General features: G+C 72.5%; 49 protein-coding genes and 1 riboswitch (1 of these 50 running past the window's edge). Of the genes, 32 read left to right on the top strand and 17 right to left on the bottom strand.

What is annotated here, in order from left to right; genetic code table 11:
* The 3 genes from ACZ499_RS16630 to ACZ499_RS16620 form a co-directional block, all read left to right on the top strand.
* Nucleotides 1-127, top strand: partial view of a class II aldolase/adducin family protein gene (locus ACZ499_RS16630; RefSeq protein WP_468675676.1) — the end only. The gene continues 689 nt to the left of window position 1, outside the view; only the last 127 of its 816 coding nucleotides appear in the window; the start codon falls outside the window, past its left edge; the stop codon is at nt 125-127.
* A gap of 120 nt (nt 128-247) precedes the next feature.
* Nucleotides 248-1,495: a hypothetical protein gene (locus ACZ499_RS16625; protein ID WP_468675675.1), complete on the top strand. Its 1,248-nt coding sequence runs from the start codon at nt 248-250 to the stop codon at nt 1,493-1,495.
* A gap of 145 nt (nt 1,496-1,640) precedes the next feature.
* Nucleotides 1,641-2,171 (top strand): DoxX family protein, encoded by a 531-nt coding sequence (locus ACZ499_RS16620; RefSeq protein WP_468675673.1) that lies wholly within the window; start codon nt 1,641-1,643, stop codon nt 2,169-2,171.
* Here ACZ499_RS16620 and ACZ499_RS16615 read toward each other — a convergent pair.
* Together ACZ499_RS16615 and ACZ499_RS16610 are read right to left on the bottom strand one after the other, a co-directional pair.
* Nucleotides 2,075-2,341 (bottom strand): hypothetical protein, encoded by a 267-nt coding sequence (locus ACZ499_RS16615; protein WP_468411337.1) that lies wholly within the window; start codon nt 2,339-2,341, stop codon nt 2,075-2,077. The genes ACZ499_RS16620 and ACZ499_RS16615 overlap by 97 nt on opposite strands.
* Entirely contained in the window at nt 2,328-3,677 is a 1,350-nt protein-coding gene (locus tag ACZ499_RS16610) for a PspC domain-containing protein (RefSeq protein WP_468675670.1), read from the bottom strand. The genes ACZ499_RS16615 and ACZ499_RS16610 overlap by 14 nt, the downstream gene beginning before the upstream one ends.
* Before the next feature lie 197 nt (nt 3,678-3,874).
* Here ACZ499_RS16610 and ACZ499_RS16605 point away from each other — a divergent pair, with 197 nt between their 5' ends.
* The 7 genes from ACZ499_RS16605 (at nt 3,875) to ACZ499_RS16575 (ending at nt 12,265) form a co-directional block, all read left to right on the top strand.
* A complete protein-coding gene (locus tag ACZ499_RS16605) occupies nt 3,875-5,155 on the top strand; it encodes a PspC domain-containing protein (protein WP_468675667.1) in 1,281 nt (426 codons plus the stop codon).
* On the top strand, nt 5,152-5,853 hold the full coding sequence (locus ACZ499_RS16600; protein ID WP_266982756.1) for a LuxR C-terminal-related transcriptional regulator: 702 nt from the start codon (nt 5,152-5,154) through the stop codon (nt 5,851-5,853). Before ACZ499_RS16605 ends, ACZ499_RS16600 begins: the two co-directional genes overlap by 4 nt.
* A 164-nt stretch (nt 5,854-6,017) precedes the next feature.
* Nucleotides 6,018-6,476, top strand: coding sequence for a hypothetical protein (locus ACZ499_RS16595; protein ID WP_468675665.1), 459 nt, complete (start codon nt 6,018-6,020; stop codon nt 6,474-6,476).
* Between the two features lie 10 nt (nt 6,477-6,486).
* Nucleotides 6,487-8,745, top strand: a complete 2,259-nt coding sequence (locus tag ACZ499_RS16590; protein ID WP_468675663.1) for a WXG100 family type VII secretion target — start codon at nt 6,487-6,489, stop codon at nt 8,743-8,745.
* Between the two features lie 26 nt (nt 8,746-8,771).
* Entirely contained in the window at nt 8,772-9,794 is a 1,023-nt protein-coding gene (locus tag ACZ499_RS16585; RefSeq protein WP_468675662.1) for a hypothetical protein, read from the top strand.
* 255 nt (nt 9,795-10,049) lie between these two features.
* Nucleotides 10,050-11,129: an alpha/beta hydrolase gene (locus tag ACZ499_RS16580; RefSeq protein WP_468675806.1), complete on the top strand. Its 1,080-nt coding sequence runs from the start codon at nt 10,050-10,052 to the stop codon at nt 11,127-11,129.
* A complete protein-coding gene (locus ACZ499_RS16575) occupies nt 11,129-12,265 on the top strand; it encodes an alpha/beta hydrolase (protein WP_468675660.1) in 1,137 nt (378 codons plus the stop codon). The genes ACZ499_RS16580 and ACZ499_RS16575 overlap by 1 nt, the downstream gene beginning before the upstream one ends.
* Here ACZ499_RS16575 and ACZ499_RS16570 read toward each other — a convergent pair.
* Nucleotides 12,229-13,308 carry a C40 family peptidase gene (locus ACZ499_RS16570; RefSeq protein ID WP_468675658.1) on the bottom strand — a complete coding sequence of 360 codons (1,080 nt, stop codon included), beginning with the start codon at nt 13,306-13,308 and terminating at the stop codon, nt 12,229-12,231. The genes ACZ499_RS16575 and ACZ499_RS16570 overlap by 37 nt on opposite strands.
* A gap of 324 nt (nt 13,309-13,632) precedes the next feature.
* Between ACZ499_RS16570 and ACZ499_RS16565 the strand changes: the two genes are divergently transcribed.
* On the top strand, nt 13,633-13,986 hold the full coding sequence (locus ACZ499_RS16565) for a hypothetical protein (RefSeq protein WP_467879595.1): 354 nt from the start codon (nt 13,633-13,635) through the stop codon (nt 13,984-13,986).
* Nucleotides 13,987-14,011: 25 nt separating this feature from the next.
* Here ACZ499_RS16565 and ACZ499_RS16560 read toward each other — a convergent pair whose 3' ends face one another.
* A complete protein-coding gene (locus ACZ499_RS16560) occupies nt 14,012-15,172 on the bottom strand; it encodes a C40 family peptidase (RefSeq protein ID WP_468675656.1) in 1,161 nt (386 codons plus the stop codon).
* A 219-nt stretch (nt 15,173-15,391) separates the two neighbouring features.
* Here ACZ499_RS16560 and pcrA point away from each other — a divergent pair, with 219 nt between their 5' ends.
* A complete protein-coding gene (gene pcrA, locus ACZ499_RS16555; protein ID WP_468675655.1) occupies nt 15,392-17,851 on the top strand; it encodes a DNA helicase PcrA in 2,460 nt (819 codons plus the stop codon).
* Nucleotides 17,852-17,902: 51 nt separating this feature from the next.
* Here pcrA and ACZ499_RS16550 read toward each other — a convergent pair whose 3' ends face one another.
* Nucleotides 17,903-19,351 (bottom strand): M23 family metallopeptidase, encoded by a 1,449-nt coding sequence (locus ACZ499_RS16550; protein ID WP_468675652.1) that lies wholly within the window; start codon nt 19,349-19,351, stop codon nt 17,903-17,905.
* Between the two features lie 251 nt (nt 19,352-19,602).
* The gene (locus ACZ499_RS16545) at nt 19,603-20,379 is read right to left on the bottom strand and encodes an esterase/lipase family protein (RefSeq protein ID WP_468675804.1); all 777 of its coding nucleotides are present in this window, start codon (nt 20,377-20,379) and stop codon (nt 19,603-19,605) included.
* Nucleotides 20,380-20,788: 409 nt separating this feature from the next.
* Here ACZ499_RS16545 and ACZ499_RS16540 point away from each other — a divergent pair, with 409 nt between their 5' ends.
* Complete coding sequence (locus tag ACZ499_RS16540; protein WP_101389677.1) at nt 20,789-21,202, top strand: cobalamin B12-binding domain-containing protein; 414 nt, start codon at nt 20,789-20,791, stop codon at nt 21,200-21,202.
* Between the two features lie 380 nt (nt 21,203-21,582).
* On the opposite strand, the gene ACZ499_RS16535 is transcribed toward ACZ499_RS16540, so the two are convergent.
* Both ACZ499_RS16535 and ACZ499_RS16530 read right to left on the bottom strand, forming a co-directional pair.
* On the bottom strand, nt 21,583-23,241 hold the full coding sequence (locus ACZ499_RS16535) for a DUF5691 domain-containing protein (RefSeq protein ID WP_468675649.1): 1,659 nt from the start codon (nt 23,239-23,241) through the stop codon (nt 21,583-21,585).
* A gap of 92 nt (nt 23,242-23,333) precedes the next feature.
* On the bottom strand, nt 23,334-24,698 hold the full coding sequence (locus ACZ499_RS16530) for an SWIM zinc finger family protein (protein WP_468675647.1): 1,365 nt from the start codon (nt 24,696-24,698) through the stop codon (nt 23,334-23,336).
* A gap of 127 nt (nt 24,699-24,825) precedes the next feature.
* On the opposite strand from ACZ499_RS16530, the gene ACZ499_RS16525 reads away from it, so the two are divergent.
* From ACZ499_RS16525 to sucD, 5 genes are all read left to right on the top strand, one after another.
* The gene (locus ACZ499_RS16525) at nt 24,826-25,962 is read left to right on the top strand and encodes an ATP-binding protein (protein ID WP_468675645.1); all 1,137 of its coding nucleotides are present in this window, start codon (nt 24,826-24,828) and stop codon (nt 25,960-25,962) included.
* Nucleotides 25,959-28,460 carry a DUF5682 family protein gene (locus ACZ499_RS16520; protein ID WP_468675643.1) on the top strand — a complete coding sequence of 834 codons (2,502 nt, stop codon included), beginning with the start codon at nt 25,959-25,961 and terminating at the stop codon, nt 28,458-28,460. Before ACZ499_RS16525 ends, ACZ499_RS16520 begins: the two co-directional genes overlap by 4 nt.
* A gap of 50 nt (nt 28,461-28,510) precedes the next feature.
* Nucleotides 28,511-29,626 (top strand): vWA domain-containing protein, encoded by a 1,116-nt coding sequence (locus ACZ499_RS16515; protein ID WP_468675802.1) that lies wholly within the window; start codon nt 28,511-28,513, stop codon nt 29,624-29,626.
* Between the two features lie 317 nt (nt 29,627-29,943).
* Nucleotides 29,944-31,122 (top strand): ADP-forming succinate--CoA ligase subunit beta, encoded by a 1,179-nt coding sequence (gene sucC, locus ACZ499_RS16510; protein WP_385544181.1) that lies wholly within the window; start codon nt 29,944-29,946, stop codon nt 31,120-31,122.
* 21 nt (nt 31,123-31,143) lie between these two features.
* Nucleotides 31,144-32,028: a succinate--CoA ligase subunit alpha gene (sucD, locus tag ACZ499_RS16505; protein WP_385544178.1), complete on the top strand. Its 885-nt coding sequence runs from the start codon at nt 31,144-31,146 to the stop codon at nt 32,026-32,028.
* 132 nt (nt 32,029-32,160) lie between these two features.
* On the opposite strand, the gene ACZ499_RS16500 is transcribed toward sucD, so the two are convergent.
* On the bottom strand, nt 32,161-33,411 hold the full coding sequence (locus tag ACZ499_RS16500; RefSeq protein ID WP_468675642.1) for a SigE family RNA polymerase sigma factor: 1,251 nt from the start codon (nt 33,409-33,411) through the stop codon (nt 32,161-32,163).
* A 152-nt stretch (nt 33,412-33,563) separates the two neighbouring features.
* Here ACZ499_RS16500 and ACZ499_RS16495 point away from each other — a divergent pair, with 152 nt between their 5' ends.
* Nucleotides 33,564-35,435, top strand: a complete 1,872-nt coding sequence (locus ACZ499_RS16495) for a cell division protein PerM (protein ID WP_468675640.1) — start codon at nt 33,564-33,566, stop codon at nt 35,433-35,435.
* A 248-nt stretch (nt 35,436-35,683) separates the two neighbouring features.
* Here the strand turns inward: ACZ499_RS16495 and ACZ499_RS16490 are convergent, their stop codons facing one another.
* On the bottom strand, nt 35,684-36,577 hold the full coding sequence (locus ACZ499_RS16490; RefSeq protein WP_468675638.1) for a hypothetical protein: 894 nt from the start codon (nt 36,575-36,577) through the stop codon (nt 35,684-35,686).
* A 433-nt stretch (nt 36,578-37,010) separates the two neighbouring features.
* Here ACZ499_RS16490 and purN point away from each other — a divergent pair, with 433 nt between their 5' ends.
* The gene (gene purN / locus ACZ499_RS16485) at nt 37,011-37,646 is read left to right on the top strand and encodes a phosphoribosylglycinamide formyltransferase (protein ID WP_468675636.1); all 636 of its coding nucleotides are present in this window, start codon (nt 37,011-37,013) and stop codon (nt 37,644-37,646) included.
* A complete protein-coding gene (gene purH / locus ACZ499_RS16480) occupies nt 37,643-39,199 on the top strand; it encodes a bifunctional phosphoribosylaminoimidazolecarboxamide formyltransferase/IMP cyclohydrolase (protein WP_468675635.1) in 1,557 nt (518 codons plus the stop codon). The genes purN and purH overlap by 4 nt, the downstream gene beginning before the upstream one ends.
* 66 nt (nt 39,200-39,265) lie before the next feature.
* On the opposite strand, the gene ACZ499_RS16475 is transcribed toward purH, so the two are convergent.
* Nucleotides 39,266-39,898 carry a hypothetical protein gene (locus ACZ499_RS16475; protein ID WP_468675633.1) on the bottom strand — a complete coding sequence of 211 codons (633 nt, stop codon included), beginning with the start codon at nt 39,896-39,898 and terminating at the stop codon, nt 39,266-39,268.
* A gap of 206 nt (nt 39,899-40,104) precedes the next feature.
* Here ACZ499_RS16475 and ACZ499_RS16470 point away from each other — a divergent pair, with 206 nt between their 5' ends.
* From ACZ499_RS16470 to ACZ499_RS16440, 7 genes are all read left to right on the top strand, one after another.
* Nucleotides 40,105-40,965 (top strand): bifunctional methylenetetrahydrofolate dehydrogenase/methenyltetrahydrofolate cyclohydrolase, encoded by an 861-nt coding sequence (locus ACZ499_RS16470; RefSeq protein WP_468675632.1) that lies wholly within the window; start codon nt 40,105-40,107, stop codon nt 40,963-40,965.
* 17 nt (nt 40,966-40,982) lie between these two features.
* On the top strand, nt 40,983-41,483 hold the full coding sequence (locus ACZ499_RS16465) for a DUF3017 domain-containing protein (RefSeq protein WP_468675630.1): 501 nt from the start codon (nt 40,983-40,985) through the stop codon (nt 41,481-41,483).
* A 389-nt stretch (nt 41,484-41,872) separates the two neighbouring features.
* Nucleotides 41,873-42,886, top strand: a complete 1,014-nt coding sequence (locus ACZ499_RS16460; RefSeq protein WP_468675627.1) for a helix-turn-helix domain-containing protein — start codon at nt 41,873-41,875, stop codon at nt 42,884-42,886.
* Between the two features lie 215 nt (nt 42,887-43,101).
* The gene (locus ACZ499_RS16455; protein WP_385547636.1) at nt 43,102-44,091 is read left to right on the top strand and encodes a malate dehydrogenase; all 990 of its coding nucleotides are present in this window, start codon (nt 43,102-43,104) and stop codon (nt 44,089-44,091) included.
* A gap of 290 nt (nt 44,092-44,381) precedes the next feature.
* Nucleotides 44,382-46,076 carry a hypothetical protein gene (locus ACZ499_RS16450; protein WP_468675624.1) on the top strand — a complete coding sequence of 565 codons (1,695 nt, stop codon included), beginning with the start codon at nt 44,382-44,384 and terminating at the stop codon, nt 46,074-46,076.
* Complete coding sequence (locus tag ACZ499_RS16445; RefSeq protein ID WP_468411387.1) at nt 46,063-46,440, top strand: hypothetical protein; 378 nt, start codon at nt 46,063-46,065, stop codon at nt 46,438-46,440. The genes ACZ499_RS16450 and ACZ499_RS16445 overlap by 14 nt, the downstream gene beginning before the upstream one ends.
* A 3-nt stretch (nt 46,441-46,443) precedes the next feature.
* Entirely contained in the window at nt 46,444-47,430 is a 987-nt protein-coding gene (locus ACZ499_RS16440) for a hypothetical protein (RefSeq protein WP_468675623.1), read from the top strand.
* Between the two features lie 17 nt (nt 47,431-47,447).
* On the opposite strand, the gene ACZ499_RS16435 is transcribed toward ACZ499_RS16440, so the two are convergent.
* The 3 genes from ACZ499_RS16435 to ACZ499_RS16425 are packed head-to-tail and all read right to left on the bottom strand — an operon-like array spanning nt 47,448 to nt 49,146.
* The gene (locus ACZ499_RS16435) at nt 47,448-48,176 is read right to left on the bottom strand and encodes an isocitrate lyase/PEP mutase family protein (RefSeq protein ID WP_468675621.1); all 729 of its coding nucleotides are present in this window, start codon (nt 48,174-48,176) and stop codon (nt 47,448-47,450) included.
* Nucleotides 48,164-48,613 carry a carboxymuconolactone decarboxylase family protein gene (locus ACZ499_RS16430; protein ID WP_371654295.1) on the bottom strand — a complete coding sequence of 150 codons (450 nt, stop codon included), beginning with the start codon at nt 48,611-48,613 and terminating at the stop codon, nt 48,164-48,166. Before ACZ499_RS16430 ends, ACZ499_RS16435 begins: the two co-directional genes overlap by 13 nt.
* The gene (locus ACZ499_RS16425) at nt 48,610-49,146 is read right to left on the bottom strand and encodes a carboxymuconolactone decarboxylase family protein (RefSeq protein WP_468675618.1); all 537 of its coding nucleotides are present in this window, start codon (nt 49,144-49,146) and stop codon (nt 48,610-48,612) included. Before ACZ499_RS16425 ends, ACZ499_RS16430 begins: the two co-directional genes overlap by 4 nt.
* 47 nt (nt 49,147-49,193) lie before the next feature.
* On the opposite strand from ACZ499_RS16425, the gene pdxR reads away from it, so the two are divergent.
* On the top strand, nt 49,194-50,615 hold the full coding sequence (gene pdxR, locus ACZ499_RS16420) for a MocR-like pyridoxine biosynthesis transcription factor PdxR (RefSeq protein WP_468675616.1): 1,422 nt from the start codon (nt 49,194-49,196) through the stop codon (nt 50,613-50,615).
* Between the two features lie 529 nt (nt 50,616-51,144).
* On the opposite strand, the gene ACZ499_RS16415 is transcribed toward pdxR, so the two are convergent.
* Nucleotides 51,145-51,972 (bottom strand): hypothetical protein, encoded by an 828-nt coding sequence (locus tag ACZ499_RS16415; RefSeq protein WP_468411528.1) that lies wholly within the window; start codon nt 51,970-51,972, stop codon nt 51,145-51,147.
* Between the two features lie 144 nt (nt 51,973-52,116).
* Between ACZ499_RS16415 and ACZ499_RS16410 the strand changes: the two genes are divergently transcribed.
* Both ACZ499_RS16410 and ACZ499_RS16405 read left to right on the top strand, forming a co-directional pair.
* Entirely contained in the window at nt 52,117-52,449 is a 333-nt protein-coding gene (locus ACZ499_RS16410; protein ID WP_468675615.1) for a hypothetical protein, read from the top strand.
* A gap of 3 nt (nt 52,450-52,452) precedes the next feature.
* Complete coding sequence (locus ACZ499_RS16405) at nt 52,453-53,664, top strand: glutathionylspermidine synthase family protein (protein ID WP_468675614.1); 1,212 nt, start codon at nt 52,453-52,455, stop codon at nt 53,662-53,664.
* 25 nt (nt 53,665-53,689) lie between these two features.
* Here the strand turns inward: ACZ499_RS16405 and ACZ499_RS16400 are convergent, their stop codons facing one another.
* Nucleotides 53,690-54,121, bottom strand: a complete 432-nt coding sequence (locus ACZ499_RS16400) for a polysaccharide deacetylase family protein (protein WP_468675612.1) — start codon at nt 54,119-54,121, stop codon at nt 53,690-53,692.
* Nucleotides 54,122-54,196: 75 nt separating this feature from the next.
* Nucleotides 54,197-55,405 (bottom strand): ornithine--oxo-acid transaminase, encoded by a 1,209-nt coding sequence (gene rocD, locus ACZ499_RS16395; RefSeq protein ID WP_468411401.1) that lies wholly within the window; start codon nt 55,403-55,405, stop codon nt 54,197-54,199.
* Nucleotides 55,406-55,516: 111 nt separating this feature from the next.
* A riboswitch (ZMP/ZTP riboswitch) is annotated at nt 55,517-55,606 on the top strand.
* Nucleotides 55,607-55,631: 25 nt separating this feature from the next.
* On the opposite strand from rocD, the gene ACZ499_RS16390 reads away from it, so the two are divergent.
* Nucleotides 55,632-56,903 carry a serine hydroxymethyltransferase gene (locus ACZ499_RS16390; RefSeq protein WP_468675610.1) on the top strand — a complete coding sequence of 424 codons (1,272 nt, stop codon included), beginning with the start codon at nt 55,632-55,634 and terminating at the stop codon, nt 56,901-56,903.
* The last annotated feature ends 181 nt before the right edge of the window (nt 56,904-57,084 follow it).

Raw genomic sequence — 57,084 nt, 5'->3', positions numbered from 1 at the left:
GGTGCTCATCGACCGCCGGGACGCGGTCGCCACCCGCGACCAGCTGGGCAGCGACCTGGTCGCGTGGATCAACTACCAGCCCCTGTGGCACCAGATCAGTGAGTCGGAGCCCGAACTGCTGTCGTAGTACGTCAATTTGATGGTGCGTCAATCACTCGCGCCGCATGCCTCCGTCGACCGTGGGACGGTTTTCGTACGGCACAATTCCCTGACAGTCGACATGACTTGAGGGAAGGGCGAGATTTCCGTGGCGGTGCAGGAGGCTCGGCAATGCGGTGGTGACTGCGGTCCCGGGACGCGGAACGGCCACCGGCGCGCGGTGGCGGCGTTCCTGGCCAAGCGCGACGGGCTGGCCGCCGGAGAAGGGCTGCCCGCCGCCGTCGCGCACTCCGCCGGGGCGTCCCGCCAGTGGGTGTCGGACGAGCTCACCCAGTCCGCCCGGGCGCTCGCCGAACGCGGCCGGGAGGCGGGGCGGGCCTGGCCGGCCGCGGTGCTGCTGGCCACCCTCGTGACCGTGTGGGGGAGCGTCGCCGTGCTGGCGCTGGTGGAGGCCTTCACCGCGATCGGCACCGGCTGGAGCCACGCCAGGACCGCCGGGCTGCTCGCCGCCCTGGCCGTGGCGGTCGCGCTGACCGGCGCGGCGTGGCTGCACCGGGCGCGCGGCGGACTGCTCGCGCCCGTCGTCGGCGAGGACAACCGGCTCTCCACCTCGCGCGCGGTCGCCGCCGCCTGGGTGCTGCTCGTGGCCTTCGCGGTGCTCCTCCTCGCGGTGCGGCTGGCCGGGGCGTCCGGGGCGAAGGAGCGCGACGCGCTGATCGAGGGCCTCGGACTCTCCCGCGGCGCGGGCCTGCTGGCGGTGGTCGCGCTGGTCAGCGCGGTGACCGTGGTGGTGCGCCGGGTGGTGTCCGTACGCATCGCGGGGCAGCGGCTGCAGAAGGTGCGCGCGGAGCGCCCGCGCGCCGCCGACCTGCTCACCGACGACGCCGGGCGCGGCAGCTTCGCGGACGTCCAGTACGTCCTGGTCTCCACGGTCGCCGTGTTGTTCGCCGCCGTACGGCTGGCCCGGCGGCCCGACCGGCTGCCCGATCTGCCGTGGGCGCTGGCCTTCCTGGTGGCCGTGTCCGCGCTGACGTACTTCGCCGGGAAGTACGCCGAAGGCGGTCGTCCCGTCGTGCTCTCGGTGGTCCGGGCGCGCGAGGCGGGCGATCTGGACGCGCCGATCCGTACCGGTGACGACATCGAGATCCGCGGCGCCGGATTCGTGCCGCCCGGAGCGGGCACCCCCGACCGCCTCGCCCGGATGGTCGTGCGGATCGGCGCGGTCCACGTCCATGTGCCGCTGATCCCGGTCACCGGCGGCTTCGCCAACCCCAGCGACACCGTGCTGACCGTGCCGGTCCCGGTGGACGTCGAGCCGGGCCGGGTGGAGGTGCGGGTGGTCACGGCCGCGGGCGTCGAGACGAACCGGGTCGTGATCGACGTCACCGGCGACTGAGCCGACGTCACCGGCTGAACCGACATCACCGACCGAACTGGCGCCGCCACCCAGGGAAACCAGTTGAGGGGTGAACCGGTTTGAGCCGCGCGTCGCTCCCGTACGTATGGTCAGGTGACAGGGGTTACGGAAGGCGGGAACGGCGATGGCACACGGAAATCTCACCCGGACGCGAGGCGGGGCGGCCACCGGCGGTGGCCTGCGCGGTCTGAAGGAGACGGCCGGCAGGTACGCGTTGCTGCCGCTGCGCGTCTTCCTCGGCGTCACCTTCGTCTACGCCGGGTTCGACAAGCTCACCGGCGGCACCACCACCCTCAAGGCGAGCGGCAGCGGCTCGATCGGGGAGCTGATGCACTCGGTGCGAGACAGCTCCGCGATCCCGGCCCTCGTCGACCTCGCCCTGAAGAGCCCGGTCGGCTTCGGGTACGCCATCGCCATCGGCGAGATCGCCGTCGGAATCGGCATCCTGGTCGGCCTGTTCGGACGGCTCGCGGCGACCGGCGGCGCGCTGATCTCGCTGAGCCTGTGGCTGACCGTGAGCTGGGCGACCACGCCGTACTACTACGGCAACGACCTGGCCTACTTGATGGCTTGGCTGCCGCTGGTGCTCGCCGGGACGCCGCTGCTGTCCGCCGACGCCTGGCTGGCGTCGCGGCGCCGCTTGCGCACCCTGTAGGCGACCCAGCTGGCGAGCCCGGCGAGGCCGAGCCCGCCGCAGACCAGCGGGATCACCGCGTACCAGGGCGTCTGCCACGCGTCGGCCGCGTCGCCCGCGAACAGGACGGCGGTGGCCACCATCACCGCCCCCGCGATCAGCCGTCCTGGACGGAACTCATGACGCGGCACGGTCCACCTCCGCCTGGCCGATGGAGACGTGCAGATCGAGCTCCAGTGTCCCGGCCGGTTTCGCCCCGGCGGGCGGCGGCAGGGTCACGCTCTTCTTCTGGTTGGGCTCGATGTCGACGTCCTCCGGCTTCTCGGTCGGCAGCTGTACGTCGCCGACGCCCACCACGATGTGCGCCTTCACGGTCGCGCCCAGGGGCACGACGACCTTGAGCCGCCCCGCGCCGACCTCGGCGCGCGTCTTCACGCTCTGCCCCACGGGCACCACGACCTTGCTCAGATCGAGGGTGCCCTCGCCCGAGCCCAGGGCGTACGACGGCTGTACGTCCGCTGCGGCGGCCGGGGTCCAGTCGGTCCTGGTCCACTGGGTCGTGATGGTCTTGGGCATCGCCGAGGCCCCGGCGAGCAGGGCGGCCGTGAGCACCGCCATGAACAGCGTGCCGAACCCGGTGCGCCCCACGAACGCGCTGATCAGCAGGCCGAGGCCGAACACCACGAGGGCCGCGGTGAGGCCGATCTGGAGCGCGGTGCCCAGCGGTTGGTGCCGCCAGGCGCCCGCGGTGCCGACGCCGCCCGCGAGCAGCGCGAGCAGGAAGACGAACCCGCCGATGGAACGCGGGCCCCGGGTGGCCCGGTCGGCCGCCTTCTTGGCCTGGTCCGCCTTCTTGGCGCGCGCCCCGGCCCCGAACGCGGGCGCCGCGTCGGCGCCTTCGGCTCCCCACAGATAGCCGGTGCCGACCGGGCCCGTGGTGCCGTCCTTGACGATCGGGTCGCGCCACCAGGAGGGCGAGACGGGCGTGGGCGGCGCCTTGGTCTCGGGCGGGGCCGTCCCGGGGCCGAAGGCCGGGGAGGAGCCCCCGGCCGCCGTCTGGGCGGCCGCCGTGACCGGCGGGGCGTCCGGCGGCGTGGCCGAGCGGCGCTGGGACCAGACGCCGATGCCCGCGACGGCCAGCGTCAGCAGCCAGGCGAAGCTCATCACCGAGCCGTTGCTCAGCATGGACAGGAAGATCCCGCAGCCCGCCAGCGCCATCAGCACGGCGGCCAGCGCCGGGCCCTCGACCCGCCCGGACAGCAGCCGCCGGGCCTCGTTCTCGTCCTCGTCGTCCAGCGGGAGCAGCAGCCAGCCGAACCCGTAGAAGACCAGGCCGAGGCCGCTGACGACGGTGAGCACGCCGAACGCGATCCGGAAGATCACCGGGTCGATGTCGCAGTACCGCCCGAGCCCGCCGCAGACGCCGCCGATCACCTTGTTGTGACCGCTGCGGCGCGGCTGCGCGGCGGGCGCCGGGTCCGGATCCGGGTCCGGCGGCGCGACGGGGGTCTCGGTCGGCTGAGTCATGACTCCATGGTGACGGGCGGTCCGCGGGTCCGGCACCCGCCCCGACCCTGGCCTCTCCCTGAGATTGCCCCTGATGCGGGGGTGGGGCTTCCCCCGCGCGGGGGATCCCGGCTCCCCCGCGCGGGGATCGCGGATCAGGGGCGTCCTGGGGGCTTACCCTGATGCCCGCACCCGCACGGACGTGTGACGATCGGTCCATGCCAGTCGCCGCTTCCCGAACCGCGCCCCCCGAGGCCGACGAACCCCCCGTGCGCAAGCTCTACCGCTCGGCCGAGGGGCGGATGCTCGGTGGCGTGGCGCGCGGCCTCGCCGGACACCTCGGGCTGCCGGTCGTCTGGGTGCGGATCGTCTTCCTCGGCCTGTTCATGATCGACGGGCTGGGGGCGCTGCTGTACGCGGTGTTCTGGTTCGTGGTGCCGCTGGGCCTGGGCGGTACGGCCGCCGAGCCGCGCTCGGCGTTCGAGGTCAGCCCCGACGGCCGCCGACGGCTGCGCAAGCCCGACAAGGGCCAGGTCGTCGCCCTGATCGCGCTCTGCATCGGCGCGGCGATCTTCGCGGGCAATGTGAACGTGGGCGGCTGGGCCAGTCCGTACATCTGGCCGACGCTGCTGGTAGGCGCCGGAGTGGTCCTGGTGTGGCGCCAGGCGGACAACGCCCGGCGGGCCCGCTGGACCGAGGGCGCCCGGCGCAGCCGGCTGCTGCCGCTGGCCCGGGGGCTGGCCGGAGTGGCGCTGGTCGGTGCGGGCTTCACCGGGTTCGTGGTGGTGCGCGGCTCGGCCGCCCAGCTCGGCAACGTACTGACGGCGGCGCTCGCGGTCATCGCGGGCATAGCCCTGCTGGCGGGCCCCTATCTCGTCCGGATGACCCAGGACCTCTCCGAGGAGCGCCTGATGCGCATCCGCGCCCAGGAACGCGCGGAAGTCGCCGCCCATGTGCACGACTCGGTGCTCCACACCCTCACGCTGATCCAGCGCAACGCGGAGAACGTGGGCGAGGTGCGGCGCCTCGCCCGCGCCCAGGAGCGCGAGTTGAGGGCCTGGCTCTACAAGCCGGGGGGCACGGGCAAGGACGAGTCGGAGGAGCCGGAGACGCTGGCCGAGGCGGTGAAGAAGGCCGCGGCCGAGGTCGAGGACAAGCACGGTGTGCCGCTGGAGGTCGTGGTCGTCGGCGACTGCCCGCTCGACGAGGGGCTGTCCGCACAGATGCAGGCCGCGCGCGAGGCGATGGTGAACGCCGCCAAGTACGGTGGCGAGGGCGGCGCAGTCCAGGTCTTCGCGGAGGTCGAGGGCCGTACGGTCTTCGTGTCCGTACGGGACCGGGGCCCCGGCTTCGATCTGGACGCGGTGCCGGACGACCGCATGGGCGTACGAGAATCGATCATCGGCCGGATGCAGCGCAACGGTGGAACGGCGCGACTGCGTTCGGTGCCCGGCGGGGGCACCGAGGTCGAGCTGGAGATGGAGAGGGTGGACGGATGACGACGGAGCAGACCCAGGGAGCTCAGGGCGGTGCCGAGCGGCGGGTGCGGGTCGTCCTGGTCGACGACCACCGCATGTTCCGCACGGGCGTCCAGGCGGAGATCGGCCGTACCGAGGAGACGGGCGTGGAGGTCGTCGGGGAGGCGGCCGACGTGGACCAGGCGATCACGGTCATCACGGCGACCCGGCCGGAGGTCGTCCTCCTCGACGTCCATCTGCCGGGTGGCGGCGGGGTGGAAGTCCTGCGCCGTTCGGCCCCGTTGATGGCGGCCGCGGAGAATCCGGTGCGCTTCCTCGCGCTGTCCGTCTCGGACGCGGCGGAGGACGTGATCGGGGTGATCCGGGGCGGCGCCCGCGGCTACGTCACCAAGACGATCACGGGAACGGACCTGGTCGACTCGATCTTCCGGGTCCAGGAGGGCGACGCGGTGTTCTCGCCGCGGCTCGCGGGCTTCGTCCTGGACGCCTTCGCGTCGACGGACGCGCCGCCGGTCGACGAGGACCTGGACCGCCTCACCCAGCGCGAGCGGGAGGTGCTGCGGCTGATCGCGCGCGGCTATGCGTACAAGGAGATCGCCAAGCAGCTGTTCATCTCCGTCAAGACGGTCGAGTCGCACGTCTCGGCGGTGCTGCGCAAGCTCCAGCTGTCCAACCGCCATGAGCTGACGCGCTGGGCGACGGCTCGACGGCTGGTCTGACGGCTGGTCTGACGGCTGGTCGGACGGAAGGTCTGCGGGGACTCCGGGGGCCGGGCGGAACCGGGATTGTCAGGACGGCGTCAAAACTCAACGAGCGTTCTCTGCACGGTAGTCACGGTAGTTACGATGCGAAGTGATCGTCGGACACGGGGGAGGGGTCGTCCATGGGCTTTGACGAAGAGTGGGCGTCGAGCAAGGCGGCAGCGGCTCAGCAGCCGGTGACCACGCGGCTCAACGGGGCCTACGACGGGCCGTTTCCGCCGTCGGGGCCGGGCAGCGACAAGGACCTGAACTCCAGCGCCTCGCGGAAGAAGACCGCCGCCAACGACATCGAGACCGACTTCGAGCCGAACACGAAGAAGGCCGGCGCCTGGGCGGACGAGACCAACGGGACGACGGTCAAGGCCTTCACCGGCTGGGCGACCGCGGCCGGGCTGACCAAGGCCCAGGAGACCTGGGGCAAGTCCGTCACTGCGCTGCTCGGCCGGCTGGCCGGGGAGAAGTCCGCGCTGCGCGGCACGACAAGCCTGTTCCTGAACAACGACATAGGCGTCGGCAACGACTTCGGACCGCTCGTCAAACCGTCCTCGATCAGCCAGTTCTCGCCGCCGCCGCACTCGTAGGAGTCCCGCAATGCTGACCTACGAACTGATCATGAAGACCGACTTCTCGCAGCTCACCACGGCCGCCACCAAGTGGGACGACATGGCGGGCGAGCTGAAGAAGCTAGAAGAGCGCTACAAGACCCAGGTCCAGAACGTGAGCCTGGACGGCACCTGGACCGGCCAGGCCTCGCTCTATTCCCGGCCGAACTTCGCGACGACGCACGCGCAGTACGTCGCAGCCCAGACCGAGGCCAAGGCCGTCGCCTCGCTGCTGCGCGACGCCCACGCCCAGTTCGTGGACCTGAAGAAGAGGGTGGAGTCCGCGCGGGACGACGCCATCAAGGCAGGGATGAAGGTCTCCGAGACGGGCGGCGCGACCTTCGACTACAGCAAGGTCGGCGCGGCGGAGGCCAACGCGGTCCGCCACGACCCGGATCTGCGCACCACCGAGAGTTCCTGGTCGCAGCACATCGCCCAGGCCGTGACCGCCATGAACGACGCCGACCAGGGTGTGAAGATCGCGTTGGAGGCGGTCGGCGCCGACACCGACCTCCTGGACGACGCGAACAACGGCTTCAACGCCAAGGCCAGCGGCGACGTTGAGCACTACGAGGCCCAGGCCATGATCCAGCTGGCCGACAAGGTCAACGACGGCAAGAAGCTGACCCCCGAGGAACTGGCCGAGGCCGAGTCGCTCTTCCGGGACAACTCGCACGACACGGTCTTCACCCAGACCGTGCTGCAGAGCCTGGGCCCGGACGGCGCGATCAAGTTCACCCAGCACGTGAACGACTGGTCGCTCTCCGACAAGTCCCACAAGGACGACTACGCGGCCCTGGAACGCGGCTTCGCCACGTCCCTGGCCACCGCGACGACGGTCCCGGGCAAGGTCACGGACATGCCGCCGGGCTCGGCCAAGTACAACGAGTGGCTGAACAGCCCGGACGGGAAGTTCTACAAGGGGTGGATGGAGGGGATGGAGAAGGCGGGGGTCCACAACTATGGGGACAACCTGCGGCCGTTGCGCGGCTACCAGCTCCTCACCACGCTGATGCAGAAGGCCGACGGCACGTACGACGACCAGTATCTGAACGCGCTGGGCGATCAGATGATCGCGGCGGAGCGAGCCAAGAAGTCCGGCATCTTCGACACCTGGGGCGCCGACTACAAGGGCGTCACCCCGGACCCGGTCGACGCGCTGCTCGGCGTGATGAGCAAGAACCCGGACGCGGCGACGTTCTTCTTCGACCCGGCAGACAAGACGGGCGCGGACCACCTCCACTACCTCGCGGGGCACGGGGGCGGCACGCGCGAGTGGCCGCAGCACATGGTGTCCGGCGGTGTGGCTACAGCGACGTACGACTTGCCCAACGCCCGGGCCGGTCTCGGAGCGGCCCTTGAGGCGGCGGCGACGGGGCATCCGCCGCTGGGTGAGCACGACGACCCCTGGCCGATTCCGACGCACAGCCCGGCCGAGGCGCGGGTGATGAACGCGCTCATCCAGAACCTCGACCAGGGAACCAGCACTTCGATCCCGGCCGACCTGCGCCTCCCGGTGGCCAAGGCGATCGCCGAGTACGCCCCGGACACGCACGAGATCCTCGGCAACGGTGGAGGTGGCTATCTCCACAACATGACCGAGGGGTCCTTCGTCGACGCGGACGGCAAGGCGCATCTGTCGACCTCGCCGGACAAGCTGGTGCAGGTGATGCGAGGGCTGTCCGACGACCCCGCCGCGTTCGCGGATCTCGACAAGACGGAGTCCCGGTACATCGACCAGGTGCTCGCGAAGGTTCCCGGGGGCGCCACCGGTGACGAGCGCAACGCCCCGTTCAACAAGGCGGGCACGGTGATGGGCGCGTACGGCGCGATCCACGAGGACATCGTCAACGACGACCGTATGAGCGCCTATGCGAAGGCGGACTGGAAGGCCAAGGTCATGTACCACCTGATCGGTGGCGCCGTCACCCCGCTCTATGTGACGACGGGCGGCGTGACCATCGCCGTGGGCGACTCCCTTCAGCGAGGAGTCGACACCTGGACGTGGGATATGGCCAACAGCGCGAAGGCGAAGGCGGACAACGAAGCCAATGCTGCCATCTCGGATCAGTACCTGGATGCGAACAAGCACCTGAGGTACATGGCCGAGGGATGGGCGCAGGGGCGTTACGACTTGAGTGCGCCCCAGGGCCAGGCCACGCTGACCACGGTCACCGGGTTGATGAACGACGCTCAGGACAGTGGCAGAAACCAGGCCAGGGGCTATCTGACAGACACCGCCAACTGACCCAGGACGCCGGAGAAGCTGTGACAGTGACGACATCGGAAAGCCAGGACGGGCGCGAGGGTCCTCGCCGGATCCCGGGGCGGGTTCTCGCCGCGATCGTGGGGGCCGCCGTCCTGGCCGGCGCGGTGTCGGCCTGGCTCTTCCTGCGGACCGACGACGACCAGACGCCTTCCTGTGGAGGTGTCCTGAAGGAAGCCACCCTGCAGAAGGCGTTGGGACCAGCTTATGAGAAGGACATGGCCTGCCAGGAGCTGGCAGGCGCCATGAAGAAGGCGGTCCTGGGTGACAGCCCGGGGCGGCACAGCATGGACCAGGCGTCGGCGATGCAGAACATCCTCTATGCGCTCGACGGCGACATCAGGAACCGCGGCAGGGCGGACATGGCGGAACCGCTGCGGCGACCGGTGGCGGACATGCTCGCGGACTACTCCGCCGACGTGCACACGATGATCGACCTGGTCTCCGCCTCCAGGGACTACAACACCCACGCCGCTCCGGGCAGTGGGGCCTGGCAGGACCGGGAGGGTGTCCACATGAGTGTGTACGACGCCTCCCTCGTGCGTGTCCTGCGGGCGGTGTCGGACGATCCGGCCGCCTATGCCGCGGTCCGCAACGCCGACACCCGGCGTTCGGCGGAGGGGCTGGCCGCCATCTCCAAGGCCACGGACGGCGACATGGTGGCGGCGCCGATCTATCGCAGCTCCTTCGCCCTGGGATCCCTCGACGCCCTCGCGGCCGACGTTCTCTCTGCACGTTCCGGAAAGGACCAAGAGGTCTGGAAGGAGGTGGTGATGCGTGACGTCGCGCGTGCGGACGCGCCCGTCCCCGCCTTCTCGGCCGACCCGGCCGGACACATCGTCAGCACCTGGGAGCGTGATGCCGCCACCAAGGGGTTCGCGAGTCTGGGGCGGCAGACCGAGGGCATGGTGGCTGTTCTGGTGAAGGCGACCGGCCGCACCGCCGAGTCCGTCGCGGAACCGCTGGGCAAGACCGGCACCAACGCCCGGGTCGCACGGGACTGGGCCGACAGCAAGCTGAAGGAGTTCTGATCTTCCGGGCGCACCCCTTGGATCGTCCGGCCGCACCCCATGTAAAAACCCGGCAAACCAGTCAACCCGGACACCCCCGCCCTCCCTCTCCCCCCATGTGACCCCCCAGACCAACCCGGCCCTCCTGACCGACCTGACCGGCACCCCCGTCCTGGCCGCCGCCCTCATCACCACGGTCCTCGCCGTCCTCGTCCCCCTGGCCGTATGGGGACGGGTCCGGGGCCGAGGGTTCTGCGGGTCGGGGTGCGGCTCGGGATGGTGGTCGTGGCGCAGGTCAGTGCCGTCGTCGTCGTGTTCGTCGCCGTCAATGACCAGTACGGGCTCTATGACAGCTGGGGTGATCTGCTCGGCACCGAGAGCCATGTCGCGGCCGCGCCCGACCTGGGGGCGGACGGGACCGGGGGGCGGGACATCTCCGCCGCTCCCCGTGCCCGGCAGGCCTTCACGGCCGTCACCGACGACCCCGACATCGGACCGGGGCTGCGGCTCACCCACCTCATGGGGCGGGTGTCGGGCGCCGATGGGGAGGTGTACGTGTGGCTGCCGCCGCAGTACGACGCCCCGGCCTACCGCGACAAGCGCTTCCCCGTCGTCGAGCTGCTCGCCGGGTACCCCGGCTCCGCCCGCGACTGGTGGGGCAACCTCGACGTACAGACGCAGCTGAAGCCGATGATGGAGCGCGGCGAGGTCGCGCCGTTCGTGCTCGTCTCGCCGCGCACCACCCTGCTGCCCGGCAAGGACACCGGCTGCGCCAATGTGCCGGGCGTGGTCAACGCCGACACCTGGCTCAGCGTGGACGTACGGAAGATGGTCACCGACAACTTCCGTACGCGGAAGGACGCCGACGGGTGGGCGGTCGCCGGGTTCTCCGCGGGAGCCCACTGCGCGGCCAAGCTCGCGATCGAGCACCCCGACCGCTACCGCGCGGCCGTCGGGCTCTCCGGCTACAACGACCCCGCCGCCGAGCCCGACTCCATCGCCGCCCACGACGCACGGCTGCGCCGCACCACCGACCCCCTGTGGATACTCACGCACGCCCGCCGCCCGCCCCTGACCTCGCTCTACCTCTCGGGCGAGCCCCAGGACGGGTACGACGACGGTCTGGCGGTCCAGCGGGCGGCGAAGCCACCCACCCGCGTCACCGTCGTCCCCTCTGCCGGCGGGCACCGGGTGACCGTCTGGAAGCCGATGGTGCCGCAGGCCTTCCGCTGGCTCAGCGGGGTCGTCGGGGGGCCGGTGGGCGCGGAGCCACGCACGGAATCAAGCGCCGGAAGAGTAAAGCCCTCGCAAAGTGGAGCAACTCCAGTTAACGCAACCGGCTCTTCCCGTCCGTGATGAGCCTGACCGGTACCCCCTTCCTGCTGACCGCCGTCCTCGTGGCGGCGGCGGCCCTGCTGCTCCCCCTGTTCCTGTGGAGCAGGATCGGCGGGCCGGCCGTGGTACGGGGGGCCTCGCGGCTGTTCATGCTGCTGTTCGCCCAGTTCACCGCAGTCCTCGTGGTCTTCGTGATGGTCAACAACGCCAACGGGCTCTACGACAACTGGGACGATCTGCTGGGCACCGGCAACCACGTCAACGCCGCCCCCGACCTCGGCCCCGACGGCACCGGCGGCAAGAAGGCCGCCTCGGCGCCCAAGGTCAAGCAGAACTTCAGGGAGTACAAGGGCAAGGTCGGCGACGGCGTCATGAAGACCACGCTCAAGGGCGCGATCTCCGGCGTCGAGGGCGATGTGGCGGTCTGGCTGCCGCCGCAGTACAACGACCCCGCGTACAAGGACAAGACGTTCCCCGTGGTCGAGCTGCTGCCCGGGTACCCGGGCTCCATAGGCGCCTGGTTCGGCTCGCTGCACACCCAGCGGCAGCTCACGCCGATGATGCAGCGCGGCGAGGTCGCGCCGTTCATCCTCGTCTCGCCGCGCACCACGCTCCTGGACGGCCGTGACACCGGCTGCGCCAATGTGCCGGGCACCGTCAACGCCGACACCTGGATCAGCGTGGACGTACGCAAGATGATCACCGACAACTTCCGGGCCGCGACCGGGCCCGAGGGCTGGGCCATCGCCGGGTACTCGGCGGGCGCCCACTGCGCCGCCAAGCTCGCCGTCGCGCACCCCGACCGCTACCGCGCCGGCGTCGACCTCTCCGGCTACAACGACCCGGCCGCCGAGGGCGCCTCGATCACCGCGCACGACCCGAAGCTGCGCCGCGAGTCCAACCCGCTGTGGATCCTCAAGAACGCCAAGACGCCGCCGCGCACCTCGCTGTTCGTCTCCGGCGACAGGGGCGACGGCTACAACGACGGCCTGGCCCTGAAGAAGGCCGCCAAGGCCCCGACCACCGTCCACGTCGTCCGGCTGAACGGCGGCGGCCACCGCAGCAGCGTCTGGGAGCACCAGGTGCCCGACGTCTTCCGCTGGCTCACCAAGGAGCTCGGTCAGGCGGGCCGGGTCGCGCCCGCGAACGGCATCTGATCGATCGGCGCGAGCCGCACCGGCGCCCCCGGATGCGGCGCGTGGATCATCTGGCCGCCGCCGATGTAGAGCCCGACGTGGCTGATGCCCGAGTAGAAGAAGACCAGATCGCCGGGGGCCAGGGCGGAACGGGACACCCGGGCACCGGAGTTGATCTGCGTGTACGTGGTCCGGGGCAGCGCGACGCCCGCCGCGCCCCAGGCCGCCTGGGTCAGCCCCGAGCAGTCGAACGCGAACGGCCCGGTCGCGCCCCACACGTACGGCTTGCCGAGCGCGGTGTAGGCGTAGGCCACGGCGGCCGCCGCCCGGCCGCTGGGGGCCGGGAGCAGCCCGGCGGGCGCGGCGGGCGCCCCGGGGGCCGAGGAGCGGCCGGCGCGGCCGGTGGTGCCCGCGTCGGTACGGGCGCCGTCCTGGCCCTCGTACGCAGCCCGCTGCTCGGCGCTCAGCTGCCTGAGCAGCGCCTGCGCCGAGTCGAGCTTCGACTTGATGGTCTCCTTCTGGCGCTTGAGCTCGGCCTGCCGGTCGCGCAGCTCGGCGAGCCGGTCGTCGGCGGCGGTGTGCAGCCGCTTCAGCTCGGCGAGCTGCTTGCGGACCCCGGCCACCGCGTTCGCCGTCCGCTCCCCGGCCCGCTCCTGGAAGGCCGCGTCGTCCAGATACCGCTGAGGGTCGGACGACAGCATCAGCTGGAGCGCGGGGGCGATCCCGCCGGTGCGGTACTGGGCGGTGGCGATCGAGCCCAGCGCGTTGCGCGCGCTGTTGAGCCGGCCGGTCTTGCGCGCGGCCGCGTCCTGCAGCGCGGCGACGGACTTCTGGGTGTCGTCCGCCTTCTCCTTGGTGCCGTTGTACGCCTCGGTGGCGATCTCCGCGTCCTGGTACAGCCTGTCCACCTTGGCCTTGACCTGGGCCGGGGTCAGGCGGGGCTCGGCGTGGCCGGAGCCCTCGAAGGCGGTGGCGGTGGCGGCTCCGGCCAGTGCGAGGGTCGCCGCCGTGCGGGCGGCGGGGCCGGTGAGCGGGTGCTGCCTGGGCTTTCGGTGCGCAGCCACTAGGGCCTTCACGTCCTTCCGTGCACATCCGGCGACGGGCCGCACAGGGGGGACGGCCCGCCGCCGGATCTCTCGGCTTGGCGACCGATGACCGCCCTTGAGGGGGCGGCGATGGGGAGTCGGTCACCTGGGGGAGGACGCTAAACCTCGGTGACACGGGGGAGTGACGCAATGCGCGAAGTGTTCTGTTCCGGCGGTCGCGCGACCGTATGTGACCGGTCTGCCGTCGATTGGGCCCGCTTCCCGATGCCGCTGTGACCGAGGAGCCGGACGAGACCCACCTGCCCGCCACCCCCTGATACAGCCTGGTTAGGCTCCCCAACCATGGACGTACTCATCAATGTCTTCGTCGCCCTGCACATCATCGGCATCGCCTCGCTGCTCGGAGGCTTTCTGACCCAGATGAAGGCGATGGGTGTCGGGACCGCGCGCTTCGTGCCCGCGATGCTGCACGGCGCGCTGACGATGCTGGTCACCGGCGTGGCCCTGGTCGGCCTCAACCAGGCCGACGACAACTCCGTGAACACCGCGAAGATCGGCCTGAAGCTGGCGGTCCTGGTGGTGATCCTCGGCCTCGTCTATGTGAAGCGGGACGACGAGAAGGTGGAGAAGGCGCTGTTCGGCGCGGTGGGCGGGCTCACCGTGGCGAACATCTTCATCGCGACGCTGTGGACGTGAGCGCGCCCGCGATCCGCGCCCACGCCTAGGCGGGCCTGATCGACCCGTAGATCGGCATGTAGTAGATCGACTCCTCGCGGACGTACGCACCCGGCTTCGGCGCGTGGATCATCATCCCGTTGCCGATGTACATGCCGACGTGGCTGATGTCGTCGTAGAAGAAGACCAGGTCACCGGGGCGCAGCTCGGCCGTGGCGACCCGGGTGCCGGTCTTGACCTGGTCCCAGGTGGTGCGCGGCAGATCGACCCCGGCGGCCCTCCAGGCGGCCTGGGTGAGCCCGGAGCAGTCGTACGAGGACGGCCCGGTCGCGCCCCACACGTATGGCTTGCCGATCTGGTCGCGGGCGAACGCGAGGGCCTTGGCGGCCTTGGTGGAGGCGGACGGGGTGCTGGTGCCGGTACCCGTGCCCGTGCCCGTACCGGTGCCCGGCGCTTTCTTCGCGGTTTCGGCCGCCTCAGCGGCTTCGGCGGCTTCGGCCGCCTTGCGGGCCGCCGCCTGACGTGCGGCCAGCTCCGCCGCCTTCCTCCGCGCCTCCTCCTGCTTCTTCTCCTCCAGCGCCGCCAGCCGCGCCTTCTCCTGCGCGGTGAGCGTGCTCAGCAGCGTCCGCGCCGCCGCCAGCTTCGTCTGTACGTCCTTCTTGCCGGCCCGCAGCGACTCCTGCGAGGCGGTCAGCCGCTCCAGGCCCCGGGCCGCGGCCGTGCGCTTCTTCGCGACGCCCGCCCGCTCGGTCTCGAAGTCCCGCAGCGCCTGCTCCTCGCGGCCGGTCAGCTGCTTCATCAGGTGGTTGCGGTCGAAGAAGGCCTGCGGGTCGTCCGCGAGCATCAGGGTCACGGTCGAGGCCATGCCGCCGGTGCGGTACTGCTCGGCGGCGTAGTTGCCGAGGACCCGGCGGGTGTCGTTCAGCCGGGCGGTGCCCCGGGCGACCTCGTCGAGCAGGCCGTCGGCCTTCTCGCGCTGGTCGTCGGTGGCCTCCTTGGCCCGGTTGTACGACTCGGTTGCCGTGCCCGCCTGCCGGTAGAGGTCGTCGACCTTGCGCTGGACCTCCTCGACCGTGGGCTTCGGCCTGCCCGGGGCCGCGCCCGCGCTCTGGGCCAGCAGGCTCACCGAGGCGAGCGCGGCCGTGGTGATGCCGACGGCGGGAGCGGCCGTACGAATGAGGGTGCGCGGCTTGCGGTGGGAGGGCAAGGCCGACACCTCCTTCCGGATCGTTCCGGACGGGGGCGGTCCCCGGACGGGGGCGTTCCCCCGTTGAGGCGGCACGCTAGCCAACTCGCGTGGCCGCTGGGAAGGTTGATGTCCGACAGGCCCGATACGTTCCCGTGACCTTTACGCTCCGTAGTCGTTGGTTCGTCTCTGCGAAGGCGGGAGCGGGCTGTCAGAGCGGGGTCCTAGACTCGGGAGACGATGAGCAGCCTCTTTGACGACAGCTTCCTGGCGGACCTCCAGCCCTCCGAGGAGGAGCATCCGCCGCCGCCCGAGGACGGCCCGGTCCGGGAGGAGGTGCCGGACGACCTGTTCCAGGGCCGTTTCGACGCACCCCCGAGCCACGACGCGTACTACCGGGACGGCGCCCCGCGCCCGGTGGTCGACCCGGCGACCCTTCTGGAGGGGCTGAACGGGAACCAGCGGGCGGCCGTCGTCCACGCCGGCTCCCCGCTGCTCATCGTGGCCGGCGCGGGCTCCGGCAAGACCCGGGTGCTCACGCACCGCATCGCCCATCTGCTGGCCACCCGGGGCGTCCACCCCGGCCAGATCCTCGCGATCACCTTCACCAACAAGGCCGCGGGCGAGATGAAGGAGCGCGTCGAGCAACTGGTCGGCCCGCGCGCGCACGCGATGTGGGTGATGACCTTCCACAGCGCCTGTGTGCGGATCCTGCGCCGCGAGTCCAAGAAGCTCGGCTTCACCTCGTCGTTCTCGATCTACGACGCGGCCGACTCCAAGCGCCTGATGGCGCTGGTCTGTCGCGACCTCGACCTGGACCCCAAGCGGTACCCGCCGAAGTCCTTCAGCGCCAAGATCTCGAACCTGAAGAACGAGCTGATCGACGAGGAGACCTTCGCCGGCCAGGCCGCCGACGGCTTCGAGAAGACCCTGGCGCAGGCGTACGCGATGTACCAGGCGCGGCTGCGCGAGGCCAACGCGCTGGACTTCGACGACATCATCATGACGACGGTCCACCTGCTCCAGGCGTTCCCGGACGTCGCCGAGCACTACCGCCGCCGCTTCCGCCACGTGATGGTCGACGAGTACCAGGACACCAACCACGCCCAGTACACGCTGGTGCGCGAGCTCGTCGGCCCCGCCGGGCAGGACGAGGCGCCGGGCGAGCTGTGCGTGGTCGGTGACGCCGACCAGTCGATCTACGCCTTCCGGGGCGCCACGATCCGCAACATCCTCCAGTTCGAGGAGGACTATCCGGACGCGACGACGATCATGCTGGAGCAGAACTACCGCTCGACGCAGACGATCCTCTCCGCCGCCAACGCGGTCATCGAGCGCAACGAGAGCCGCCGCCCCAAGAACCTGTGGACGGACGCGGGCGCTGGCGCGCAGATCACCGGCTATGTGGCCGACACCGAGCACGACGAGGCGCAGTTCGTCGCCGACGAGATCGACCGGCTCACCGACGCGGGCGACGCCAAGGCGGGCGACGTCGCGATCTTCTACCGGACCAACGCCCAGTCCCGTGTCTTCGAAGAGATCTTCATCCGGGTCGGCCTGCCGTACAAGGTCGTCGGCGGCGTGCGCTTCTACGAGCGCAAGGAGGTCCGCGACGTCCTCGCCTATCTGCGCGTCCTCGCCAACCCGGAGGACGTGGTCCCGCTGCGCCGGGTCCTCAACGTCCCCAAGCGCGGCATCGGCGACCGCGCCGAGGCGATGATCGACGCGCTCTCGCTGCGCGAGAAGATCACCTTCCCGCAGGCGCTGCGCCGCGTCGACGAGGCGTACGGAATGGCGGCCCGCTCCGCCAACGCCGTCAAGCGCTTCAACCAGCTCATGGACGACCTGCGCACCATCGTCGACTCGGGCGCGGGCCCCGCCGTCGTCCTGGAGGCGGTCCTGGAGCAGACCGGCTATCTGGCCGAGTTGCAGGCCTCCACCGACCCGCAGGACGAGACCCGGATCGAGAACCTCCAGGAACTCGCCGCCGTGGCCCTGGAGTTCGAGCAGGCACGCGGCGAGGCCGAAGGGGCCGAGGGCGCGGGCACCCCCACGCTCGCGGAGTTCCTGGAGCAGGTGGCGCTCGTCGCCGACTCCGACCAGATCCCCGACGAGGACGAGGAGGGCTCCGGCGTGATCACGCTGATGACCCTCCACACCGCCAAGGGCCTGGAGTTCCCGGTGGTGTTCCTGACCGGCATGGAGGACGGCGTCTTCCCGCACATGCGCGCGCTCGGCCAGGTCAAGGAGCTGGAGGAGGAGCGCCGTCTGGCGTACGTGGGCATCACGCGCGCCCGCGAGCGGCTGTATCTGACGCGCTCCTCGATGCGCAGCGCCTGGGGCCAGCCCTCGTACAACCCGCCGTCCCGGTTCCTGGAGGAGATCCCGGTCCAGCACCTGGACTGGAAGCGGACGGGTCCGATGGCGGCCCCGGCAGGACCGGTCTCGGGCAAGGGCCTGGGCGGGGGACCGTCCTCCTCGCGGGCGCGCTCGGGCCCGTCGGGCTTCGCGACCCGGCGTACCAGCGACAAGCCGGTGATCGCGCTGACCATCGGGGACCGCGTCACCCACGACCAGTTCGGTCTGGGCACGGTGGTGTCGGTGACCGGTTCGGGCTCGGACGCGCAGGCCACGATCGACTTCGGGGACGAGCGCCCCAAGAAGCTGCTGCTGCGGTACGCGCCGGTGGAGAAGCTGTAGCAGCCAAGAGGCCGCAAATCGTTTCTCTACCGGCGCTGTGACGGGCTCGGCCTAGGTCGGGTCGAGCCCGTGGCCGCGCAGCCACGGCAGCGGGTCTATCGGCGACCCGCCGCCGGGGCGCACCTCGAAGTGCAGGTGCGGACCGGTGGAGTTGCCGGAGTTGCCCGAGTACGCGATGACCTCGCCGGCCTTGACCGGGCCGGACCGCAACTTGGTGCTGGAGAGGTGGCAGTACCAGGTCTCGGTGCCGTCGTCGGCGGTCACTATGGCCATGTTGCCGTAGGCGCTGTTCCACTGCGTACGGACGGTGCCGTCGATCGCCGACATCACCGGGGTGCCGTAGTCGACCGGGAAGTCGATGCCGGTGTGCACCGACATCCAGTTGACGCCCGCCTGGCCGAAGTACGCGCTGAGGCCCCGCTGCGTCACCGGCAGCAGGAACTTGGGGCGCGCGGCCTCCTTGCGCGCGGCCGCCTCGGCCTTGCGATGCTTCTCCGCGTCCTGGCGGGCCTTGAGGTCGAGACGTTCCTGCGTACGGCTGGCGCGGTCGGCGAAGTTGCCCGCCTCCGCGCTGAGGTTGGCGAGCTGGGTGTCCAGCTTGCTGTTGGCGGCGACCGGCTTGACCGACGACGGGTCGGACGCGGTCACGGCCGTGCCCTCGTCCTTGCTCTCGCCGCCGAGCCCGCTCACGGACGCGGCCGCGACCCCGGCGACACCCATCACACACACGGACGGCACCGCGACGGTGAGCAGCGCGGACCGCTTGGCCGGACTGCGCCGACGGCTGCGGGCGCCGGAGGGGCGGCGGGGGGTGACGGGAGCGGTAGCGGCCGCGGCGAGCGGCTCGGCTGCGGGCGGGTCGTCCAACTCCCCCTCAGGAGAAGGGGTTTCGAACTTGTCGGAGTCGAGGTCGGGCGCGGGGAACTGGGCGGTGCTCTCCGCCGGTGCCTCGGCGTGGCCCTTCTCGTTCTCGTGCGCGGGCTCGTAGCCGTGCTGCTCGTACGCCTGCTCATGCCCGGCTCCGGGCTGGGCGACGGCGTCGTGCGCGCCCATGCTCTCGACACCGACGTTCCAGGCGGCCGTGTTGTACGTGCCCGTCTCGTCGTACGCACCGGCCGCGTACCCCGCACCGGGCACGGTCCACTGGCCGGTCGTGTCGTAGGCGGCGCCGTACGCGAATGAGGTGGTCTCGAACTGCCCGGTCTGCTGCGCCTGGTTCCAGGCGCTGGCGTCCCACTGCCCGGTGACATCGGGCCCGGCCGACTGGGCCGGGATGGTCCACTGCCCGGTGGTGTCGTACGAGGTCTGCTGGTACTGGTACTGGTACTGCTGCGCGCCGTAGGCGTCCCACTGGCCCGTGTCGTACGTGCCGGTGTGGCTCGTGTCGTAACCGCCGGGCAGAGCACCGAAGAGCGGGTCGGTGTTGAGGGCGCCGGTGGCGTCCGCCGTGGAATAGCCGTCGTATCCGGCGTATCCGGCGTGGGCGTGCTGGTCGGTCACCAACTTCTCTCTCGCCTCGGCAACGGGACCTGGGTCCGGGGGCCCTGGGGAGGGGCTCCCGGTGGGGGAAGCAGTGGCGTGACTGTACCCGGCGGTACGCGACAGCGACAATCTTCCGCAGGTTTTATTGGATGAGGAAACGGGCAATCAGCGTCTTTCGGCGGGCTGTGGGCAGAGGCTTGGTCTTTCGTTCGAGAAATGTTCGAGCAAGCGGGTGCTGAGCGGGCCGTTAGGACGGCTCAAGCTGAAGCTCAAGCAACCGAGAACGCATCGCGCGCGCTGCCCGTCTCTTCTTTCCCGGCCTCTTCCACCGTCAACGCCTGACGTATGCCGGTGGCGACGGCCGGGTGGACCGGCAGGGCCAGGTGTCCGATTCCCGACACCCGTACGTTCTGAACGGTCAGATCGGGGTGGTCGATACGGGCGGTCTCCACCGGGACCATCAGCGTGTCGAGGTCGCTCCAGAAGCTCACGAACCGCGTCCGGCAGCCGGGGGCGGGCCGGCGCAGCTCCTCGACGACATCGGAGCCGGGGCACATCTGGCGGACGATCGGGTGCGCGCTGATGAGCTGCGCCGACCGCGTGCCCGCGTGCGGGGTGCCGAGCGTGACGAGCGTACGGACGCGCGCGTCGCCGCCGAGGCGCTGGACGTAGTAGCGGGCGATCAGACCGCCGAGGCTGTGCCCGACGATGTCCACCTCGGCGTGCCCGGTGCGCGCGCAGATCTCCTCGACATGGCGGCCGAGCAGTTCGGCGGCGGTACGGATGTCGCAGGTCAGCGGCGAGTAGTTGAGCGATTCGAGATGGCGCCAGCCGTGCCGGGACAGCGAGCGGCGCAGCAGGACGAAGACCGACCGGTTGTCGATGAAGCCGTGCAGCAGCACGACGGGCGGCCGGGCGCGCCCGGCGGTGGGCAGCTGTGGTGCCCCGTCCGGGGCGGGGTCTCTCTGCTCGGCCGCCATGCCGGATGGATAGAGGACGAGATGGCCGGCCAGCACGGCGAGGTCGAGTGCGGTGGCGCGCAGCATCGCGGCGGAGACCCAGGCGCGGCGCAGACACAGCGGAAGGAGTGGAAAGAACTGCACGGACGGCCTCCCGAACGGCACGCCGGGAGGACGGCCCTGTCCCCCGTGTGCCCTCATGGGGCGCCCCCGCGAAAACGCGCTCGTCAAGAACGCCATGGGCCGGACCTCCGTGCTGTGCGGCTGACGGCACGGTGGTCCGGCGCCTTCAGAGTGGCTCCCCTTGCAGCCGACCCGGCAGGTCCGGCCGGCGGGCGGCGGACAACCGGGTGCGGCGACGCAGAACGAACATGTCCCACCGTGTGATTTCCCCCTCCCCGGCCGCCGCGAAACGGCGGCGTGCGCGATGCTGGAGATAACGTTCGTTCACTTCAGTTCGTCCACTTCAGTTTGTTCACCTCGTGTGGAGGCAGTGATGGGTGTAACCGGTCCGATCCGCGTGGTGGTGGCCAAGCCGGGGCTCGACGGGCACGACCGGGGCGCCAAGGTCATCGCACGGGCGCTGCGCGACGCGGGCATGGAGGTCATCTACACGGGCCTGCACCAGACCCCCGAGCAGATCGTCGACACGGCCATCCAGGAGGACGCCGACGCGATCGGCCTCTCCATCCTCTCCGGCGCCCACAACACGCTGTTCGCCAAGGTCCTGGAACTCCTGAAGGACCGCGACGCGGAGGACATCAAGGTCTTCGGCGGCGGCATCATCCCCGAGGCGGACATCCCCCCGCTGAAGTCCCTCGGCGTGGCCGAGATCTTCACGCCTGGGGCGACGACGACGTCGATTGTGGAGTGGGTCAACGCGAATGTGCGGGAGGGGGCGGGGGCGTAGGGGGCCTCGTGTTCGACTGCGGGTTGTCTGTGGCCGGTCGCGCAGTTCCCTCCTGAGGGGGGATGCGAGGCTCGCGCCGGGCGGGCTCCTGGGGGCGTGTTCTTTCTCTGCGGGTGGGTGGGGGCTGGCCGCGCGGTTCCCCGCACCCCTTAGGTACCAGGTACCTCCAGCCCCTGCGGCGTTTGAGGTGCGGGCCCCTTTAGGGGCGCGGGGTACTGAGCGACCAGCCACCGGCGGCCGGTCGGCGAACGGAGGCCGGGGCGCAGCCCCGCCAACGGGGTCCGGGGGTGTAGCCCCCGGGAGACCACCTCAGCCCCCCACCCCCGGAGGCCACGCGGCGGAGCCGCACATGTCACAGCGGGAACGGGCGGGGTGGGGGCTCAACCGTCCAGTTCCGCCAGCATCGCCCCCCGCAACCGCAACGTCCCCACCAGCCGCTGAAACGCCTCCGCCCAGTAACCCCCCGCTCCCGGCGACGCCCCTTCCTCCTCCACCGGCACAGCCGTGAGCGCGTCGAGCCGCCCCGCCTCCCCCGGAGACAGGCACCGCTCCGCCAGCCCCATCACCCCGCTGAAGCTCCACGGATAGCTCCCCGCGTCCCGCGCGATCTCCAGCGCGTCCACCACGGCCCGCCCCAGCCCCGCCGACCACGGCACCAGACACACCCCCAGCAGTTGGAACGCCTCCGACAACCCGTGCGCGGCTATGAACGCGGCGACCCACTCCGCCCGTTCCTCCTCCGACAGCGTCGACAGCAGCTTGGCCCGCTCGGCCAGCGACACCGTCCCCGCGTTGCCGCCCGGCGGGGAGGACGGGGTGCCGAGGAGCGCACGCGCCCACTCCGCGTTCCCCTGCCGCACCGCCGCCCGGCACCATGCCGCGTGCAGCTCGTCCCCCCAGTCGTCGGCGACCGGCAACACCACGATCTCCCGCGCCGAACGCCCCCCGAGCCGCCCTGTCCAGCCCTCCAGCGGCGCGGCCTCCACCAACTGGCCGAGCCACCACGACCGTTCGCCCCGCCCGGTCGGCGGCTTGGGCGCCACCCCGTCGCGCTGCATCCCCGCATCGCACTCGTGCGGTGCCTCCACCGCGATCCGCGCCCCGTCCCCGTCCCCCGACCGGTCGAGCGCGACGCACGAGGCCGCCCGCGCCGCCATCCGCCCGGCCAGCGCGGACGCGGGCAGCGCCGAAAGCAGCTCGGCGGCCGTGGCCCGGACATTACGGCTGCGGTCGGCGAGCGCCCGCTCCAGGAACGGCTCGTCCTCCCCGCAGAGCCCGGCCCGCAGCGAGTCGAGGAACATCAGCCGGTCCTCGGCCCGTTCGGCCGCCCACGTCGTGGCGAGCAACTCCCGCGCGGCCCCGGGCTCGTAAGCCCGTACCGCCGCGAGCAGCGCCACCCGCTCGGCGAACAGCCCCTCGTCCCACAGCCGCCGCACCGCCTCGGTGTCCGAGGCGTCGGGCAGGACCGTGCTGCCCGGCCCGCCGCGCAGCGCGAACCGCCACTCCGGGTTCAGCCGCGCCAGCCACGTTCCGCGCGGCCCGGCGAACGCCAATGCCTGCGGCCGCAGATCCGTACGCGCCCGGGCCGCGTCGAGCAGCGCGGGCAGCAGGGCGGGCGGCGCCCGGAAGCCCCGTTCGGCCGCCGCGCCCAGCCACTGCGGCAGCAGCTCCGCCAGATCCGGCGCGGCCCCCCGCCGGCCCCCGGAGTGCGCCGACGCCGAACGGTCCGCGAGCAGTTGCCCGAGCCATCGCCGCGCGGCCTCCGGCAGCTCCGGCCGCCCGTCGTCCGGCGCCCTCTCGGGCCGTATCGGAGCTGGTGCGGGCAGCAGTCCCGCCCGGCGGCGGACGGTTCGCAGCGCGGCCTCGTCGAGGAGCGCGGCGGGTTCCCCGGCAGCGGGCCGCCGCTCGGTGCCGAGCAACGCGCTGGTGACGAGCTCCTCCCAGGAGCCGCCCGTGCCCCCGGTCCTGGCCGTGTCCCCGTTCCTGGTCGTGCCCCCGTTCCTGGTCGTGTCCCCGTTCCTGGTCGCGGCAGCGGACATCGTGGCTTCTCCTCCATACATATGCGCACCCTCCTTCACAGCAGCCCGCAAACCCGCAGCCTTCAACCCCGCAGCCCTCGAACTCGCCGCCGTCACAGCAGCCGCACCGCCTCCGCCTCGCCCTGCGCCCACCCCGCCAGCGGCGCGAACCCCCGGTGTCCGCACTCGCCGAACACCGTGACCGGGCCGCCGCCCGACAGCGCGACGAGCTTCCACAGGCCCGCCCGGTCAGCCGCGCCCGAGGTGACGGCAAGTGCCAACTCGCCGTCGGCGTCCGCCAGTTGCCACCCCTGGCCGCCGCCCTCACCAGGCGGTACCGGTATCACCCCGCTCAGCGTCACCGGCCACGCGTCCAGCCACGGATCGTCCCGCAGCGCCTGCCCGTACCGCTCCATCGCCTCGGTCGTCGTGCCGCCGGGCGGCGGGCCCACGGCCGCCAGCGGCGCCCCGAACCGCTCGCCCAGCGCGGCCCGTAGCTGCCCGCCGCCCGGGTACGGCGTGAGCTCGGCGTCGATCGCGAGGCCGACCGGCAGGGCGAGCTCGGGCGCCCGGCCCGCCGCGCCGAAGTCGAGCAGCATCGCCGCACGGCCCGACTCCCGTCCGTACAGCCAGATCCGGCGCGTGGTCAGCTTGCTGTCGGCCGTGTCGTACTGGGCCAGGACCTGCCAGATGTCCCGCACCGGCGGCCCCTGCGGCGGCGCGGGCACGCCGACCCGCGCCCGGACCGTGGCGGCCAGCGGCTCCGGCAGCCCCTCGCGGCCCAGCCAGGCCCGGTCGAGCAGATGCAGCAGCGCGCACTCCTCCAGGAGCCGCACCGGCCAGCCCGGCCCGGAGCCCGGTATCGCCCCCAACTCCCTTACCCTGCCCGCCAGTCCCGGCGCCTGCGCGTCGACCATGCGGGCGGCCGTCTCCTCCCACAGCCCGTACCCGGGCCGCTCGGCCGCCGCCAGGCCGCCGCGCAGCAGGTCCTCCAGACGCTGCTCCAGCTCGGCCGCCCCGGCCGTGACCCGCTCGGCACGCTTCTCCGCGCGGCGCCGGGCCGCCTCCGGATCGGCGGTCCTCGCCTCGGCGGGGCCCGCCCCCTCGCTCCCCTTCTTCTCCGCCCGCTCCCGTCGGCCGCGCAGCCACTCCTCGGCCCAGCCGGGCACCTCCCCGTCCCCGACGGCCGGCACCGCCTGCTGGTCCGCCGCCCAGAGCAGCAGCAGCCCCAGCGCGTGTTTGCACGGGAACTTGCGGCTCGGGCAACTGCACTTGTATCCGAGCCCGCCCGTGTCGACCACCGTCTGGTACGGCTTGCTGCCGCTGCCCTTGCACAGGCCCCACACGCTTGAGTTGTCGCAGCCGCTCTCCGACCACGGCCCGGCCGTGCCCAGCTTGCTTCCCGCCTTGCGTGACGCGGCGTCAGGAGCCAGAGCCAGCACCTGTTCCGCAGTCCAGCGCACCCCCTGCTGATTCATGCTTCCGAAGGTAGATGCCCCCACTGACAATCGGCCTGACCTGCACTTTCCCCCGCGCCGAGGCCGATTGTCAGTGGCGTGGTGCACGGTGGACTCACATCGGGTCGACTGATCTGGAGGGGGATCCATGACCGTGTCCGAAATCAACTCCGCAGCCGCCGGAAGCGGTGTCGAGGCGGCCGCCGCCGAGGCCCTGCGCCCGCACGCCGAGCACGCGTTCGCGCACGAACTCAAGGCGCTGGCGGCCGCCGACGACCGGCCCAGGCCCGCCCGTTGGCAGCTCTCGCCGTGGGCCGTCGCCACGTATCTGCTCGGCGGCACCCTGCCCGACGGTACGGTGATCACGCCGAAGTACGTGGGCCCGCGCCGCATCGTCGAGGTCGCCGTCACCACGCTCGCCACCGACCGGGCGCTGCTGCTGCTCGGCGTCCCCGGCACCGCCAAGACCTGGGTGTCCGAGCACCTCGCCGCCGCCGTCAGCGGCGACTCCACGCTGCTGGTCCAGGGCACGGCCGGCACTCCGGAGGAGGCGATCCGGTACGGGTGGAACTACGCGCAACTGCTGGCGCACGGCCCCAGCCGGGACGCCCTGGTGCCCAGCCCGGTCATGCGGGCCATGGCCGAGGGGATGACGGCCCGGATCGAGGAGCTGACCCGTATCCCCGCCGACGTGCAGGACACGCTGATCACGATCCTGTCGGAAAAGACGCTGCCCATCCCCGAGTTGGGCCAGGAGACGCAGGCGGTGCGCGGCTTCAACGTCATCGCCACGGCCAACGACCGTGACCGGGGGGTCAACGAGCTGTCGAGCGCGCTGCGCCGCCGCTTCAACACGGTGGTACTGCCGCTTCCGGCGACCGCCGACGAAGAGGTCGACATCGTCTCGCGCCGGGTCGACCAGCTCGGGCGCTCGCTCGACCTGCCCGCAGTCCCCGAGGGCATGGACGAGATCCGCCGGGTCGTCACCGTCTTCCGCGAGCTGCGGGACGGCGTGACCGGCGACGGCCGCACCAAGCTCAAGTCCCCTTCGGGGACGCTCTCCACGGCCGAGGCGATCTCGGTGGTGACGGGCGGTCTGGCGCTCGCCGCGCACTTCGGCGACGGCGTGCTGCGCTCCGGCGACGTGGCGGCGGGCATCCTCGGCGCGGTCGTCCGCGACCCGGCGGCGGACCGCGTCATCTGGCAGGAGTACCTGGAAACGGTGGTGCGCGAGCGCGACGGCTGGAAGGACTTCTACCGCGCCTGCCGAGAGGTGTCGGCATGACCGCCCTGTCCTCGGCCGCGCCGGACGCGTCCGCTGCGGATGCGGCCGCGCCGGATGCAGTCGGGCCCGGCGCCACGGACCCGGCGCCCGCCGAGCCCCCCGGCCCCTGGCTGCTCGGTGTGCGGCACCACGGGCCCGGGTCGGCGCGGGCCGTGCGGGCGGCGCTGGAGGCGGCGCGGCCCCGGGCCGTGCTGATCGAGGGCCCGCCCGAGGCCGACGGGCTGCTCGCGCTCGCCGCCGACCCGGACATGCGGCCGCCGGTCGCGCTGCTCGCCCATGTGGTGGACGACCCGCGCCGGGCCGCGTTCTGGCCGATGGCCGAGTTCTCGCCGGAGTGGGTGGCGCTGCGCTGGGCCCTGGACGCGGGCGCCGAGGTCCGCTTCATCGACCTCCCGGCGGCCCACTCCCTGGCGGAGGAGCCGCCGGAGACCGAGCCACTGAGCGGGACGGACGGCGGGACCGACGACGAGGGCGGTTCACAAGAGGGGCGGCCCGGGCTGCGGATCGACCCGATCGGCGTGCTCGCCGAAACCGCCGGATACGACGACCCGGAAGCCTGGTGGGAGGACGTCGTGGAGCACCGCGACGGCACGCCGGGAGCCGATCCGTACGGCCCGTTCACCGTCCTGGGCGAAGCCATGACGGCGCTGCGCGAGGCGTACGGGGACGGCGGCCACGTGCGCGACCTGATCCGCGAGGCGTACATGCGACAGCAACTGCGCGCTGCCCGGCGCGAGTTCGGGGATGGGATCGCGGTGGTGTGCGGCGCCTGGCACGTGCCCGCGCTGGCCGCCCGGACCACGGTCGCGGCCGACCGCGCGCTGCTCAAGGGCCTCCCCAAGGTGAAGGCCGAGCTGACCTGGGTGCCCTGGACCCACCGCCGCCTCGCCCGGCACAGCGGCTACGGGGCGGGCGTCGACTCGCCCGGCTGGTACGGGCACTTGTTCGCCGCCCCCGACCGGCCCGTCGAGCGCTGGATGACCAAGGTCGCCGGGCTGCTGCGCGAGGAGGACCGGCAGGTCTCGTCCGCCCACGTCATCGAGGCGGTGCGGCTCGCCGGGACCCTCGCCGCGATGCGCGGCCGCCCGCTGCCGGGCCTGACCGAGACGACCGACGCGGTGCGGGCGGTGATGTGCGAGGGCTCCGACGTGCCGCTCGCCCTCGTCCAGGACCGCCTCGTCGTGGGCGATGCGCTCGGAGAGGTCCCCGACGCCGCCCCGGCCGTCCCGCTCCAGCGCGACCTCACCCGCGCCCAGCGCTCCCTGCGGCTCAAACCGGAGGCGCTGGAGCGCGAGCTGGAGCTCGATCTGCGCAAGGAGACCGACGCCGCGCGCAGCCGTCTGCTGCACCGGCTCAGCCTCCTCGGCATCGGCTGGGGCGAGCAGTCGGCGTCCCGGGGCAGCACCGGCACATTCCGGGAGAGCTGGCGGCTGCGCTGGGAGCCCGAGCTGTCGGTGCGGGTGGCCGAGGCAGGGGTGTGGGGCACCACGGTCCTGGCCGCCGCCACCGCGCGGGCCGAGTCGGAGGCCGCCGGGGCGACGGTCCTGGGCGAGATCACCGCGCTGGCCGAGCGGTGTCTGCTCGCCGAGCTCACCGACGCGCTCCCGGTGGTGATGCGCGAGCTCGCCGACCGGGCCGCGCTCGACACGGACGTCGCCCACCTCGCCCAGGCGCTGCCCGCCCTGGCCCGCACGCTGCGGTACGGAGACGTGCGGGGCACGGAGACGGCCGCGCTCGGGGAGGTGGCGGCCGGGCTCGCCGAGCGGATCTGCGTCGGCCTGCCGCCCGCCTGTACCGGCCTGGACGCGGACGGCGCCACCGAGATGCGCCGCCGCATCGACGACGTCCACACGGCCATGGCCCTGCTCCCGGAGGCGCCCGAGGGCCCGACGACCCTGCGGGACCGCTGGGCGTCGGTCCTGGCCAGGCTGGCCGGGCGGGACACGGCGGCGGGGGAGATCCGGGGCCGTGCCGTCCGTCTGCTCCTGGACGACGGACGGCTCGACGACACCGAGGCGGAGCGCCACATGGGCCTGGCGCTCTCGGCGGGGACACCGCCCGGCGACGCGGCCGCCTGGATCGAGGGCTTCGTCGGGGGCGCCTCGGGCGGCGGGATGCTCCTCGTCCACGACGAGCGGCTGCTCGCCCTGGTCGACACCTGGCTGACCGGCGTCCCGGCCGACGCCTTCACGGACGTACTCCCGCTGCTGCGCCGCACCTTCTCGGCGTACGAACCGGGCGTGCGCCGCACCCTCGGCGAGCTCGTCCGGCGCGGCCCCGGCACCGCCGGTCCGGCCCGGGCCGACGCGGCCGCCCCCGGCTTCGGGGCCGGGCTCGACGAGGAGCGCGCCGACGCGGTGGAGCCGCTGCTGCGGCTGATCCTCGGCGGAAGCACCCACGGATCCGGCGCACCGCCGGAGCCGTCCGGCCACCTGGCATCCGGCCACCTGGCATCCGGCCACCTGGCATCCGACCACCTGGCAGGAGTGGGGAAGTGAGCACAGAACAACTCGATGCGGCCGCCGGCGAGCGGCTGCGCCGCTGGCGGATGGTGCTCGGCGGGGAGCAGGGCGCCGACGGCACGGGCCGCACGCTCGCCGGACGCGACGCGGCGATGGACGGCGCCCTGGCCGCGCTCTACGGCGGCTCCGGCGGACGGGGTTCGTCGAAGGACCGGGGCGCCGGGCTCGGCGCCTCCGCCCCGAGCGTCGCCCGCTGGCTGGGCGACATCCGTACGTACTTCCCCAGCTCGGTCGTCCAGGTCATGCAGCGCGACGCCATCGACCGGCTCGGGCTCTCCGCGCTGCTCCTGGAGCCGGAGATGCTGGAGGCCGTCGAGGCGGACGTGCACCTCGTGGGCACGCTGCTCTCGCTCAACAAGGCGATGCCGGAGACCACCAAGGAGACGGCCCGCGCGGTCGTCCGCAAGGTCGTCGAGGACCTGGAGAAGCGGCTCGCCACCCGGACGAAGGCCACGCTCACGGGCGCCCTGGACCGTTCGGCCCGGATCAGCCGCCCCCGCCACCGGGACATCGACTGGGACCGCACCATCCGGGCGAACCTGAAGAACTACCTGCCGGAGTACGGCACGGTCGTCCCGGACCGGCTGGTCGGATACGGGCGGGCCGCCCAGTCCGTCAAGAAGGACGTGGTCCTCTGCATCGACCAGTCCGGCTCCATGGCAGCCTCGGTCGTCTACGCCTCGGTCTTCGGCGCCGTCCTCGCCTCCATGCGCTCGATCGCCACCCGGCTGGTCGTGTTCGACACGGCCGTCGTCGACCTCACCGACCAGCTCGACGACCCGGTGGACGTGCTGTTCGGCACCCAGCTGGGCGGCGGCACCGACATCAACCGCGCCCTCGCCTACTGCCAGTCGCAGATCACCCGTCCTGCCGACACCGTCGTCGTACTGATCAGTGATCTCTACGAGGGAGGGATCCGGGACGAGATGCTGAAGCGGGTGGCGGCGATGAAGGCGTCCGGGGTGCAGTTCGTGGCCCTGCTCGCCCTCTCCGACGAGGGCGCCCCGGCGTACGACCACGAGCACGCGGCGGCCCTGTCCGCCCTGGGCGCGCCCGCCTTCGCCTGCACCCCCGATCTCTTCCCGGAGATCATGGCGGCGGCGATCGAGAAGCGGGCGCTGCCGATACCGGACGCGGGCTGAAACCGGTGCCGGGGTCGGCCTCCCGGCCGGGGGCCGGGGTTGTCCCCCGGGGAGACACAGCATGGCGGCGGCGATCGAGAAGCGTCCTCTGCCGATACCTGACACGCTGTGAGCAGGTGATCTGTGACAGGTATCACCGCTCAGGTGTGATCTGCGATTTAGGGAGCTCGCTCTGGCGGGGATAACCTGCGAGACGGACATGCCGCGTACCCGGACACCGTGTACGCCTCCCTCAGTGACAGTGCCGTCACGTTGCCCTTCGCGGCACGCCCACGCAGAAGAACGAACCGCGAACCACTGAAAAGGGACGGACGCGCGTGGACCTGTTCGAGTACCAGGCGAGGGACCTCTTCGCCAAGCACGGTGTACCGGTGCTGGCCGGTGAAGTGATCGACACGCCTGAGGCAGCCCGCGAGGCGACCGAGCGGCTGGGCGGCAAGTCCGTCGTCAAGGCGCAGGTGAAGGTAGGCGGCCGAGGCAAGGCCGGCGGCGTGAAGCTGGCCTCCACGCCGGACGAGGCCGTCGCTCGCGCGACGGACATCCTCGGCATGGACATCAAGGGCCACACGGTCCACAAGGTGATGATCGCCGAGACCGCTCCCGAGATCCTTGAGGAGTACTACGTCTCGTACCTCCTCGACCGCACCAACCGGACCTTCCTGGCCATGGCCTCGGTCCAGGGCGGCATGGACATCGAGGAGGTCGCGGAGAAGACTCCCGAGGCCCTCGCGAAGGTCCCGGTCGACTCCAACGAGGGTGTGACCATCGAGAAGGCCCGCGAGATCGTCGCCCAGGCGAAGTTCCCGGCCGAGGTCGCCGAGCAGGTCGCCGAGGTCATGGTGACCCTGTGGAAGACCTTCGTCGCCGAGGACGCGCTCCTCGTCGAGGTCAACCCGCTCGCCAAGGTCGCCTCCGGTGACATCCTCGCCCTCGACGGCAAGGTGTCCCTGGACGAGAACGCCGAGTTCCGCCAGCCGGAGCACGAGGCGCTTGAGGACAAGGCGTCGGCCAACCCGCTTGAGGCGGCCGCCAAGGCCAAGGGCCTCAACTACGTCAAGCTCGACGGCGAGGTCGGCATCATCGGCAACGGCGCGGGGCTCGTCATGAGCACCCTGGACGTCGTCGCGTACGCCGGTGAGAACCACGGCGGCGTGAAGCCGGCCAACTTCCTCGACATCGGCGGCGGCGCGTCCGCCCAGGTGATGGCGAACGGCCTGGAGATCATCCTCGGCGACGCGGACGTCAAGTCCGTGTTCGTCAACGTCTTCGGTGGCATCACCGCGTGCGACGAGGTCGCCAACGGCATCGTCCAGGCGCTGCAGCTCCTCGCCGACAAGGGCGAAGAGGTCACGAAGCCGCTGGTCGTGCGCCTCGACGGCAACAACGCGGAGCTGGGTCGCAAGATCCTGTCGGACGCGAACCACCCGCTCGTGCAGCGCGTGGACACCATGGACGGCGCGGCCGACAAGGCCGCCGAGCTCGCGGCTGCGAAGTAAGGGACGAGGTCAGACACCACCATGGCTATCTTCCTCAACAAGGACAGCAAGGTCATCGTCCAGGGCATGACCGGCGCCACGGGCATGAAGCACACCAAGCTCATGCTCGCTGACGGCTCCAACATCGTCGGCGGTGTGAACCCGCGCAAGGCCGGCACGTCCGTCGACATCGACGGCACCGAGATCCCGGTCTTCGGCACGGTCGCCGAGGCGATGGAGAAGACCGGCGCCAACGTGTCCGTCCTCTTCGTGCCGCCGGCGTTCGCCAAGGCCGCCGTGGTCGAGGCGATCGACGCCGAGATCCCGCTCGCCGTCGTGATCACCGAGGGCATCGCGGTCCACGACTCCGCCGCCTTCTGGGCGTACGCGAAGGCCAAGGGCAACAAGACCCGCATCATCGGCCCGAACTGCCCCGGTCTGATCACGCCGGGCCAGTCCAACGCCGGCATCATCCCGGGCGACATCACCAAGCCGGGCCGTATCGGCTTGGTGTCGAAGTCCGGCACGCTGACGTACCAGATGATGTACGAGCTCCGTGACATCGGCTTCTCGTCCGCCGTCGGCATCGGTGGCGACCCGGTCATCGGCACCACGCACATCGACGCGCTCGCCGCGTTCGAGGCCGACCCCGACACCGACCTGATCGTCATGATCGGTGAGATCGGCGGCGACGCCGAGGAGCGCGCGGCCGACTTCATCAAGGCCAACGTGACCAAGCCGGTCGTCGGCTACGTCGCGGGCTTCACCGCGCCCGAGGGCAAGACCATGGGCCACGCCGGCGCCATCGTCTCCGGCTCCTCCGGCACGGCCCAGGCCAAGAAGGAGGCCCTGGAGGCCGCGGGCGTCAAGGTCGGCAAGACGCCGACCGAGACGGCCAAGCTGGCGCGCGCCATTCTCGGCAACTGACACAGTCTCGCCGCCTGACCTTCGGGTCGCCCGTACGGCTGGTCCGTACGTCTGTACGCGTGTGGGCCCGCACCCCCGGACAAGGGGTGCGGGCCCACGCGCGTTTCCAGGCCCAGCGGGTCCCGGCGGGTGTCAGCGGGACTCCGGGACCAGCCGTTCCGGCCCGTGTGCGGGCTCTTCGAGCAGCTTCCGGTGGAGCTCCACGTCCTGTTCGACGTGCCGCTGCGGGCCGCTGTTGAGCGGGACACCGCCGATGCGCTGGCCCGGGGAGACCGGCGGGATGTAGCGGGTGGGCGCGTTGGAGAGCGTGAAGGCCGTCGCGCCGACGATGACGGCGGTCAGGGTGACGGCGGCACGCGTCCAGCCCCGGATGCGGCGCTCGCCACCGGCACGCACGCGCCGGGGACCGGGCAGCCGGGTCACGGCCGGGGGCTCGGCGAGGGCGAGTTCGCCGATGCGCCGCCGCAGCAGCGCGGACAGCGCCTCCGCGGTGGCGGCCGCGGCGAACTCCGGTACGTGGACGGCGACGGCCTCGCGGGCGTTCAGCAGCCGGTTCGCGGCGGCCGGGGTGCTGGCCTCGGTCTCGGCGGCGGTCTCCGGCAGATCGAGGCCCAGGCCGTCGTAGAGCAGGAGCGTACGGCGGTGCCGGGGCGGCAGGTCGAGCAGCGCGCGCAGCAGCGTACGGAGCTCCGGGTCGGCCGGGGCATGGTCGGGGTGCTTGTGCGCGCGGCGGAACCGGTGCCAGGGGGAGAGGGCGTACTCGTGCGCCGCGGCCCGTACCCAGCCCGCCGGGTCGGCGTCGGTCGCGACCTCGGGCCACCGCTGCCAGGCGAGGTGGAAGGCGCGCGCGACGGCCTCCTTCGCCAGCCGCCGCCGCCCGGTGAGCAGGTACGTCTGCTGGACGAGGGCGGTGGAGTGGGCGGCGTAGAGCGCGTCGAAGGCGTCGACGGGGGTGTCGAAGACGGGGCGGGCGGGAGGCTCGGGGGCGGGGTCCGATGCGGCCGGGACCCGGGGTGTTTCATCGGGATCATCCGCGTCGTCCGCCTCGGCGGGGAGCAGGGGCGCGCCGGCGAGTGAGGGGACCGGCACCGGGGCGGGGCCGTGGGCGTGGGCCGCGTCGTGGCGGACCGGTGCCGTCGCCGGGCGCTTGGCGGCCCGTTTCGCGGCGGAGCGGGGGCGGCGGGTGCTCAGGGGCTTGGCGGGCGCGCTGGGTTTCACCCGGGTGGTGGGGGCGCCGGGCCCGCCACCCGCATCCGTATCGGCGCGGGTGTCCGTATCGGCCTCCGCCGGGACGCCGCCGGAGCCCGTGACCGGCCGTTCCTCCGGGGTCGGCACGGGCGGCGGCGACACGGCGGCGCCGGTGTCGGACGTGCGCTCTGTCATGAAGGGCTCCCAGGACTCCCCGCGAAGGCCGAGACGGCCGTACCGCCCGCAGCCTTACCCCGAGCAGACAAGAACATAAACATACATTGGGCGACACGGCGGGCATTTTCCTGTTACGCGGAGAAAGCGCGTGTCGTTGGCAGCATGGCGGCGTGACACAAGTGACCGATCGCGGCCTGAGGTTGCCTGCGGCCCAGGGCCGCCCGCCCGTGCTGGCCACCTGCGTGCTGCGCGGGGTGATGGCGGCGGGGCTGGGACTCGGCGTGCTCGCCGTGCTGGTGACAGTGGTGTGGATCAGCTCGCCCTACCCCGACAGCGGCCCCAGCGGCGCACTGCGCGCGGCGGCCGCGCTGTGGCTGCTCGCCCATGGAACGCAGCTGGTCAGACCCGACACGCTCAGCGGGGTGCCCGCCCCGGTGGGGATCGTGCCGCTGCTGCTCGTCGGGCTGCCGGTGTGGCTGGCACACCGGGCGGCGCGGGACGCGCTGTCGTACGAGAGGAAGCCGGAACCGGGGTATGGCGACGACGAGGGGGCGGAGGAGGGCGGCGAGCGTACGGCGCTGTCACCCGTATGGACTGCCTTCACGGCCGTGACCTGCGGATACCTTCTGGTGGGCGCGGCGGCGGTGCTGTACGCGTCCGACGGTCCGCTGCCCGCCGCGCCCCTCAGCGCCGCGCTGCACCTGACCCTGGTGACCTCGGGCGCGGTGGGCGCCGGGCTCTGGACCGCGCACGGCCGTCCGCGCATTCCGCTGCCTGGGTGGGTGCCCGAGCCGGTACGCCGGGTGCTGGTCCATCGTCGTACGAATACGGCTGTACGAGCCGGGTCGGCCGGGGTCGCGGTGCTGCTGGCGGGCGGGGCTCTGCTCGCCGGGGCGGGGCTGGTGTGGCACGCCGGCGCGGCCCAGGACACGTTCCTGCGGCTGGCGGAGGACTGGCCCGGGCGGCTCGCGGTGCTGCTGCTGGCGCTGGCGCTGGTGCCTAACGCGGTGGTGTGGGGGGCGGCGTACGGGCTGGGGTCGGGGCTCCTGCTCGGCACCGGCGCGGTGGCGACGCCGCTCGGGGTGGCGGGAACGCCAGCCGTGCCGCACTTCCCGCTGCTGAGCGCGCTGCCGGCCGAGCCGCGCGGGAACTGGCTGACCTGGTCGGTAGCGGTGCTGCCGGTGCTGGCCGGGCTGGCGGTCGGATGGTGGACGGCGCGGCGGGCGACGGGCGAGGAGGAGGGGGAGGAGGCGTGGGGGCGCGGGGAGACGGCGCTGGCGGCGCTGTACGGGGCGGCGGCGTGCGGGGCGGCGCTCGCGCTCCTGACCGCGCTCTCGGCCGGCCCCCTGGGCTCGGAGCGCCTGGCGGCGCTGGGCCCGGTGTGGTGGCGTACGGGCGGGGCGGCGCTGCTGTGGACGGCGGGGGTGGGGGTGCCGGGGGCGCTGGGGTTGCGGTGGTGGCGCACGGGCGGGGCGGCGCTGCTGTGGACGGCGGGGGTAGGGGTTCGGGGGGCGCTGGGGTTGCGGTGGTGGTGGGGGCGGAAGGCGGCGGAGCCGCCGGTTTCGGGTGTGGTGCCGGTGGCGGCCGTGCCGCCGGTTTCGGGTGTGGCCCCGGAGACTGTGGCCGATGCGGCCGGGGTGCGGCGATGGTGGTCGCGCCTTGCCTGGCGGCGTCGGAAGGGCGAGGTGGCGGAGCCGGGGGACCGGGAGCCGTACGACGTCCTGCCGGTCGGGGCGTGGCACGACGGCGGGGTGCGGGAGGCGTCCGGGGGGCTGATGCCGGACGTCCCGGCGGGGGGTGAGGTGCCGGAGCGGCCGGTGGGGGCGCCGGTGGTGGGGGTGCCGGAGCCGGGCGAGCCGGGGCCGGCCGTACCGGTGGATTCGGGCGGGCTGCCCGGGGCTGGGGATCGGGCCGAGGGGGTCGTGGTGCCCGAGCCGGGGCCGGAGCAGCGGGAGGCTGCTGTGCCGGGGGACCAGGGTGAACCCGGGCCGGAGGGCTCGCCCCTCCCCGAAGCCGAGGGCGAGCCCCCGGCCCCCCACTAGCCGCGATGGCCCCACCCACCCGCCCGTTCGGCGGCGTTGGGGCGGCTCGGGCCTCTGGTGGCCGGTTGCCCGCCGTCGGCGACTGTGCCCCGTCGGTCGCGGCGCCCGCCTGCGGCGGGCAGGGCCCGGCGGTGTTGGCGAAGCTCGGGTCTCTCGTTGCCCGCCGTCAGCGGCTGCGGCCCGCCGGTCGCGGTGCCCGCCGGTCGCGGTGCCCGCCTCGCGGCGAGCCACCCCGTCACCCCCCACTCCTACTCCTTGACCCCGAACAACGGCTCCAGCGGGTTCGGCAGCAAGTCGTTGCATGCCAGGGAGCCCGTCTTCGTCAGGGCGTCGTCCACGCATGTGTAGTAGTCGCGGTACACGATCTGCATCGTGAACGTTGCCGCCACGATCGACAGGGAGAGGATCGCCGTCACCAGGCCCGTGACCGCCGCCGTCGTCTGGGGCTTGGCGGGGGGCGGCGGCGGGGCCGACGCGGGGTGTGCCGGGGTGGCCTCCGGGGGCTTCGGCTTGGCGCGGAGGGAGCTGATCGCCCAGTACAGCGCCAGGGAGCCGAGCAGCAGTGCGATCTCCGTCATGTCGAACAGGGCGAAGAAGAACGCCCACATGCCCGAGAGCAGCGCGTAGCGCGCCCGGCGCTGGGCCGGGTCCGTGGGGTCCCAGCGCAGGGCGGGGCCCGGCGGCGGGTTCTGGCCGGGACCGGGGCCGGGACCGGAGCCGCGCTCCGGGTCCTCCGGGCGGTTGCCGAAACCGCCCTGGCCGGCGCCGGGCTGGCGGTCGCTCCACTGGCTGCCCCAGGGGGACGAGCCGTCGGCCGGGCGGCGCGGGCGCCACGGCTGGTCGGGACGCCCCTCCGGCGGCGGCGCGAAGGGATTGTCGTCGGCGGGCGCCCGGTCCGAGCCTTCATCGGCCCCAGGACCGGCCCCAGGACCGGCCCCGGCACTCGGTGTCCCGGTCGTACCCCCGGTGCCGGATCCGTCGGCCCCGGCACCGGAACCCTCGCCCCGGGCCCCGTCTTCCCGCGCGCCGGTGGCTTCCTCCCGCCGCGACGGAGTCGAGCCCGTCGGGTTCGTCGGGTCCGTCGAATCCGTCGTCGCGGGGGAATGGCGTTCTGCGAACGGCTGGTCGCGTCGGTCCGGCATCTGGTGAACGTCTTCCCCTCGGACCCCTGGCCAAGGGGGTCGCATTCGTCGAGCATTGAGGTCGAGTGTCAAGCGGGCTCCTGGCGGGTTCCCGCGCGGGGGTCCGGCCAGACGCTCGGCGTGCTCGAATCCGTGCTCATATCCGTGCTCATGTCGTCGTCGTGGCGCCGTCCTCGGACCGCGCCTCCCCAGACGCTACCTGCCAGGCCTGCCCCCGTCCCGTGGGGGCGGTTCGGTGTGCCGGTATCGTTGCTGACGGTCGGCGCATTCGTAGGGTTCCCCGTATCGAGGGGGGCGACTCGTTCGTACGACCATACAAAGGTGCGTCGCGGGCGGTCTCCGACCAGGCGCCAGGCCCCGCACGGCGGGGCGCACCGCACGCACCGGCACAGACCCACCACGCCTCACCCCGTACGCGAGAAAGGGCCCAGCCGTGGCCTCCCCGCCCCCCGCCGCCGCTCCGGCACGCCTCGTCGTGCTGGTCTCCGGATCCGGTACGAACCTCCAAGCCCTGCTCGACGCCATCGCCGCCGACCCGGACGGGTATGGCGCGCGGATCGTGGCCGTGGGGGCCGACCGGGACGCGATCGCCGGGCTGGAGCGGGCCGAAAAGGCTGGTCTGCCCACCTTTGTCTGCCGGGTGAAGGATCACCCCACCCGTGACGCCTGGGACCTCGCGCTCGCCGAGGCCACCGCGGCGTACGCGCCGGACCTCGTCGTGTCCGCGGGTTTCATGAAGATCGTGGGGAAGCACTTCCTCGCACGGTTCGGCGGGAAGGTCGTCAATACGCACCCCGCCCTGCTGCCCAGTTTTCCCGGCGCCCACGGCGTCCGTGACGCCCTCGCGTACGGCGCCAAGGTCACCGGATGCACCGTCCACTTCGTCGACGACGGCGTCGACACCGGCCCGATCATCGCCCAGGGCGTGGTCGAGGTCCGGGCGGACGACACGGAGGACGCGCTCCACGAGCGCATCAAGGAAGTCGAGCGAAGGCTGCTCGTCGACGTCGTGGGGCGGCTGGCCCGCGACGGATATCGCATTGAGGGACGAAAGGTTCTGTTGCCGTGAGTAGCAAGCGGGAGATCCGTCGCGCGCTGGTCAGCGTCTATGACAAGACTGGTTTGGAGGAGCTGGCGCGTGGGCTGCACGCGGCCGGGGTCGAGCTCGTTTCCACCGGGTCGACGGCCGGGCGCATCGCGGCCGCCGGGGTGCCCGTCACCAAGGTGGAGGAGCTGACCGGCTTCCCCGAGTGCCTGGACGGCCGGGTCAAGACGCTGCACCCGCGTGTGCACGCCGGGATCCTCGCCGATCTGCGTCTGGACTCGCACCGCGAGCAGCTGGCGGAGCTCGGCGTCGAGCCGTTCCAGCTCGTCGTGGTCAACCTGTACCCGTTCAAGGAGACCGTCGCCTCGGGCGCCTCCGCCGACGAGTGCGTCGAGCAGATCGACATCGGCGGGCCCTCGATGGTCCGGGCCGCGGCCAAGAACCACCCGTCGGTGGCCGTGGTCACCAGCCCCGAGCGGTACGCGGACGTGCTCGCGGCCGTCGGGAGCGGCGGCTTCGACCTGGAAGCCCGCAAGCACCTGGCCGCCGAGGCGTTTCAGCACACCGCCGCGTACGACGTGGCCGTGGCGTCCTGGATGACCAATGTGTACGCGCCGGAGGACGGCGCCGCACTGCCCGGCTTCCTCGGCGGCACCTGGGAGCGCAAGTCCACCCTGCGCTACGGCGAGAACCCGCACCAGGCCGCCGCGCTCTACACGGACGGCCGGCCGGGCGGCATCGCCAACGCCGAGCAGCTGCACGGCAAGGAGATGTCCTTCAACAACTACGTGGACACCGAGGCCGCCCGCCGGGCCGCCTACGACCACGACGAGCCCTGCGTCGCGATCATCAAGCACGCCAACCCGTGCGGCATCGCCGTCGACGCCGACCTCGCCACCGCCCACCGCAAGGCCCACGAGTGCGACCCGCTGTCCGCCTTCGGCGGTGTCATCGCGGTCAACCGGCCGGTGACGGTGGCCATGGCCGAGCAGGTCGCGGAGATCTTCACCGAGGTCATCGCGGCCCCGGCGTACGAGGACGGCGCGGTCGAGGTCCTGGCGCGCAAGAAGAACATCCGCGTCCTCAAGGTCGACGGCACCCCGCACCAGCCCGGCGACCTCAAGCCGGTCTCGGGCGGCGCCGTGCTCCAGCAGACCGACGTGTTCCAGGCCGAGGGCGACGACCCGGCGAACTGGACGCTGGCCACCGGCGAGGCGCTCTCCGAGGCCGAGCTCAAGGAGCTGGCCTTCGCCTGGAAGGCGTGCCGGGCCGTCAAGTCCAACGCCATCCTGCTCGCCAAGGACGGCGCCTCGGTCGGCGTCGGCATGGGCCAGGTCAACCGGGTCGACTCGGCCAAGCTCGCGGTGGAGCGGGCGGGGGAGGAGCGGGCGCGGGGCTCCTACGCCGCCTCGGACGCGTTCTTCCCGTTCCCCGACGGTCTGGAGATCCTGACCGCCGCGGGCGTGAAGGCGGTCGTGCAGCCGGGCGGCTCGGTCCGGGACGAGCTGGTGATCGAGGCCGCGAAGAAGGCGGGCGTGACGATGTACTTCACCGGCACGCGCCACTTCTTCCACTGATCGCGTATGCGAAAGGCCGCACCCCGGTGCGGGGTGCGGCCTTTCGCACGGTGACTCGGAAGTGACTCAGTAGCGCGGGCGGTTGAACCAGGCGCTGCCGTCGCGGGTCATCATGGCCGCCGCCATGATGCCGCCGAAGGTCATCCACAGGACGGCTGAGATCAGGCCCCCCGAGGAGCTTTCGTTCGCGGCGCCGACCAGGATGAGCAGGCCGACCACTGCGCCCAGGATGCCGTAGACCATCGTCGTGATGCGGACGCCCTGGTGGCCCTTGGAGAGGCGGACGCCGAGGGTGATCGAGAGCGCGGTGAGGCCGAGGAAGATGACGGCGAACAGGAAGAAGATGCCGGCGGCGGCGTGGCCGATGTCACCGAACGGGGTGTCGCCGAAGGTGTCGTCCGTCTTGTTGGACACGTCGTTCGTCACGGCCGCGCCGTACAGGGCGAAGATGCCGACCAGGGCCTGGACGGCGCCCACGATGAACAGGAAGACGCGCGCGGTCTGCATCAGGCCCGGCATCTGCGGCGGCATCACCATGCCGCCGGGGTAACCCGGGTACGCGGGCTGCTGCGGGTAGCCGTACGGCGGCTGCTGCGGCGGTACGCCCTGGGGAGCGGCCGGGTAGCCGTAGCCCGGCGGGTTCTGCGGCGGGGGCGGGGGCGCCTGGCCGTACGGGTTGTTCGGGTCGCCGAAGCTCATGACGGGATTCCTCCGTTGTTCCGTGCGGGGACGACGCGGCCCGAGCGGAGGAAAGTTGGTGTGTGAGCGGTTCGCCCCCCGGCACTGCCCGCGGTACTGCGCAGATCATCGTTCTAAACAAGACATAAGTTTGTCCAGCCGGAAGCTGGATGTGTTGTGCAAGTGCAACTTGGGCGATCATGAGTCGCCCTGGAAGAATGGGAAACATGACCGCCCAGATTCTCGATGGCAAGGCCACCGCCGCAGCGATCAAGTCCGATCTGGCCGTCCGCGTGGCGGCCCTGAAGGAGAAGGGGATCCACCCCGGTCTCGGCACCGTCCTGGTCGGTGAGGACCCCGCCAGCCAGAAGTACGTGGCGGGCAAGCACCGCGACTGCGCTCAGGTGGGCATCGCCTCCATCCAGCGCGAACTGCCCGCCACCGCCACGCAGGAGGAGATCGAGGCGGTCGTCCGGGAGCTGAACGAGGACCCGGAGTGCACCGGCTACATCGTCCAACTCCCGCTCCCCAAGGGCATCGACGAGAACCGGATCCTGACCCTGATGGACCCGGCCAAGGACGCGGACGGGCTGCACCCGACCAACCTCGGCCGTCTGGTGCTCAACGAGCCGGGCCCGCTGCCCTGCACGCCGTACGGGATCATCCAGCTGCTGCGCAAGCACGGTGTGGAGATCAACGGCGCCGAGGTCGTGGTGATCGGCCGCGGTGTCACCATCGGGCGCCCGATGCCGCTGCTGCTGACCCGCCGCTCCGAGAACGCGACGGTGACGCAGTGCCACACCGGCACCCGCGACCTCGCCGCCCATCTGCGCCGGGCCGACATCATCGTGGCCGCCGCCGGGGTGCCGCACCTGGTCAAGCCCGAGGACGTCAAGCCGGGCGCGGCCGTCCTCGACGTCGGCGTCAGCCGCGACGAGAACGGCAAGATCCTCGGGGACGTGCACCCCGGGGTCACCGAGGTGGCGGGCTGGATCTCCCCCAACCCGGGCGGCGTCGGCCCGATGACCCGCGCACAGCTGCTGGTGAACGTCGTAGAAGCGGCGGAGCGCGGCGTGGCCGCGAGCTGACCGGAAGGGAACTGGGCATGGACGCCGATACGAGTACGGGGGACGGCGGCACCGGCGGGGGCGACCCCGCCGAGCCGCCGGCGAGCGGCGCCCAGCCGTCCCCAGGGGCCACGACGGGCAAGCCGTCCCGCAAGGGCTCCCGGCGGTTCCCCTCGGTCACACGGGACACCGCGCGGCCCGAGGGCGGCGGGCGGGCGGCCTCCGGTGCCTCGCCCGCACCCGCGCGCCAGTGGCCGCTGCTGACCGTGCTCGGGTCGACGGGGCTCGGGCTGCTGCTCGTCTCCGTGGACCTGTTCCGGGTCGGGCTGATCATCATCGGCCTGGCCCTGCTGGCGGGCGGTGTGCTGCGCTGGATGCTGCCGTCGGTGGGCATGCTGGCGGTGCGCTCCCGGTTCACCGACATCACCACGTACGGCTCGCTCGGCGTCCTGATCGTGCTGCTCGCGCTGGTGGCGCAGCCCAGGCCCTGGCTGGACATCCCGCTCCTGGAGGATGCGGTCCGGTTCACGGTGCGCTGATCCACCGTGCGCTGAGCGGGCGCGGGTGAACGCCTGCGCGCCCCCGTGCGTACATCTGTACGTAAACCCGTGCGTAATCCGTAGACAAAACAGAACGGCGCCCGTCCTCTCCCCCGTGGGACGACGGGCGCCGTCTGTCCCCCGTGGACGTAAGAGTCATGGACGCGCCAAGGCGGCTACAAGGGAAGCCGGAGGCCTGTGGCGCGGAGGTGACCGTTCCGCAACTGTGTGTGCGTCGGGCAACAGCCGCCCCCGGGCGGCGGGGGCCTTGGTGACGGCACCCCGCGCCGATGGGAGGATGGGGGCCGAACAGGGACCAAGGGCGCGTCGGGGGGCGGCACGGTCTCGGGGGTGCATCGGGCACGTATGGGGGGACAAGGGGGAAGCACATGCCTCGCTGGAAGGCGCTGCCGGAAGAACTCGACCCACAGGTCAGGGAGTTCGCGAGCCAGCTGCGCAGGCTGGTCGACCGCAGCGGACTGAGCCTCGCGGCGGTCGCCGACCGCACCGGCTACAGCAAGACCTCGTGGGAGCGCTATCTGGGCGGACGGCTGCTCGCGCCCAAGGGCGCGATCGTCGCGCTCGCCGAGGTCACCGGCACCAATCCCATCCATCTGACCACCATGTGGGAGCTGGCGGAGCGGGCCTGGAGCCGCGCCGAGATGCGCCACGACCTGACCATGGAGCAGATCCGGATATCCCAGGCGCGGGCGGCGCTGGGTGAGTTCGGCCCGCCCCCCGGGGGCGGCGGGCCGCAGAGCCCGGTGCCCCAGCGCGCCGAGCCGCTGCCGACCACGCCCCGGCCGTCCGGGCCCGGTGTCCCCGTGGCCGAGCCGGGTGCGGGCCGACGCGTGCCGCCGCAGGGCCCGAACCGGGGCCCGGGCGGTGGGGACGGACGGGGGACCGGCGGGCGGCGCAGACTGGCGATGTTCGTGGCGGGCGTCGTCGGCGCCCTGCTCGTCATCGCCGCGGCCGTGCTGCTCACCGATCTGGGTGGCGGCAGCGACGACAAGGCGGCCCCGACGCCCTCGCCGACGCCCAGCACCTCGGCGCCCTCGCTGCCCGCGGGAGTGAAGTGCGCCCGCGACAGCTGCACCGGGCAGGACCCGGAAGTGATGGGGTGCGGCGGCGCGTTCGCCAAGACCGTGGCATCCGCGAAGATCGGCGCCACGCTGGTGCAGGTCCGCTACAGCCAGACCTGCCAGGCCGCCTGGGCCCGCATCCAGCAGGCCGCGCCCGGCGACAAGGTGCAGATCAGCGCGGGCACCACGGCGGGCGGGAGCGGGACGGTGGACGCGGACAAGGAGGCGTACACCAAGATGCTCGCGGTCGACGGCCCGACGTCGGCGAAGGCGTGCGCGACCCTCGTCTCCGGCAAGAAGGGCTGCACGGTACGGCAGTGAGCCGCCCGGAGTACGGGGTGAGGCGTCCCACAGGGGGGTGGGGGTTAGGGGTGGCCGGGGTCGGATAGCCTGACCGCTGGATATCTCTTCACGTCAAGATTCAGTTCGGTTTCCTCCCGGCAGGTCCGGGGAGCACCGAGCGGGACCTTGACGTGAAGAGATAGCCGGAACTAGGGGCTACCCCCCACCACCTGCTGTTCTAAACGGAGATCGCCATGACCCGCACTCCCGTGAATGTCACCGTCACCGGCGCGGCCGGACAGATCGGCTACGCGCTGCTCTTCCGTATCGCCTCCGGTCACCTGCTCGGCGCGGACGTGCCGGTCAACCTCCGTCTCCTGGAGATCCCGCAGGGCCTGAAGGCCGCCGAGGGCACCGCCATGGAGCTCGACGACTGCGCCTTCCCGCTGCTGCGCGGCATCGAGATCACCGACGACCCGAACGTCGCGTTCGACGGCGCCAACGTGGCGCTGCTCGTCGGCGCCCGTCCGCGGACGAAGGGCATGGAGCGCGGCGACCTGCTCTCCGCCAACGGCGGCATCTTCAAGCCGCAGGGCAAGGCCATCAACGACAACGCCGCGGACGACATCAAGGTCCTCGTCGTCGGCAACCCGGCCAACACCAACGCCCTCATCGCGCAGGCGGCGGCCCCGGACGTGCCGGCCGAGCGCTTCACCGCGATGACCCGTCTGGACCACAACCGGGCGATCTCGCAGCTCGCGAAGAAGACCGGCGCGGCCGTCTCGGACATCAAGCGACTGACGATCTGGGGCAACCACTCGGCCACCCAGTACCCGGACGTCTTCCACGCCGAGGTCGCCGGGAAGAACGCCGCCGAGCTCGTCAACGACGAGGCGTGGCTGGCCGACACCTTCATCCCGACCGTCGCCAAGCGCGGCGCCGCGATCATCGAGGCCCGTGGCGCGTCCTCGGCCGCCTCCGCCGCCAACGCCGCCATCGACCACGTGCACACGTGGGTCAACGGCACCGCCGAGGGCGACTGGACCTCCATGGGTATCCCGTCCGACGGCTCCTACGGCGTCCCCGAGGGCCTCATCTCGTCCTTCCCGGTCACGGTCAAGAACGGCAAGTACGAGATCGTCCAGGGCCTGGAGATCAACGACTTCTCGCGCGCCCGCATCGACGCGTCGGTGCAGGAGCTCAAGGAAGAGCGCGACGCCGTGCGCGAGCTCGGCCTGATCTGAGCCCACGCTCGCCGGTCGGAGGCCGGCCGGCTCCACGAAGCCTGTGAGGTCCCCCGGGGCCGAGCAGTGCGAGCGGACCAATCAAGAACGGCGCGCGACGCCGTGCGCGAGCTCGGCCTCATTCAGCAGTACCTGAGCCTCGGCTCGCCCACCACCCCCGGCAGCCCCACCAGGCCGCCGGGGGTGGTCTTTTTGGCGTACGACACGGAGGGCGCCCCTCCTTTACGCTGTGGCCTTGGTCACAGGCAACTCGTCTGTAGCCGTGGGGAGTTCGCTCATCGGGGGGACCGTTGACGCAGACCTACCTGCCGCAGCAGCCGGGCCGGCCGGAGCCGGGCGGTCCGGCCGGTCCGAGGGCGCCCGGCACGAGCGAGGCCACCCGGCTGCTGTGCGCCGGCGCGTATCTGGACGGGGCCTTCCGCGACGCCGTCATCGACGAGCTGTACGTCCACGAGGAGCGCATCGCCGCCCCCTCGCTCGGCATCGACGCGGCGCGCGTGCTGGCGCACGCCCTGCGCGCCCGGCGCCTGGAGATCGGCTGGTCCGCCGCCATCGTGCTGCTGTGGATCGTGGCCGTCCCGCTCACCCAGTGGCTGATCCTGCTCTACCTCCCGGCGTTCTTGCTCTTCACCCTGGCGGGCTGGATCCGCGGGCCCCTGGAGCGGCCGCTCTGGTACCGCAGGATCGCCGCCTGGTACGTGCGCTGGACCGGGTGGGCGTTCTACCTGTGGGCCCTGGTGATCCTCCTCGTCCCCGCCCTGGAGGGCGGCTCGGCGGCGCTCCCGGGGCTGCCCGGGCCCCTCGGCAGCCGTCCCTCCGGCGACGAACGCATCCAGGCCTGGTGCGCGCTCGTACTGCCGCTGCTGCTCGCGTGGGCGGTCGCCATGCAGCGCGGCCAGTTCGCCAAGTCGCTCACCGAGGAGCTGTCCAGACCCCGGTTCCCGGGGCTCGACGCCGACCCGGCCGAGGCGGCGGACGGCGTCCGGTTCCGGCGCCTGTCCCGCCGCATCCGCGCCGAGCAGCACGCGCCGCTGGTGCTCTACCGCGTCGCCAACCCGTTCTGCGGCGCCGGACGGCCGTACGAGCCATGGTCCCTCTCCGTCGAGCTGCGGCCCGGCAAGGACCGGGAGCCGGACCCGCTCGACAACAGCGCGATCCTGCGCCGGATCGTCCCGCTCCTGGAGGCGCTGCGCGTCCCGTCCCCGCACGGCTCGCCGGAGCTCGCCGACGCGGTCCGCGACCGGCTGCGGGACCTGGAGCTCGACGAGATCGTGTTCCTGCCGGTCGTCGGGCTGCCGACCCGCGCCGACGCCCCGTACACCGCCCGCGCCTTCGAGGAGCACCGCGCGCACGCGATCGAGGAGGGCGGCGAGACCCGGCGGCACTTCCTGCGGATCCGGGTCGGCGGCTGGGGCGAGGAGATCGTCACCACGGTCTTCGTACGGGTCCACACCCAGGGCGGGATGCTGATGCTGGAGGTCGCCCCGCACGTGCTGCGCCCGGTGAAGCGGCTGTACCAGGACGCCGACCGGGTCGCCCACCGCTACCGGCACAACAACCGCTTCGGCAAGGCCGCCTGGGCGATGGGGCACACCCCGGCCGCCGCCGGGCGCGCGGTGCTCACGCTGTGGCGCGGGGCCGTATCGCTGTGGCGGCTGGCCACCGGAGGGCACGGCAGGGCGCTGCCGGAGGGGCCGGTCCGGGCGGTGCGCGAGCTCGGCTCCGACAACGACGCCTCGCTCTTCCAGGAGATGGACGTCAGCCGCTATCTGAAGTCGATTCAGGACCGGGTGAACAACGGGGTGCGGCTCGCGCTCCAGGAGGCGGGCTGGGAGACGGACGAGTTCGTCCAGAAGATCGTCAACGTTGCCGAGGGGGCGACGTTCATCGAGACCGCCAGGGGAGCCATCGCCATCGGCAACCGCAACACGGTGGTCAACCGAACGGGCAGAGCGGGAACGGGAGGCGGCCGTGGCGACGGATGACGGGCAGGGGAAGCGGCGGGGCGGGATCAGTATCGGCAGTGTGGTGGGCGCGATGGCGATCGGCGACCACAACACCGTGACCAACCAGCAGGGCGGCGCGCCGGCCGACCCGGTGCAGGCCGAACTCCTCGAAGCGATACGTGAGTTGCGCACCGACCTCGCCCGGGTGGTCGCGGGCGAGCGCACCCGGGCACTCGACGGCGCGGCGGCCGACGCGGAGGCCGAGATCGCCGCGGCGGGCGCGGCGAGCCCGGGGCGCCTCGCCCGGCTGCGCCAGGCGCTCGCCGACGCGGAGGGCCTCACCGGCGTCCTCGCCTCGGCGGCCGCCGTCGGCCGGACGGTCGCCACGCTCCTGGGCGGCTGAGCCATGAGCGCACGACGTGGTGGGGGCGCCCACTGGAACGACGAGACGCAGAGCTGGGAGCAGGGCGGCTCCCCGCCGCGTCGGGGCGCCGGAGCGGCTCCCCGGCCACCGGATCCGCCTGCCGCCCCGCCCTCGTCGCCGCCGCCCCTGCCGCCGCAGCCGCCGGGGTCCGCGCCGGCCTGGCTGAGCCCGGGCTCCGGGCCGTCGCCGGGCGCGTATCACGAGGCGGAGACCCAGGGGGCGTACGATCTGCCGCGCGATCCGGCGCACCCGCCCCCGTACGCGCCACTGGACCCCGGGCGGCGCAGGCAGCGGGCGGTCGTCGCGGCGGTCGCGGCCGCCGTCCTCGCGGGCGGTCTGGCCGGCGGCTGGCTGATGTGGGGCAGGGACGGCGGCTCGGGGAGCGGGGGAGCGGCGGGCGCCTCGTCCTCCGCGTCGGTGGGGACCGACCCCTCCGGGACGCCGACGGACAGCCCGACGGACACGCCCACGGACACTCCCAGCGACACGCCCACCGACAGCGCGTCGCCCGAGAGGAGCCCCGTCGCCGTACCGGACGGCTTCCACCGGGTGGCGGACCCGCTCGGCTGGAGCGTCGCCGTACCGGCCACCTGGACCCGTACCGAGGAGCGCAGCAGCGCCCTCTACCGCTCGCCCGACCGGCGGTATCTGCTCCAGATGTTCCGGCTGACGGAACCGGGCATCACCCCGTACGAGGCGCTGCGCGTCACCTCGGCCAACCTCGCCTCCAACCACGGCTACCAGGAGGTCTCGCTGCGCCGGATGGCCGAGGTGACCACCACGGACGCGGCCGAGCTGGTCTACGCGTACGACCGCACCGACCCGGCGGAGCGCATCCAGGGCGTCGCCCGCTCCTTCGTCGCCGGGAACGGGTTGCCGTACACGGTGCTGGTGTACGGCCCCGTCGACGACTGGCCCGCGCAGCTCGGGGTGCTGAACGCGGTGCTCGGCACGTTCGCGCCGGGCTGAGAGAGGGTGGCCCCGGCTCAGCCCGTGCGCAGCTGCTCCGCGACCTCCCGTACCGCCTTCATCGCGCGGCGCTGGAGCAGCGGCCCGAACGTGATGCGGGCGGCGCCCAGTTCGCCGAGTCGGCGCGGGGTCGGGCCGTCCGCGAGCGCGACCTGGTTGACCGGAGCCGGCACGGCGGCGGCGATCTTCGGCAGGTGCTCGGCGGGCGCCCCGTACGGGTAGACGCAGTCGGCGCCCGCCGCCACGTACGCGCGCGCCCGCGTGATCGTGGCGTCCAGGTCGGTGACGCCCTCGATGTACGTGTCCACGCGCGCGTTGATGAAGAGCCGGTCCCCGGCCTCCGCGCGCACCTCCGCCAGCCAGTCGGCGTGGCGCGCCGGGTCCTTGAGGGCGCCGTCGGCCGAGTCCTCCAGGTTGCAGCCGACCGCGCCGGTGTCGAGCAGCCGGGCCACCAGCTCCTTGGGGGCGAGGCCGTAGCCGCCCTCGACGTCCGCCGAGACCGGCACGGAGACGGCCCGGACGATCCGGGCGACCGCCGCGAACATCTCGTCGCCGGGCGTCTCGCCGTCCGCGTAGCCCAGCGACGCGGCGACCCCCGCGCTCGGCGTGGAGAGCGCGGGAAAGCCCGCCTCCTCGAAGATCCGGGCGCTGGCCGCGTCCCACGGGCCGGGCAGGATCAGGGGGTCGCCCGGGGCGCGCCCGTGGTGCAGGGCGCGGAAGGAGGCGACGGGGGTCAGCTGTGCCATTCGGTCTCTCCGGGTGCGGTTCGCCGGGCCACCATCAGCCGGTTCCAGCTGTTGATGGCGGTGATCGCGGCGATGAGGTGGGCCAGTTGGGTCTCGTCGAAGTGCTTGGCCGCCAGCTCGTACAGCTCGTCGGGAACGAAACCGTCGGTCAGAACCGTTATGCCCTCGGTGAGGGCGAGGGCCGCACGCTCGCGCTCGCTGAAGCGGTCACCCGCCTCCCGCCAGGCCGCGACGAGATCGAGCCGTCCCTCGGTCTCGCCGTGGTCGCGCGCGAGGTCGAGGTGCATGTCGAGGCAGAACGCGCAGTGGTTGAGCTGCGAGGCGCGGACCATGACCAGCTCCGTCAGGGTCGGGTCGAGCGCCTTCTTGGCGGCCGCGCTCACACCCGCCAGCGCCCGGTAGACCTCCTGCGGAACCTGCCAGGCGCGCGCGGTCACTTGTACATCCCCGGGGTGTAGTGGCCCGGGGTCATCCGGGTGGTGACGCCGAAGCGGTTCCAGGCGTTGATCACCGTGATCGCGGCGATCAGATGACCCAGCTCGGTCGCGTCGAACTGCGCGGCGGCCTTCGCGTACACCTCGTCCGGCACGAAGCCGTCGGTGAGGACGGTGATCGCCTCGGTCAGTTCGATCGCCGCCAGCTCCTTCTCGGTGTAGAAGTGCTGCGACTCGCCCCAGGCGCTGAGCTGCACGATGCGTTCGACCGACTCGCCCGCCGCGAGCGCGTCCTTGGTGTGCATGTCGAGGCAGAACGCGCAGTGGTTGAGCTGCGAGGCACGGATCTTGACCAGCTCGTGGATCACCGGGTCCACCCCGCGTCCCGCCGCGGCCTCCAGCTTGACCATGGCCTTGTAGACCTCCGGGGCGGCCTTGGCCCAGTGCAGGCGGGGGGCCTGCTCGGCCGCGTAAGGGGCGTCCTTGCCGTCCTTGATCTCGTTGCTCTCGCTCACCGTGTTCCCGTTCGTCGTCATGGAAGTGACGGTACGCGGCACATGTCACACGGGTATGGTCCATTTTCATGGTGGAATCCTGGGCCACTTCCTCCGGAACTCCGGCCAAAGTCTTCGGTGTCGACCTCCATGTGGAGGTGGGCGCGGGCGGGCTGCGCGCCGGCCTCATGGACGCGCTGCGCGAGGCCGTACGGGGCGGCAGGCTCACCCCCGGCGCCCGGCTGCCCTCGTCGCGCTCGCTCGCCGCGGACCTGGGCATCGCGCGCAACACGGTCGCCGACGCGTATGCCGAACTCGTCGCCGAGGGCTGGCTCACCGCCCGCCAGGGCTCCGGGACCCGGGTCGCCCAGCGGACCGCGCCGCGCCGCCCCCAGCCGTCCGGACCCCGGCTCCCGGCGCGCCGCACCCCCGCGTACAGCCTGATCGCGGGCAGCCCCGACCTGGCGTCCTTTCCGCGCGCCGAGTGGCTGAAGGCGTCCCGGCGGGCGCTGACGGCCGCGCCCCACGAGGCCTTCGGCTACGGCGACCCGCGCGGCCGCATCGAGCTGCGCACGGTCCTGGCCGACTATCTGGCGAGGGCGCGCGGGGTCCACGCCGACCCCGAGCGGATCGTCGTCTGCGCGGGCTTCGTACACGGCCTGATGCTGCTCGGGCGGGTGCTGCGGGCGCGCCGCGTCCGCGAGATCGGCGTCGAGTCGTACGGCCTCGATGTGCACCGGGACCTGCTGGCGCGGGCGGGCCTGCGCACCCCGGCGCTGCCGTTCGACGAACACGGGACGCTGACGGGCGAGTTGGGGGAGGCGAAGGGCCTGGGGGCGGTGCTGTTGACACCCGCGCACCAGTTCCCGGTAGGGGTCGCGCTGCCGCCGGACCGGCGCGCCGCGGTCGTCGACTGGGCGCGGGCCACGGACGGGCTGATCCTGGAGGACGACTACGACGGCGAGTTCCGCTACGACCGCCAGCCCGTCGGCGCGCTCCAGGGCCTGGACCCCGAGCACGTCGTGTACCTCGGCACCGCCAGCAAGTCGCTCGCGCCCGGGCTGCGGCTGGCGTGGATGGTGCTGCCCGAACGGCTGGCGGGGGAGGTGGCGGAGACGAAGGGGGACGTGGACTGGTCGTGCGGCGCGCTCGACCAGCTGACCCTCGCCGAGTTCATCGCCTCGGGCGCGTACGACCGCCATGTGCGGGGGATGCGGCTTCGCTACCGGCGCCGGCGCGACCAGTTGGTGGCGGCGCTGGCCGAGCGGGCGCCGGAGGTCCGCGTCAGCGGGATCGCGGCGGGCCTGCACGCCGTCCTGGAGCTGCCTCCGGGCACCGAGCGCGCGGTCATCCAGGCCGCGGCCTGGCAGGGCCTGGCCCTCCAGGGCCTCTCCGCCTTCCGCCACCCGAGCACGCCCGCGGCCCGGGATGCGCTGGTGGTGGGGTATGCGGCGCCGGCGGACAGTGGGTGGGCGGGGGCGTTGGATGCGCTGTGCAGGGTGCTGCCGTAGCCCCCACCCCGCCCGTTCCCTGAACCCTCCGGGGGTGGGTGGGGGTTGAGGCCCGTTTCCCGGGGCTGCGCCCCGGACCCCGTTTGTCTGCGGGGCGGTGGGGGCCGGCCCTTCGGGGGTGCGTGTTCGTCTGCGGGTTCGGTGGGGGCTGCTCGCGCAGTTCCCCGCGCCCCTTTTTGGTCCGGTGTTTGTCTGCGGGTGGGGTGTGGTTGCTCGCGCAGTTCCCCGCGCCCCTAAGAGCGCCCCTTCGGGGCGCCCCAGGGGATGCCGCGCAGCGGCACTCAAGGGGCGCGGGGAACTGCGCGACCAGCCACACCCCACCCGCAGACGAACGGGGTCCGGGGCGGGGGCGCAGCCCCAGCGGGGGTCCGGGGGCAAAGCCCCCGTGAGCGGGGTGCAGGGGCCGCAGGCCCCGCAAGCGGGTGCAGGGGCGCAGCCCGCCCGGGGTCCGGGGGCGTAGCCCCCGGGAGAGCCACCTCAACCACCCACCCACCCCCGGAGGGTTTAGGGAAGGGGCGGGGAGGGGCACCTACACCGCGCCCTCCCCCGGCGCCTCCCCGAACCGCGCCAGCGCCAGCGCCCCCGCGACGGCCACCGCGAACCCCGTGACCGCCAGCCACCCCAGCCCGGATCGCGTGTGGTCGCCCAGCCACACCACCCCCACCAGTGCGGGCCCGATCGTCTCGCCGAGCACCATCCCCGCCGTCGCCGTCGTCACCGACCCCCGCTGGAGCGCCGACGTCAGCAGCAAGAAGGCCGCGCCCCCGCCCAGCAGCAGCGCGTACAACGCCGGATTGGTGAGGTCGACGGAGTCGATGAGCCGCACCGCGACCTCGACCACTCCGAACCCGCACCCCGCCCCGAGCCCGAGCACCAGCGCCCGCGCCCGTCCCGGCAGCCGCCCGGCGACCGCCCCGGCCAGCAGGATCGCGGCCGCGACCGCGAGCAGCGCCCAGGGCAGCGCGGCGGGCCCGTCCTCGTGGCCCTCCTTGCCGGAGGCGAGTCCCAGCATCGCGAGCCCGGCGCAGACGACCCCCACGGCCGCCCACTCCGTACCGGAGAGCCGCACCGCCAGCACCCGCGCCGCGACCACCGCCGTCACCGCGAGCGATGCGGCGAGCGCCGCCCCGACCGCGTAGATCGGGACCGCCCGCAGCGCCACGATCTGGAGGACGAACCCGAGGCCGTCGAGACCGAGCCCGGCGAGGTAGCGCCACTGCCGCACGGCCCGCAGCAGCAGCGCGGGATCGACCCCGGCGTCCCGGGCGGTTCCGGTCCCCGAAGCGGCCCGGGCCGCGACGGCCTGCAGAACGGTCGCGGTGCCGTAGCAGACTGCCGACCCCAGCGCGCAGATCATCCCAAAGAGCACAGACGGACTGTAATGGAAGGGAGTCCAGGGAGCGGGGGCGAACGGATTCCGCTTCCCGGATGGCCGGGAACTAGGGTGTGGCCGGTTCGCGTCCCAGACATACGTACGAGATCACGAGGGGGAGGCCCGCACATGCGCAGATTCCGGTCCACGACGGTGGTGCTCGGCGGCATGGGGGTGCTCGCCGCCACGCTGACGGCGTGCTCCCACGAGCCGGACCGCCGCTGCGTCGAGCCCGTCTCGCACAAGGAGCTCCCGAAGTACGAGTGCAAGAGCGGCGGCCACGGCTCGTACTACTACGGCGGCTACACCCGCAACGGCGCCGTCTACGGCGGCTCTTTCAACAGGTCCGGCTCAGGTTCCTCCGGCTCCTCCGGCACCTCGGGTTCGTCCACCTCCTCCGGCTCCTCCGGCGGCGTCGACCGGGGCGGCTTCGGCGGCCACTCCGGCTCGGGCGGCGGCTGACCGATGCAGCGCCACCGCATCGACCCGCGCCCCGGCTGGCAGCAGACCGTCGAGGCCCAGGGCCTGATCTACCCCCTCACCCGCTACCCGGACGACTCGCTGCGCCCGTACTGGGACGAGAGCGCGTACTACTCCTTCACGCTCCCCGAGGTCGAGGCGCTGGAGGAAGCCGTCGAGGAGCTGCACGGGATGTGCCTCGCGGCGGCCGCGCACATCGTCGAGCGGAACCGTTTCGCGGACCTCGGCATCACCGCCCCGGCGCTCGTCGCCCGGGTGGCCGAATCCTGGCACCGCCGCTCCGAACTCCCGTCCATATACGGCCGCTTCGACCTGCGGTACGACGGTACGGGCCCGGCCAAGATGCTGGAGTACAACGCCGACACCCCCACCTCGCTGGTCGAGGCGGCGAGCCCGCAGTGGTTCTGGATGGAGGAGCGCTTCCCGGGCGCCGACCAGTGGAACTCGCTCCACGAACGCCTGATCGCCGCCTGGAAGCGGCAGGCCCCGCTGCTCCCGCCCGGCCCGCTCCACTTCGCCCACTCGGACGACGACGAGCTCGGCGAGGACCTGATGACCGTCGCGTATCTGCGCGAGACGGCCGAGCAGGCGGGCATCGAGACGGCGGCCCTCTCGGTGGAACGGATCGGCTGGGACAGCCTGACCGGCCGCTTCGTCGACGACCGCCTCCGGTTCATCCGCAGCTGCTTCAAGCTCTACCCGTGGGAGTGGCTGACCACGGACCGGTTCGCCCCGCAGGTCCTGGAGACCCTGGACAACGGCGGCGGCACCGGCAGCACCTGCTGGATCGAGCCCGCCTGGAAGATGCTGCTCTCCAACAAGGCGCTGCTCGCGATCCTCTGGGAGCTGTTCCCCGGCCATCCGAACCTGCTCCCGGCGTATCTGGACGGCCCGCGCGAGCTGGCCCGCACCGCCGGATACGTCTCCAAGCCGCTGCTCGGCCGGGAGGGCGCCGGGGTCGAGATCCACGCCCCGGGCGCGCCGCCCGTCCTGCGCGACGAACCCGCCTGCTACCAGGCCCTCTCCCCGCTCCCGGACCTGGGGGTCCCCCCAGGCCATTCGGGCACTGGGGGAGGGAACCGGGTCGTCCTCGGCGCCTGGGTCGTCGAGGACGAGGCGGCGGGCCTGGGCATCCGGGAGTCCTCGGGCCCGGTCACGGACGAGTACGCACGGTTCATCCCGCATGTGATCCGCTAGCCGGGGCCGGGGCCCCTGCCGCCCCTCACTCCGCGATGTAGTCGCGCAGCGGCGCGGGCCTCAGCCCCGCCGCGTCGAGCGTCGTCAGATCCGGGTGGTCGACCGTGTGGTTCTCGATCCGCGAGGGTCCGTGGTCGAGGAGCGTCCGGAAGTACCCGGCGTCGTACGAGTACGCTCCTGGCAGCACGAACAGCGAAGCCGGCACCTGCCGTTCGAGCAGCAGCCGCTGTGCGGCCGGGTCGTGGTTCCAGCCGTCGTCGATCGTGCTGAGGACGACCGGCTTCCCGGTCTGGACGTGCGTCACGACGGGCACCGGCTCGGGCCGGTCCGCCCGCGCGGGCCCGGCCGGTCCGACGAGCACCAGCAGAGGAACGAGCAGGGCGAACGCGGCACGGGCCGCGGAGGCGACGCGCGCTGTGCGGGGTCTCGGCGTGGCGGCATCGCTGGTCTGGACCATTGGATGGTCAACGGTCCTGCCGCAGAAGCCAGTCGTACCGGCGACCGGCCGGGCCCCCGCACAGCCTGCCCGGGACTACTCCTGCGCCAGCACCGCCCGCAGCTGGTCGAGCCCCCAGTCCAGGTCCTCCTTGCTGATCACCAAGGGCGGGGCGATCCGGATCGTCGAGCCATGGGTGTCCTTGACCAGGACGCCCCGGGCCATCAGCTGCTCGGAGATCTGCCGCCCCGTCCCGTGCGACGGGTTGATGTCGACGCCCGCCCACAGACCGCGCCCGCGCACCGCCTCCACCGCCCCGGTACCGGCCAGCAGGCCCAGCTCGTGGTGGAGGTGCTCACCGAGCTCGGTCGCCCGCTGCTGGTACTCACCGGTGCGCAGCATCGCGATGACCTCCAGGCCGACCGCACACGCCAGCGGGTTGCCGCCGAAGGTCGACCCGTGCTCGCCGGGGCGGAACACCCCGAGCACCTCCGCCGAGCCCACCACCGCCGAGACCGGCACGACCCCGCCGCCGAGCGCCTTGCCCAGTACATACAGATCGGGCACCACGTCCTCGTGCTCGCACGCGAACGTCTTCCCCGTCCGGCCGAGACCCGACTGGATCTCGTCCGCGATGAACAGCACGTTCCGCTCCTGCGTCAGCTTCCGTACGCCCGGCAGATATCCGTGCGGCGGCACCAGAACCCCGGCCTCGCCCTGGATCGGTTCGAGCAGCACCGCCACGGTGTTCTCCGTGACGGCCGCCGAGAGCGCGGCCAGGTCCCCGTACGGCACGATCTCGAACCCCGGGGTGTACGGCCCGTAGTCCGCGCGGGCCTCCGGGTCCGTGGAGAAACTGACGATCGTGGTCGTGCGCCCGTGGAAGTTGTTGGCGGCGACCACGATCTTCGCCATCCCGTCCGGCACGCCCTTGACCCGGTACCCCCACTTCCGGGCGGTCTTCACGGCCGTCTCGACGGCCTCCGCCCCGGTGTTCATGGGCAGCACCATCTCCTTGCCGCACAACTCGGCGAGCTGCCCGCAGAAGTCGGCGAACCGGTCGTGGTGGAACGCCCTCGACGTCAGGGTCACTCTCTCCAGCTGCGCCTTGGCCGCGTCGATCAGCCTGCGGTTGCCGTGCCCGAAGTTCAGCGCCGAGTACCCGGCGAGCATGTCGAGGAAGCGGCGCCCCTCGACATCGGTCATCCACGCGCCCTCGGCCGAGGCGACGACGACGGGCAACGGATGGTAGTTGTGCGCACTGTGGGCCTCGGCAGAGCGGATGGCGTCCGATGTAGTCGACACGGGGTCTCCGTTTCATCGTGCGGCGTGGGACGGGGGTAGCGTCCAGTTTCCATCGTCGCTCGGATGTTGGACGAGGAAACCTTGATTCCCGATGCGCCCGTTAGGGTGGGTGGTACGTACGGCGACTGGCGAACGGGGAAACGACCCCGGGGAAGCCGTGCGTGACATGCGCACGAGGTGCCGCCCGCCTGGGCACCCGGGACCACGACGGACCCCGGAGGATGCCATGAGCCTGCCCCTTTCCCACCCGGCCCTTTCCGCCACCGACCCCGAACTCGCCGCGCTCGTCGCCGCCGAGGAACGGCTGCAGTCGGACACCCTGCGGCTGATCCCCAGTGAGAACTACGTCTCGCAGGCCGTCCTCGAAGCCTCCGGCACGGTGCTGCAGAACAAGTACAGCGAGGGCTACTCGGGGCGGCGGTACTACGAGGGCCAGCAGAACATCGACCTGGTCGAGACGCTCGCCGTGGAGCGGGCCAAGACGCTGTTCGGCGTCGAGCACGCCAACGTCCAGCCCTACTCCGGCTCGCCCGCCAACCTCGCCGTCTACCTCGCCTTCGCCGAGCCCGGCGACACCGTGATGGGCATGGCCCTGCCGATGGGCGGCCACCTCACCCACGGCTGGGGCGTCTCCGCGACCGGCAAGTGGTTCCGCGGCGTCCAGTACGGCGTCCGCCACGACACCGGCCTGATCGACTTCGACGAGGTACGCGAACTCGCCCTCAAGGAACGACCGAAGATCATTTTCTGCGGCGGCACCGCCCTGCCCCGCACCATCGACTTCGCGGCCTTCGCGGAGATCGCCCGGGAGGCGGGCTCCGTCCTGGTCGCCGACGTCGCGCACATCGCGGGCCTGATCGCCGGTGGCGCCCACCCGTCCCCGGCTCCGCACGCGGACGTGATCTCCACGACCACCCACAAGACCCTGCGCGGCCCGCGTGGCGCGATGCTCATGTCCCGCGAGCAGCACGCCAAGGCCATCGACAAGGCCGTCTTCCCGGGCCTCCAGGGCGGCCCGCACAACCAGACCACCGCCGCGATCGCCGTCGCCCTCCACGAGGCGGCCCAGCCCTCCTTCCGCGACTACGCCCAGGCCGTCGTCGCCAACGCCGGGGTCCTCGCCGAGCAGCTTCTCGCGCGCGGCTTCGACCTGGTCTCGGGCGGTACCGACAACCATCTGATCCTGATGGACCTCACCCCCAAGGAGGTCCCGGGCAAGGTCGCCGCCAAGGCCCTCGACCGGGCCGGGATCGTCGTCAACTACAACACCGTCCCGTACGACCCGAGGAAGCCGTTCGACCCCTCGGGCATCCGGATCGGCACCCCGTCCCTCACCTCCCGCGGGCTCGGTACGCAGCACATGGCGGCCGTGGCCGACTGGATCGACCGGGGCGTCACCGCGGCCCGCACCGGCGACGAGGACGCCCTCGCGGTCATCCGCGCCGAGGTGGCCGAACTGATGGCCGCGTTCCCGGCACCGGGGCTTCCGACGGACTGAGCGCTTCGCCGGAAGTGCCGTCAGGCGGCCGCGGGTCGTCTGTGGCGGGTCGCGCAGTTCCCCGGGGCCCCCCCCGGGGGCGGTGCCGTACTGGCTCAGGCACCACCAACCCAGGCGCCCCGGCAGCCCAAGTTCCCTAATTCCCTGTTCTGGCCCTCCCTTGTGCGTTTCCCGGGGGCTG

It is taken from the genome of Streptomyces sp. NPDC031265, from assembly GCF_055570295.1.
Note: the sequence above shows the minus strand (reverse complement) of the source record. Positions and strands in the feature narration are given on the sequence as shown.

Coding starts and splice junctions, on each gene's coding strand:
- ACZ499_RS16600 (WP_266982756.1), top strand. CDS start 5,152: ATGACGACGGAGCAGACCCAGGGAGCTCAGGGCGGTGCCGAGCGGCGG.
- pcrA (WP_468675655.1), top strand. CDS start 15,392: ATGAGCAGCCTCTTTGACGACAGCTTCCTGGCGGACCTCCAGCCCTCC.
- ACZ499_RS16475 (WP_468675633.1), bottom strand. CDS start 39,898: ATGAGCTTCGGCGACCCGAACAACCCGTACGGCCAGGCGCCCCCGCCC.
- ACZ499_RS16595 (WP_468675665.1), top strand. CDS start 6,018: ATGGGCTTTGACGAAGAGTGGGCGTCGAGCAAGGCGGCAGCGGCTCAG.
- pdxR (WP_468675616.1), top strand. CDS start 49,194: ATGGTGGAATCCTGGGCCACTTCCTCCGGAACTCCGGCCAAAGTCTTC.
- ACZ499_RS16575 (WP_468675660.1), top strand. CDS start 11,129: ATGAGCCTGACCGGTACCCCCTTCCTGCTGACCGCCGTCCTCGTGGCG.
- ACZ499_RS16405 (WP_468675614.1), top strand. CDS start 52,453: ATGCAGCGCCACCGCATCGACCCGCGCCCCGGCTGGCAGCAGACCGTC.
- ACZ499_RS16410 (WP_468675615.1), top strand. CDS start 52,117: ATGCGCAGATTCCGGTCCACGACGGTGGTGCTCGGCGGCATGGGGGTG.
- ACZ499_RS16545 (WP_468675804.1), bottom strand. CDS start 20,379: ATGCTGCGCGCCACCGCACTCGACCTCGCCGTGCTGGCCGGCCATCTC.
- ACZ499_RS16460 (WP_468675627.1), top strand. CDS start 41,873: ATGCCTCGCTGGAAGGCGCTGCCGGAAGAACTCGACCCACAGGTCAGG.
- ACZ499_RS16530 (WP_468675647.1), bottom strand. CDS start 24,698: ATGAATCAGCAGGGGGTGCGCTGGACTGCGGAACAGGTGCTGGCTCTG.
- ACZ499_RS16415 (WP_468411528.1), bottom strand. CDS start 51,972: ATGATCTGCGCGCTGGGGTCGGCAGTCTGCTACGGCACCGCGACCGTT.
- ACZ499_RS16425 (WP_468675618.1), bottom strand. CDS start 49,146: ATGACGACGAACGGGAACACGGTGAGCGAGAGCAACGAGATCAAGGAC.
- ACZ499_RS16525 (WP_468675645.1), top strand. CDS start 24,826: ATGACCGTGTCCGAAATCAACTCCGCAGCCGCCGGAAGCGGTGTCGAG.
- ACZ499_RS16520 (WP_468675643.1), top strand. CDS start 25,959: ATGACCGCCCTGTCCTCGGCCGCGCCGGACGCGTCCGCTGCGGATGCG.
- ACZ499_RS16540 (WP_101389677.1), top strand. CDS start 20,789: ATGGGTGTAACCGGTCCGATCCGCGTGGTGGTGGCCAAGCCGGGGCTC.
- ACZ499_RS16515 (WP_468675802.1), top strand. CDS start 28,511: ATGGTGCTCGGCGGGGAGCAGGGCGCCGACGGCACGGGCCGCACGCTC.
- ACZ499_RS16620 (WP_468675673.1), top strand. CDS start 1,641: ATGGCACACGGAAATCTCACCCGGACGCGAGGCGGGGCGGCCACCGGC.
- sucD (WP_385544178.1), top strand. CDS start 31,144: ATGGCTATCTTCCTCAACAAGGACAGCAAGGTCATCGTCCAGGGCATG.
- ACZ499_RS16465 (WP_468675630.1), top strand. CDS start 40,983: ATGGACGCCGATACGAGTACGGGGGACGGCGGCACCGGCGGGGGCGAC.
- ACZ499_RS16435 (WP_468675621.1), bottom strand. CDS start 48,176: ATGGCACAGCTGACCCCCGTCGCCTCCTTCCGCGCCCTGCACCACGGG.
- ACZ499_RS16535 (WP_468675649.1), bottom strand. CDS start 23,241: ATGTCCGCTGCCGCGACCAGGAACGGGGACACGACCAGGAACGGGGGC.
- ACZ499_RS16490 (WP_468675638.1), bottom strand. CDS start 36,577: ATGCCGGACCGACGCGACCAGCCGTTCGCAGAACGCCATTCCCCCGCG.
- ACZ499_RS16605 (WP_468675667.1), top strand. CDS start 3,875: ATGCCAGTCGCCGCTTCCCGAACCGCGCCCCCCGAGGCCGACGAACCC.
- ACZ499_RS16455 (WP_385547636.1), top strand. CDS start 43,102: ATGACCCGCACTCCCGTGAATGTCACCGTCACCGGCGCGGCCGGACAG.
- ACZ499_RS16440 (WP_468675623.1), top strand. CDS start 46,444: ATGAGCGCACGACGTGGTGGGGGCGCCCACTGGAACGACGAGACGCAG.
- ACZ499_RS16390 (WP_468675610.1), top strand. CDS start 55,632: ATGAGCCTGCCCCTTTCCCACCCGGCCCTTTCCGCCACCGACCCCGAA.
- ACZ499_RS16500 (WP_468675642.1), bottom strand. CDS start 33,411: ATGACAGAGCGCACGTCCGACACCGGCGCCGCCGTGTCGCCGCCGCCC.
- ACZ499_RS16565 (WP_467879595.1), top strand. CDS start 13,633: ATGGACGTACTCATCAATGTCTTCGTCGCCCTGCACATCATCGGCATC.
- ACZ499_RS16590 (WP_468675663.1), top strand. CDS start 6,487: ATGCTGACCTACGAACTGATCATGAAGACCGACTTCTCGCAGCTCACC.
- ACZ499_RS16580 (WP_468675806.1), top strand. CDS start 10,050: ATGGTGGTCGTGGCGCAGGTCAGTGCCGTCGTCGTCGTGTTCGTCGCC.
- ACZ499_RS16470 (WP_468675632.1), top strand. CDS start 40,105: ATGACCGCCCAGATTCTCGATGGCAAGGCCACCGCCGCAGCGATCAAG.
- ACZ499_RS16400 (WP_468675612.1), bottom strand. CDS start 54,121: ATGGTCCAGACCAGCGATGCCGCCACGCCGAGACCCCGCACAGCGCGC.
- ACZ499_RS16610 (WP_468675670.1), bottom strand. CDS start 3,677: ATGACTCAGCCGACCGAGACCCCCGTCGCGCCGCCGGACCCGGATCCG.